This window comes from Micromonospora psammae (assembly GCF_036902725.1).
In the GTDB taxonomy this organism is placed as follows: Bacteria; Actinomycetota; Actinomycetes; order Mycobacteriales; family Micromonosporaceae; genus Micromonospora.
This window is the reverse complement of sequence record NZ_JBAKHM010000029.1, coordinates 1-56698: the sequence shown is the minus strand read 5'-3', so window position 1 is coordinate 56698 and position 56698 is coordinate 1. Positions and strand designations below refer to the sequence as shown.

The following is a 56698-nucleotide window of genomic DNA, read 5'->3' as shown; positions in this document are numbered from 1 at the left end:
CAGCAACCGGATCCGCGGGTGGGCGGCCCGGACCTGCTCGGCGACCCGGGCGGTGGCCGCCCGGTCGGCGAGGTCGACCAGGTGGGCCTCGACCCGCACGTCGGGGTGGGCCGCGCGGATCGCCGCGGCCACCGCGTCGAGCCGGTCGGCGTCCCGGTCGAGCAGGACGAGGTTGCTGCCGCGGCGGGCGAGGCCGTGCGCCAGGGCCTCACCTATCCCGCTGGCGGCGCCGGTGACCACGGCGGTCCCGGCGCGGAAGACGAAGGTACGCAACGCGCTCTCCTCTGCGGTACGGGTGGCGGAGCCCGGGTCAGGCGACCGGGGCCTCGGTGGTACGGGGGTCGGCGGCGACCTGCGCGGCGCGGGAGAAGCGGACCCCCTCGTCGGCGAGCCGGCCGTGCCGCATCAGCACCACGTCCCGGGCGTAGTTCTGGTAGAGCCGCCAGGGCGCCCGGGCGCCCTGCTTGGGCAGGGCGTCGACGCTGCGCAGCACGTACCCGGACTTGAGGTCGATGATCGGTTCCAGCTCGCCGTCGGTGGGCGCGACCGGGGTGACGATCTGCTGGCCGGTGCGGTCGAGGTGGCGCAGCAGCCGGCACACGTACGTGGCGACCAGGTCGGCCTTCAGGGTCCAGGAGGCGTTGGTGTAGCCGATCGTCATGGCGAAGTTCGGCACGCCGGAGAGCATCATGCCCTTGTAGGCGACGGTGTGGGCCAGGTCGACGTCGACCCCGTCCACGGCGATCGTCATCCCGCCGAAGGCGAGCAGGTTGAGGCCGGTGGCGGTGACGACGACGTCGGCCGGCAGCTCCGCGCCGGAGGCGAGCCGGATGCCGTGCTCGGTGAAGGTGTCGATGGTGTCGGTGACCACGGCGGCCCGCCCGCCGCGCACCGCCTCGAACAGGTCCCCGTCGGGGACCACGCAGAGCCGCTGGTCCCACGGGTCGTAGCGGGGCGAGAAGTGTCGGTCCACGTCGTAGCCGGCCGGCAGCCGGCCCTTGGCGGCCCGGCGCAGCAGCGACCGCACCACCTTCGGCGCGCGCCGGCTGAGCTGGAAGTTCGCCGTGCCGAGGAGCACGTTCTTCCACCGCACCATCGGGTAGACGGCCTTCTCCGGCAGCCAGCGCCGCAGCGCGTCGGCGATGACGTCCCGCGAGGGCAGCGAGATCACGTACGTGGGCGAGCGCTGGAGCATGGTGACGTGGCCGGCCCGTTCGGCCATCGCCGGCACCAGGGTCACGGCGGTGGCGCCGCTGCCGATGACGACCACCCGCTTGCCGGCGTAGTCCAGGTCGGCGGGCCAGTGCTGCGGATGCACCAACCGCCCGGCGAACCGGTCCACGCCGGGAAACTCGGGGGTGTAACCGGAGTCGTAGCGGTAGTAGCCGGAGCAGGTGAAGAGGAACGCGCAGGTGAGCCGGACCTCCTCGCCGGTGTCGTCGCGCTGGGCGTGGACCGTCCAGCGGGCGGTCGCGCTGTCCCATTCGGCCCGGACGACGCGGTGGTGGAAGCGGATGTGCTCCTCGACGCCGTACTCGCGGGCGGTCTCCCGGACGTAGCCGCGGATGGCGTCGCCGTCGGCGATCGCCTTCGGGTTCGTCCACGGCTTGAAGGAGTAGCCGAGGGTGAACATGTCCGAGTCGGAGCGGATGCCCGGGTAGCGGAACAGGTCCCAGGTGCCGCCGATCGCGCCGCGCGCCTCGAGCACCGCGTACGTCTTGTCGGGACAGTTGCGCCGCAGGTGGACGGCGGCGCCGATGCCGGACAGGCCGGCTCCGACGATGAGCACGTCGACGTGGTCGGAGGCCATGGCAGCTCCCTGGCTGAGACAGTGGACCGGACACTATCCACCACCGTCGACGTCCGTCAACACCCTGTCGAGATCGCTCGACAGCCTGTCGAGCGCGTGTAGCATCGACGCTCATGGCGACCGCCCGTACCTCCGCCGGTGCCGCGCCCGGACGTGGCCGCCGGGCGGGCCGGTCCGCGGGCGACGACCGCGAACTGGCCATCCTCACCACCGCCGAGCGGCTCCTGCGGCAGCGCACCTTCGCCGAGATCTCCATCGACGACCTGGCCCGGGGCGCGGGCATCTCCCGGCCGACGTTCTACTTCTACTTCCCGTCCAAGGACGCGGTGCTGCTGACCCTGCTCGACCGGGTCACCGAGGAGGCCGACGCCGCCGCCGGCGACGTGCTGGACCACCTGGCCGAGGACCCGCGGGCCCGGTGGCGGGAGCTGATCAGCCGCTTCCACGCCACCTTCGGCGGCCACCGCGCGGTGGTGCTGGCCTGCGCGGAGGTCCGCGGCACCAACGTCGAGGTACGCCGGCTCTGGGCCCGGGTGCTGGAACGCTGGGTGCAGGCGGTCGAGGCCGCCATCGTGGCCGAGCGCCGGCGCGGCGCGGCCCCGCCCGGGCTGCCCGCCCGCGACCTGGCGATCGCGTTGAACTCGATGAACGAGCGGGTCTGGTACGCCACCTTCGCCGGTGACGGGCCGGCCGTCGCCGAGCGGGACGTGGTGGACGTGCTCCTCGACGTCTGGCTGACCGGCATCTACCGCACCACCTCGCCGGGTTGAGGGCGTGGCGGCGCCGCCACGCCCTCTGGCCGTCAGCGTGCCCGGATGATCACCGGCCCACCGGCCCTTCCGCCCGGCTGTCGGCCAGGTAGCCGGCGAGGTCGGGCCGGTCCGGGGCCAGCACGTGCCGCACCCAGGCGACCCGCTCGTGCTCCAGCACCCCCAACTCCCAGACGCAGCCCACCTCGAGCCGGTCCAACGGCACGAAGTGCGTCGGGTCGTCGTCGGGGCAGTCCAGCGCCGGCTGGCCGGCGACCGCGATCCGGCAGCGCACGACGTTGTCCCAGAACCAGGTGTACGCCAGCAGGTAGGCACCGGTGTCGGCGCCCCGGTGCAGCACCACCCACCCGGCGGGCGGCGTGGTCGGGTCGGCCGGCGGCAGCAGGTCGGGCAGGACGGCGTACGCGGCCCGTTCCACCTCCGGCGTCAGCGGCACCTCCGGCTGGTCGATGTGGTAGCGCTTGAGCTGCCGGCCGGCGATTGTGGTCGGTCCGGGCACCCGCAGCGTCTTGTCTCGGAAAGCCATGCCGGGACGGTAGGAGCCCTCCCCTGACAACTACTGTCAGTGGAATGCGCGCCAGTCGGCTCCTCTCGGTCCTGCTGCTGCTCCAGACGCACGGCCGGATGACCGCCGCGCAGCTCGCCGAACGGCTGGAGGTCTCCACCCGCACCGTCTACCGGGACGTGGAGTCGCTGCACGCCGCCGGCATCCCGCTGTACGGCGAGGCCGGCCACGCCGGCGGCTACCGCCTGGTCGACGGCTGGCGAACCCGGCTGACCGGGCTGACCGGCGAGGAGGCCGAGCGGCTCTTCCTCGCCGGACTGCCCGGGCCGGCGGCCGAACTGGGGTACGGGGCGGTGGTGGCCGCGCTCCAGCTGAAGCTGGACGCCGCCCTCCCGCCGGTGCTGCGCGACCGCGCCGAGGCGGTGCGGCAACGGTTCCACCTGGACGCCCCGAACTGGTACTCCGACGGGGACGCCTCGCCGCACCTGGCGCCGGTGGCCGAGGCGGTGTGGCGGCAGCGGCGGCTGCGGGTGCGCTATCGCAGCTGGCAGGGCGAGCGGGTCCGGCAGTTGGCGCCGTACGGCCTGGTGCTCAAGGGGGGCCGGTGGTATCTGGTCGCCGACGGCGGGCGCGGGCCGGCCAGCTACCGGGTCAACCAGATTTTGGAACTCACCACCCTGCCGGAGACCTTCGCCCGACCGGCCGACTTCGACCTGGCCGCCTGGTGGCGCGCGTCCGTGCTCGACTTTCGCAACCGCCTGCACCAGGGCGAGGCGACCATCCGGCTCTCCCCGCGCGGCCGGGAACGGCTGCGCGAGGTCGGCAGCGAGCTGGTCGTCGCCGCGGCCGAGGCCAACGCCGGACCACCGGACGCCGACGGGTGGGTCACCACCGTGGTGCCGATCGAGTCGACCACCCACGCGCACGGCGACCTGCTTCGCCTGGGGGCACAGGTGGAGGTGCTGGCACCGGCGGAGCTACGGGAGATGCTGGCGGCGACGGGCGCCGACCTGGCGGCGCTGTACCGCCCGGCCACCGGCTGACCGGTGGTCACCCGGTCCGGTCAGGCCGTCTCGCCCGGGGCGAGATAACGGTAGGACTCGCCCAGGGTCTCGCCGAACCAGCCGTCGACGCTGGCCAGGCCCCGGTCGTTGAGCTGCGCGTCGTGGATCGGATGGACCCGGCGGGCGCCGACCGCCCGGGCGAAGCCGACCGCCTCGGTGAGCTTCAGCCAGAACGCCTGCGCCGGCAGCAGCAGCGTCCGCACCGGCCGGCCGGGCAGGTGCAACGAGTCGCCCGGGTGGTACAGCTCGTCGTTCACGACGTATCCCAGGTTGGCGCAGTCGGGCTGGCCGTCGTGGATGGCGGCGTGCCGGCCGCCGACGGCGGTCACCGCGAACCTGGCGGCGGTGAACCGCTCCCCCGCCCGGACCCGGGTCACCGGGAGCGCGGGCGACGCCGGCAGGTCGGCGCCGTCGGGGGCGAAGACCGGCACCCCGAGCCCGGCCAGCCGCAGCACGTCGAGGTGGTCGCTGTGCTCGTGGGTGATCAGGACGGCGTCGGCCCCGGCCAGGGCGTACGGCTCGCTCCAGGTGCCGGGATCATGACCAGCACCTGACCGTCGCGTTCGAGCCGTACGCAGGCGTGGGTCTACTTCGTGATCCGCACCGGCCGACCCTAGCGCCGCAGCCGCCGGCGGCGCTGCCCGCGCCGACCGGCCCTCAGCTGCTGCTCGGGCCGTCGTCCTCCGCCATGATCTGCTGGAACTCGGCGCGGGTGATCTCGCCCTGGCGCAGTCGGCGGGCGTTGGCCGCGAACTTGCCGATGGCCCTCCCGCGCGCCGACCTGCCCCCCGGGGTCAGCAGGCCGGACACCTCGCCGATTGCGGTGACCTCGTCGGCGACCTGACGGGCGTCGTCGAGGTCAGGCTCCTCGCTGTGCATCCGGCGCAGGGCGGTGGCCAGCCGCGCGTCGTCGTCGGGGTCGACACCCCAGTGGCGGGCCAGCTCAACGGTGCGGCCGAGCGTGTCCGCCCCCGGCTGCTCGGCGCGCAGGGCGGCGCGCATCATGCGGTGGAAGGTGACGGTCAGGGCGTCCGCGTCGTCGGCGATCATGACGGGCACCGTAGTGTCCCGGTGCGACAGTTCCGCCGACGGCGAGCCGCGCGGGCGGCATGATCGGGGCATGGGACGACGACCGGCGCGCGGGCACCGCCGGGTGCCGCACACCGCGGACGTGCGGATCGAGGCGTGGGCGCCGGACCGGGACGGCTGCCTGGCCGAGGCGGTCACCGCGTTGGTGGAGACGTTCGTCGACACCGCGGGCGCCAGCGCCGACGGGTCCATGACGTTCGACGTGCCACCCGGCCCCGACGAGGACCTGCTGGTCGCCGTCCTCGACGAATTGATCTTCCGGTTGGAGACCGAGGGCACGTTGCCGCTGAGCACCGCCGTCGAGCCCGGCGACGGCGCCGGCCCGCGGGTGCGCTGGCGCACCGTCGGCACCGACGCCGTCGACCTGGTCGGCGCGGTGCCCAAGGCCGTCTCCCTGCACGAGCTGCGCTTCAGCCGCACCGACGAGGGTTGGCGCGCGCTCGTCACGGTCGACGTCTGACGGGTCAGCCCTTCACCACGCCGATCGGGACCAGCCGGGCCACCGGCCGGCACAGCCCGGCCCCCACGGTCGCCTCGATCACCGCGGTGATGTCCTTGTACGCCGCCGGCATCTCCTCGGCCAGGCCACGTCGGGACGCCCCGCGCACCGCCACGTCGCGCGCCTCGATCTCGTGGCGCGGATCCTGGCCGTGCGCCGCCCGGACCGCCTGCCGGCGGCTCTGCACCCGGCCCGCCCCGTGACAGCTGGAGGCGAAGGCGGGCGCGCCGGGCACCCCGACCAGCACGTACGACGGGGTGCCCATCGAGCCGGGGATGAGCACCGGCTGACCGACCGGGCGCAGGTCGTCGGGGAGTTCGGCGTGCCCGGGCGGCAGCGCCCGGGTGGCGCCCTTGCGGTGCACGCAGAGCCGACGGTCGACCCCGTCCACCTCGTGCGTCTCGATCTTGGCCAGGTTGTGCGACACGTCGTAAACCAGGTCGAGGTCGCGGCCGGTGCGGTCGGCGAAGACCCGCCGGGCGGCGTGGGCGAGCACCTGCCGGTTGGCCCGGGCGTAGTTGGCCGCGGCCGCCATCGCCGCCAGGTAGGCCCGCCCCTCGGCCGACGACACCGGCGCGCAGGCCAGCTGCCGGTCGGGCACCTGGATGTGGTGCCGCGGCATGGACTTCTCCATGGCCCGGACGTGGTCGGTGCAGATCTGGTGCCCCAGCCCCCGGGAACCACAGTGGATCATGACGCAGACCTGCCCCGGCCGCAGCCCGAACGCGGCGGCCACCTCGTCGTCGTAGACCTCCTCGACGGCCTGCACCTCCAGGAAGTGGTTGCCGGAGCCGAGGCTGCCGACCTGCTGCTGCCCGCGTTGCACCGCCCGCTCGCTGACGTGCGCGGGGTCGGCGTCGTCGACCGCGCCGGTGTCCTCGCACCGGGTCAGGTCGCGCTCCACCCCGTGGCCGAGCTCCACCGCATAGCGGGAGCCGCCGCGCAGCACGGCGTCCAGCTCGGCCCGGCCGCTCAAATGCCACACCGCGCCCCGGCCCATCCCCCGGGGCGTGGACGCGCCGAGGCCGTCCATCACCGCGTCCAGCGTGCCGTCCAGCTCGTCGCGGTGCAGGTCGGCGGCGAGCAGCCGAACCCCGCAGGAGATGTCGAAGCCCACCCCACCGGGCGAGACCACCCCGCCGTGGTCCACGTCGGTGGCGGCCACCCCACCGATCGGGAAGCCGTAACCCCAGTGGATGTCGGGCATGGCGTACGAGGCGCCGACGATCCCCGGCAGCGTGGCAACGTTCGCCACCTGCTCCAACGACTTGTCCGCTCCGGCATCGGGCAGCAGCGACCGGGTTGCGAACACCACGCCGGGCACCCGCATCGGATCGTGCCGGTCGATCCGGAACCGGTACGGCGACTCCTCGACCAGTTCCACGCCCCGCGGCTACCCGTCGCGCCGCCCGTCACACCTGCCATGGTTGGTCCGGTCCGCGCCGGGTAGTGCCCCAGCATGCCGCAGCGCTACGAGAACTATCCGCAGATCGCCGTCGTCACCGGCGCGGACTCCGGGATCGGCCGGGCCTGCGCGGTGGCGCTGGCCGGGGCCGGCTTCGACATCGGCATCACCTGGTACGGCGACCCGGAGGGCGCGCAGGGCACCGCCGCGGAGGTGCGCGACCGGGCGCCGCTGCGAGGTCGCCGAGCTGGACCTGACCCGGCTGCCGGGGGCCGCCGCCGTGGTCGACGAGTTGGCCGACCGGCTCGGCGGGCTCGGGGTGCTGGTCAACAACGCCGGCGTGGGCGCATCGGCCCCGTTCGTGGACACCGCGTGGGAGCAGTGGCGCGAGGTGCTGGCGGTGGACCTGGACGGGCCGTTCCTCTGCTCCCAGCGGGCCGCCCGGCGGATGCGGGCCGCCGGAGCGGGTGGCCGGATCATCAACATCACCAGCGTGCACGAGCACGCGCCCCGGGTCGGCTCGGCCGCGTACTGCGCGGCGAAGGGTGGGCTGGGGCTGCTGACCCGGGTGATGGCCCAGGAGCTGGCCGCCGACGGCATCACCGTCAACGCGGTCGCCCCCGGCGAGATCACCACCCCGATGACCGGCCAGGAGGACGTCGACCCGTTCACCGAGGAGCGCCCGGGCGTACCGGTGGGGCGGCCCGGCGACGCGCGGGAGGTCGCCGCGGTGGTGGCGCTGCTCGCCTCCCCCGCCGCCGCGTACGTGACCGGGGCGTCCTGGCCGGTCGACGGCGGCATGCTGCTGATGGGGCCGCAGGCGGCGGCGCTCACGTCGAACGACTGGCGGTCGGTCTGACCCGGCCGGTCGGCGGCGCGGGTCGGCGGTAACACGGCGGCAACGTGTTGGTCGAGGCCGCGACCTTTGCGAAGGCGGGGTCGGTGGGCACGCGCCAACCGCGCAGGTTGTCACACCCGATGCCTTCGGGACGACGGGTGCTGCAACAAGTGGTGACGCTTCGCGTTCACACCGTCCACCTAGGGTTCTCGACGGCCCGGCCACACGACGACCGGGCCGTCCACCGGCCCCCATCCGGGGCCCCGCAACCGGGAGGACACCACGATGCCCTTCACCCGACGCGCCGCCGCCCTCACCGCGGCCGCCGCCCTCACCGCCGCCGGCCTCGCCACCGAGGCGACCCTGCTGCCCCGCACCGCCGAGGCCGCGCCCCGGTCGGGCGCGCAGACCCCCTCTGTGCTGGTCCTGCGCACCGACGGACCGGCCACCGCGGCCCACCGCACGGCGGTGCTGATCTGCGACCCCGTCGGCGGCACCCACCCCGACGCCGCCACCGCCTGCCGCACCGTGGCCCTCGTCGACGGCGACCTCACCGCCCTCGCCGTCGACGAGGGCCCCTGCACCCTCGAGTACGCCCCGGTCACGGTCCACGCCTGGGGGTTCTGGCAGGACCGGCCCGTGGCCTGGTCGGAGACGTACGACAACCGGTGCCGGCTGCTGCGCGACACCGGGACGTTGTTCGCCTTCTGACCCGGCTGCGCGCGGCGCCCGTACCTGGGGGTACGGGCGCCGCGCCCGGTCACGTCAGGCCCGCCGGCGGGCGGGGACAATGGTTTCACCAGCCCGCGCTCCGGCGGGCGCGGAGAACACCGGGAGAACGGTCAGCGTGTCGGAAACACCCCGAGTCGACGCGGAGCTGCGCGCCGACTGCGCCCGCTGCGTCGGGTTGTGCTGCGTCGCGCCGGCCTTCACCGCCTCGGCGGACTTCGCGCTGGACAAGCCGGCCGGTCAGCCCTGCCCGAACCTGCGCCCGGACTCCCGCTGCGGCGTCCACGACCAGCTCCGCGAACGCGGCTTCCCCGGCTGCACGGTCTTCGACTGCTTCGGCGCCGGCCAGCGGGTCACCCAGGTCACCTTCCCCGGCCGGAACTGGCGCGACGACCCGGCCACCGCGGCGGCCATGTTCGCCGCGTTCACCGTCGCCCGGCCGCTGCACGAGCTGCTCTGGTACCTCACCGAAGCGGTGGCCCTCACCCCGCCCGGGGCGCTGCGCGACGAGCTGCGCGCCGCCGTGGCCGAGACCCGCCGCCTGGTCGGGGCCGGCCCCGACGAGCTGCGCGCCGTCGACGTCGACGGCTACCGCAACCGGGTCAACCCACTGCTGTCACGGGCCGGCGACCGGGCCCGGGCCGGGACCGGCGGGGTCGACCGGCGCGGAGCGATGCTGCTCGGCGCCGACCTGCGCGCCGCCCGCCTGGTGGGCGCGAACCTGCGCGGCGCGTGCCTGGTCGGCGCGGACCTGCGCGGAGTGGACCTGCGGCTGGCCGACGTCACCGGGGCGGACCTGCGCGGCGCCGACCTGCGCGGCGCCGACCTGTCCGGCACCCTCTTCCTGCACCAGTCGCAGCTCGACGCGGCCCGCGGCGACCAGCGCACCGGGCTGCCGACGGCGCTGCGCCGGCCCGGGCACTGGTCGGGGCTCACCCTCACCCCCGTGCGACAGTCCCGCGCGCCACGCGGTGACCGGCGGGCCGCCGCCGGAGCCCGGCGGGGACGCGGTCCCCGCCGCTGACCACACCCCCGGCGGGTTTGCCGACCGGCGTGGCGGGCAGGTAGGTCGGCATGAGGGATAGGCGACGCACCGACCTGGCCAGCACCGACGAGCCGGACGGCGTGCCGGCGTACGGGGCGTCGTTGCGCCCGCCGGGTGAAACGCTGCACAGCACCGACGACACCGGCGACGACTTCGCCGACCTGCCCGCCGAGGAGCACCTGCCGGCGCGGGCGACCAGTCGCGCCGGCTACGACGTGGACGAGTTCTCCGGCGCGGTCGACCCGGCGCAGGAGGAGGCCGACCACCCGTCCCGGGAGGTGTAGCAGCCGCCGCTGGTCAGCGGGCCGCGCCGACCGCCGACCGCGCCTCGGTCATCCCCCGGTTGGCCAGGGCGTCGGCCCGCTCGTTCTCCGGGTGGCCGTTGTGCCCCTTCACCCAGTGCCAGCTCACCTCGTGCCGGGCGCAGGCCGCCTCCAGCCGCTGCCACAGGTCGGCGTTCTTCACCGGCTGCTTCGCCGCCGTACGCCAGCCGTTGCGCTTCCACGAGGCCAGCCAACTGGTGATGCCGTTGCGCACGTACGTGCTGTCGGTGTGCAGCCGGACGGTGACGGGCCGGGTCAGCGTCTCCAACGCCTCGATGGCGGCGGTCAGCTCCATCCGGTTGTTGGTGGTGGGGGTGGCCTCCCCGCCGCAGATCTCCCGCTCGTGGCCGCCGTAGCGCAGCACCGCGCCCCAGCCGCCCGGGCCCGGGTTGCCGCTGCACGCCCCGTCGGTCCAGATCTCCACGACCCTGCCGGTCGCCCCGTCCACCATGCCGCAGAACCTACCGCCCACCGCCGCGACCGCGACGGCGCGGCCCACCGGGGGGATCACCTCACCAGGCGCCGCCGTGGTCCCGTTCGCAGTCGACGTAGATCTCGAGCACGTCCACCGCGCCGGCGTACCAGTCCTGCGCCTGCTCGGCCGAGAGCTGCGTGACCCGGCCCAGGCTCCCCCCGTGGCGCAGCCGTTTCACCACCAGCCGGCAGGCGCCGGTGTCCGTGGCGCGGCCCTCCCCCTCGGCCAGGTGGTCCCAGAACCGGTCCGGCGCCCGGTAGATCGGTCCGAAGGTGAGCCCGGGCCCGGAGAAGACCGCTGCCGGGTCGGCACCGGCGGGACCGACGTACGACCGGAGCAGGTTGCAGCCGCAGGTGCCGTCACTCCAGTCGGAACCGGGGAGCCGCTGGTAGCCCTCGCCGACGGTCAACCGGTCCGCGTACGCGAGGGCGTGCGCGTTGTCGGGCCGCCACCACAGCACCACCCCACCGACCGCGAGTGCCCCGCAACAGAGCAGCGCGACGACGACCCCACCCACGACCGCGCCGATGACCCAGGTCCGCCGCATGCCCGCCCCCCGATCTGTCCGCCGCGTCCGAGGAGGAAGCTACCCCCGAAGATCCCCCGGCGCGGGCCGCAGGCGGGCGCGCAGCCGGCCGGCGGCGTCACCGAGGACCGCCGAGGTCATCGACAGCAGCGGGCTGGACCGCATCACCGCCAGATCCTCCGCCGGGGAGGTGGCGCCGTCGAGGAACCGCAGCACCCGCTCGGCGGGGTTGCGGTCGAAGAGCCGGTCGAAGAACTCCGGGCCGCCGACCGCGCCGCGGTCCAGCGCCCGCAGCGCCACCGCGTCCATCCACAGGTGACGACGGGGGTACGCCGGCCGGGGCACCGGCGCCCGGCCGGCGGCCAGCGCCCGTGCCACCTCGTCGGCCTGCCGGTGCATCGCGGCGAAGGTGAAGCCGGTGGAGGGCCGGGTGGCGCCGCCGGCGGTGCCGAGGCGTACCACCCGGGGCGACGGCCGCCCGTCGAACGGGGCGTCGGTCATCGGGATCACCCCGTTCTCCACCTCCCGCACGGTGAGCGCGGCGAGGTCCAGGCCGAGCAGGTCGGCGTAGCCGCGCAGCCCGGCGTCGTACCCGGCGTCGCCGAGCAGCTCCGGGGAGAATTCGGTGTACTCGACCAGGGCGTACCGGTCGCTGACCGGCAGCACGTAGCCGAAGGAGACGCCCCGGGCCGGCTGCGGGGTGCGGAAGTCCATCAGCACCGCCCGGCCCGGGTCGAACACCGGCGTGGCCGACTCCAGCCACCAGCCGCGGAAGTGCTGCAACCAGCTGGTCCGCCCCGGCCGGCGGGGCGGTCGCGGCCGGGAGTCGAGGACCCAGCCGGCCCGCAGCAGCGTACGCCCGTCGTCGTCCCGGACGGTCACCGTGGCCCCGTCGTCGTCGAGCGCGCCGACCGGCGCGTCGATCCGGGTCACGCCGAGCCGCCGCTCCGCCTCGGCGGCCCGCTCGTAGACCGGGGCCGAGCGCACCATCGCGTAGCGCAGCGGCGCCAGGTCCAGCAGCCGCCGCCCCGCCGAGGTGGTCACCTCCACCCGCTGCCAGCTGGCGCTGAGCATCGGGTCCAGGTCGGCGTCGGGGCGGCCCCAGAACGCCCAGGTGCGGTCCTGGCCGCGCTTGCGCACCGGGTCGACGACGGCGATCCGCAGGCCCCGCACGTCGTGCCGGTCGAGCGCGGCGAGCAGCAGCGAACCCGCGCCGCCGCCCCCGACCAGGACGAGGTCGACTTCGTTCACCGGCCCACGCTGTCACACCCGGCCCGCTACCCGGCGGGGGGCCCACGGCGCGGCCGACCGACCGGTACGGTGCCGATGATCACGAATACCCGACGGAGGGCCCATGAGCACCCGGCACGCCAACGCCCTCACCGCCCGTTGGGCCGCCCATCTGGAGGACCGGCAGACGGTCCTATCGGGCGCCGGGGCGTACCCCCTGCTGGCCCGGCTCGCCCGGTACGCGGCCGGGCCCGCCCGCGACGAACTGCTGGCCGTCGCCCCCGATCCCACCCCGTACGACCTGGCCGACTCCCCCGGCACCCGACTCGCGGTGGGCTTCTGGTCCCAACGCGGCCTGCCCCTGAGCCGACGGTGGCGGGACGAGATCCCGGCGTCGATGCGCGGGGAGCTGACCGGCGACCCGGTGGTGGATCAGCCCGTGCTGGACCGCTGGGCCCACGAAGAGACCGCCGGCATGATCGGGCGGATGCCGGTCACCGCCGGGCCCGGCACGGCGATGGTGCTGGCCAGCGCCCTGTCGGTGCTCGTCGACTGGGCGGGTCCGTTCACCCGCGGGTGGTGCGCGCCGACGGACGGGCCGTGGCGGGGGCGTGACCTGGTGGGCCTGCACCGGGTCACCGCCGACCTGGGGGCGTTGCGGGTGGCCGACACGCCGGCCGGCCCGCTGAGCCTGCTGACCGTCGCCGGGGACGCCGACGTCGACGTGGTGCTGGCCCTCGGCCAGCCGCGGCGCCCGGCGTCGGCGGTGCTGCCGGCCGCGATCGGCGCCCTCGCCGGCGGCCCGACGCTGCCGCAGGGCAGCGGGCCGGGTGTCACCGAGGAGCTGGTCCAGGCCTTCGACGACCGGCCCGAGCTGCTGGTCAACACCGTCGCGTTTACCGTCGACGCCGACCACGACCTGCTGCAGCGGGCCGAGCTGTTCGGCCTCGCCGCCGCCAGCGACGCCGACGGCGACCACTTCCCCGGCATCTGCCCCCTGCTCTCCGTCTCCCAGGCGCGGCAGAGCACGAAGGCGGAGTTCAGCGACACCGGATTCCGGGCCGCCGCGGTCACCGCGCTCGGCTTCCTGGTCGGCTCCGCGCCGCCACCGGCCACCGTGCGCAAGCGGCGGGTCCGCCTCGACGTCGACCGCCCGTTCGGGTTCCTCGCCGTGCACCGCCGCACCGGGCTGGTGCTCGTCGCCGGCTGGGTCACCGACCCGACCCGGAGCTGACCGGCGTCCCTCACGTCGGGCCGCCCGGCCCGCCGCGTAGGTTCTTGAGCAGAGCGACGGAACGGAAGGCGGGCATCATGGCGGACACGACGCGGGCACCACTGCGGGTCGGGCTGCTCGGATACGGCATCGCCGGGCGGGTGTTCCACGCCCCGCTGATCGCCGCGACCCCCGGACTGCGGCTGCACGCCATCGTCACGGCCAGCCCCGAACGGCGGGAGCAGGCCCGGCACGAGCACCCGGACGCCCGCCTCGTCGACGACGCCGACCTGCTGTGGCGCTCCGCCGACGCGCTGGACCTGGTCGTGGTGGCCACCCCGAACAGCCAGCACGTGCCGATGGCCCGGGCGGCGATCGCCGCCGGCCTGCCCGTGGTCGTGGACAAGCCGCTCGCGCCGACCGCCGCGCAGGGCCGGGAACTGGTCGACGAGGCGGAACGGCGGGGCGTGCCGTTGACGGTGTTCCAGAACCGCCGCTGGGACGGCGACTTCCTGACCGCCCGCCGCCTGGTCCAACAGGGCGCGCTGGGCCGGGTGACCCGCTTCGAGTCCCGCTTCGAGCGCTGGCGGCCGGCGATCAAGCCGGGCTGGCGGGAGCTCGGGGCCCCGCAGGAGGCCGGCGGCGTCCTCTGGGATCTCGGCGCCCACCTGGTCGACCAGGCGGTGCAGCTGTTCGGGCCGGTCCGATCGGTGTACGCCGAGGTGGACCGGCGACGGCCGGGCGCACAGGTCGACGACGACGCGTTCGTGGCGCTCACCCACACCGGCGGGGTCCGCTCCCACCTGTGGATGAGCGCCGTCGCCGCGCAGCTCGGACCGCGCCTGCGGATCCTCGGCGACCGCGCCGCGTACACCACCTACGGCCTCGACGTGCAGGAGGAGGCGCTGCGCGACGGCGGCCGACCGGACCGGCCGGGCTGGGGCGAGGTCACCCCCGACCGGTACGGCCAGCTCGGCGTCGACGGCGAGCTGCGCCCGGTGCCCACCGCACCCGGCCGCTACCAGGACTTCTACGCCGAGGTGGCGACGGCGCTGCGGGACGGCACGCCACTGCCGGTCGACCCGCGCGACTCCGTGGACACCGTGGCGCTGATCGAGCTGGCGCACCGGTCCGCCGCCCGGGGCGAGGTCCTACCGGTCACGTCCGCCTGAATTGCCGTTGAGCGGCGGCGGGGGCGTGTGCGACGGTCTGCCGGTGACCGACTACCGCACCCTCAACCGCGCCAACTGGGACGAGCGGGCACCCGCCCACGCCGCCTCCCCCGACTACGCGGTGGACCGGTTCGCCGCCGACCCCGCGTACCTCAGCGACGTGGTCCGCTTCGACCTGCCGCGCCTGGGCGACGTCGCCGGGCTGCGCGGGGTGCACCTGCAGTGCCACATCGGCACCGACACCGTCTCGCTGCACCGGCTCGGCGCGCGGATGACCGGGCTGGACTTCTCGCCGGCGTCCCTCGCGCAGGCCCGCGCCCTGGCCGACCGGGCCGGCGCCGCCGTCGACTTCGTCGAGTCCGACGTGTACGACGCGCCCGACGTGCTGCCGGCCGGCGGCTTCGACCTGGTCTACACCGGGGTCGGCGCGCTGTGCTGGCTGCCGGACATCCGCCGCTGGGCTCGGGTGGTCGCCGCCCTGCTGCGCCCCGGTGGCCGGCTGTTCCTGCGGGAGGGGCACCCGATGCTCTGGGCGCTCGACGAGACCCACCCGGACGGGCTGCTGACGGTGGAACACTCCTACTTCGAGCGGCCCGAACCGCTGGTCTGGCAGGAGGACGGCACGTACGTCAGCACCGACGCGACGTTCCAGCACAACACCACCCACGAGTGGAACCACGGCCTCGGCGAGGTGGTGACCGCGTTGATCGAGGCCGGCCTCGACCTGACGATGCTCCAGGAGCACGACTCCGCCCCGTGGGACGCGCTGCCGGGTCGGCAGGTTCGCGACGCCGACGGCGAGTGGCGGCTGACCGACCGGCCCTGGCGGCTCGCGCAGACGTACACCCTCCAGGCCCGCAAACGGTGACACCACCGGTGGGCGTCCCGTCCCGGCCACGCCCCGCCGGTTCCGCCTAAGCGTCGCTCAGTAGACGTACCGGTCGCGGTCGAGCGCGTCGCGCCGTGCGGGGCCGGCAAATGTTCCCGCACCTTCGTGGTCAGCCTGTCCCCTTGACCCACGTCACCACCCCTTGGGCATCCTAGGAGGCTAGCCATTCAGGGGTCGTCCGCCGACCGGTGCGCGTATCCGCAGCCCAAGGCGGTGAGATCGATCTCGCAGACGCGCCAGTCCATCAGGGCGTGATCGGCGGGGTGCGGGTATCGGGGCCGTGGGCAGGTCTGGGTCGACGGCTGTCACCTCGCCCACCTCGTCGATACCGCTAACCCCGTGGGTGAGCCCTGGATGACCGCAAGGTGTTCTGCGGGATCCTGTTCGTGGTCACACCGCCATCCCCATGGGAGTACCTGCCGCAGGCACTCGGCTTCGGCTCGGGAATGACGTGCTGGCAGAGGGCCGCCGCCTACCCATCCGCGACGAGATCCACGAAACTTTCCTCACCCTCACCGGGGCCGTCATGTGCTGGCGCCGGCTCCAACGCTCAAAGAGTTTGTCGCACTCGCCGCGACGACCGGAAGTTGAGAATTCTTTTTTAAGTTTTTGCCATCGATGCAGCGTCGAAAACAGTCGATAACGACGGACCGAAACCGTCATTATCGCTGGCCAGGCCTGGAGAGCTGACTCGATAATTCATCGGTGAGTGCAGAAATGAGAACTTGACGCCATGGTTCAGCCGACCGTAGACTCATGAAGGTCATCACAGCAACGAATCGGCACGGAACGTCCACCGGGATTGAGAAACCGAGCGCCTTTCGTTGAGACGCAACACTCCGCAGCGTGGTATGCGCCATCTGCGCTACTCCACCCCCGGCACCCCGTGCCGTGCGGAATCCTCTTTACCGTGTTTCAGGGAAGTAGGCGTCATCCGACGCATCCGTACCAGCATCCAGTCCCTGATCGGCATCACCGTCGTGGCCGGGGGCGTAGTCATTTTCGCTCCCGCGGCGTCGGCCATCAGCATTCCCGTGGCGTGCAGCCAGGGCGCTCTCGTCGCGGCGGTCACCCAGGCCAACTCCACCGCGACCGGCGACACCCTGGTTCTCGCCTCGGGCTGCACCTACCAAATGACCCTCCCGTACGGGGGGCTGAGCAACGCGCTGCCGATCATCACCACTCCTATCGAGATGATCGGCCCGGCAACGATCACGCGCTCTTCGCTGCTGCCCTTCCGGATCGCGGAGGTCAGCGTCACCGGCAATCTCACCCTCACCACCGAGGTCACGTTCTCCAATGGCAGTGTCGTCGGTAGCGGCGGCGGCATCCTGAACCGCGGTGCGGTCACTTTGACCAAAAGCAGCCTGCGCGGCAACACGGCCACACTCAACGGTGGTGGCCTGGCCAACGTCGACACCGGCACCGGCACAGCGCCGGCCGCAACGTTCACCCGAAGCCCGGTCGTCAACAATACCGCCGGGCTGAATGGTGGCGGCATCTACAACGGTCGCAGAGGCACCCTGACTACCAGCGGCGTCTCCGGCAGCCCGATGCTCATCACCGGAAACAGCTCAACGCTCGGCGGCGGTGGAATCGCCGCGCTCAATTCCACCGCGACCACGCTGACCCAGACTGCGGTCACGGTCAACCACGAGCTCCTGACCGCCGGTGGCGTGTATCGCCAAGGCGGCACCATGACCACAACGAACTCCCCGATCAGCGCCAACACGCCGAACAATTGCGTGGGCAGCGCGCCGGCGGTACCCAACTGCACGGGCTGATCACCTGGAATAAACACTCTGGGCACACCGAGTCGGTGAGGCCGCGTGATCGCGAATAGTGATGCGTCGCTTCCCGCTCAGATCAGCAAGGCTGTGCCCGCTGACTCATCGGAGCCAGCGGGCACAGCCTCTGTCTGGGAGGTGGGGCGTCCCGAGCTCACTGGGGTGACGACGCCGCCGGCGGTCAGAGCGCGCCGCCGCCGTGCCGCGCTGCGCCGTCGGCCCCCGCCCCGCGCGAGGTCAGAGCTCCCGGCGGCAGGCCGGTCCTGAGTAAGCCGCCCCGGAACAGGGGCCGGGAGCGGACGTTTCGCCGCCTCCGCACCGCACGGAAATCCGCGCGACATCCACGCAGTCGTCTGATGAAGCCTGATACCGCAGGGGCATCAATATGACCCAGCGGTATCCACGCTCGTTGGTTGTCCGGTACCGCCACCACCACGGCGGGTGGCGACCTACCGACAACCTTTCCGAGAGCGGGACGTTGCCCCCGGACGGCCCGGGCTCGGAGGAAGGGGACGCCCGGTACATGGCCGGACCCGCCATCGGGCAGTGTGGGCGGTCCTGTGCGGGCATATCCGCACCTCCCCGGCGGGAGGGAAAACACGTGACGGCAACGAAGATTTCTCATTTACACCGGACCGAGGTGCCATCCCTCCTAGTGTTGGCCACACCGGTGCTAGTCACGGAGTTGGCCACCCGAACGACGTCCCACGCAGACAGCGGACGAAAAGTGAGGGAAGACGGATGAAGGCACAGTCAGTTCTCGTATCGACGGCGATCGGCGTGGGACTCGGCACGCTTCTGCTCCCGGCCGCCGCACTGGCGCAGACCACCGTGTCGCCGGCCACCACGCCGGTCGGGGGGACGGTCGTGCTGACCACGACCACCTGCAACCCCAGGACCGGCGACGCGATCTTCCGCGTCACCGGGCCAAACCGGGACCAGAACGTCCGCTCCACCACGGCCCGGGCCGGTGGTGGGCTGAGCGCGGAACTCTTCACCGCCGGCTTCACACTCGGCACCTACACCGTCACCACCACCTGCGGTGACGGCACCCCCGGCGGCACCGCCACCTTCACCGTCACCCCGATCGGCGCGGCGCCCGCCGGTGGCGGTGGCGACGGCGACCCGACCGGCCTGCTGGCCGCGGGCGGAGTGCTCGCCGGCGCGGCCGCGCTCGGAGCGACCGTGCTGATCCGCCGCCGGCGTCGGGCGGCGGCCACCGTCGCCTGACCACTGACCCACACACCATCCCTTGGGACGGGTGCCCGCACCGGTGAGGACCGGGGCGGGCACCCGGACCGCATCGCCGTCGGGGAGGTCAGGCGATGGGCGTAGCGACGAGGTTCACGCGGGCCAGGGCCGCGGTGGCGGCGCTGGCGGTGGCCGGCACCGCCGGCCTGACCCTGATCACGGTGGGGCTGACCGCCACGCCGGCCGGGCCGCCGCAGCCTGGGGCCGACGCCACCGGCGACGGCCGCAGCCGCTCCCCCGTGCCGGTACTCACCCGGTCCGAGCCGGTACGCCTGGAGATCCCGACGATCGGCGTGCACGCCGACCTCGTCGCGGTGGCCGGCGACCCGAACGGCACCCTGGAGGTGCCGCCGCTGGACCGGCCCACCGTCGCCGGCTGGTACCGCCCCGGCGTCAGCCCCGGCGAGGCCGGCAACGCGGTCGTCGTCGGCCACGTCGACACCCGCGACGGGCCGGCCGTCTTCTTCGACCTCGGGCGGCTGCGGCCCGGCGACACCATCCGGATCACCCGCGCCGACGGGCGGGTGGCGACGTTCGCGGTGGACGGCGTCGCGGCGTACCCGAAGAAGAACTTCCCCACCGCGCTGGTCTACGGTCCCGGCGGGCCGGGCGCGGCGCTGCGCCTGGTGACCTGCGGGGGCCGCTTCGACGCCCGCGCCCGCGACTACTCCGACAACGTGGTGGTCCGCGCCACCGCCGTCGCCTGACACCGCCTCCACCCTCGCCGGCACCGCCGTACTACGGTGGGCCCTCGGGTCCGGGCGAGGCGGAGGAGGCAGGGTGGATCGGCGACCGGGTGTGGCACGACTCGTACCCCGACTGGAGTCCGTGGTCGGCCGGCTGCTCGGCCGCGACGCCGACGTCACCCCGCCCCGCCCCCGACGGTCCAACCCGGACGCCGTCGTGGACTGTGCCGTGTACGTCAACGGTCGCCGCGAGCCCGGCCGGCCGCACTACGCCGACGCGTACGCCCGCGCCCGGCACGGCCGCAACTCCTTCGCCTGGCTGGGGCTGCACGAGCCCGACGCGGCGGTGATGGCGGCGGTCGGCCGCACCTTCGGCCTGGACGAGCTCACCGTCGAGCAGGCGCTCGCCGACGGACACCGCCCGACCGTGCAGCGGCACGGCCAGGTGACCCTGCTGGTGCTGCGCACCGCCAGCTACGTCGAGCACGCCGAGCTGACCGCCACCTCCGAGGTGGTCGACACCGGCGACGTGATGGTCTTCCTCGGCGACCGGTTCGTCGTCACCGTGCGGCACGGCGCCTCGGGCGCCCTGGCCCCGGTCCGCGAGGACATCCAGAGCCGTCCGGCGCTGCTCGCCGAGGGACCGTGGGCGGTGGCGTACGCGGTCGCCGCCCGGATGGTCGACCTCTACCTGGAGGTCGCCGCCCACCTGGAGCACGACCTGGAACGCGTCGAGGAGAGTGTCTTCGCCCGCGAGCGGGACGCCGACATCCAGCACATCTACCAGCTCAAGCGGGAGCTGGTGGAGTTCAAACGGGCGGTGCTGCCGCTGCACGGGCCGCTGCGCGGACTGGTCGAGCAGCGCACGGACGGACCGCCACCGGGGCTGCGCCGCTGGTTCGCCGACGTCGAGGCGCGGCTGACCCGGGCGGTCGACCGGGTCGCCGCGTACGACGACCTGCTCAACTCGATCCTCCAGTCCCGGCTGACCCAGCTCGCCGTGGAGCAGAACAACGACATGCGCAAGATCGCCGCCTGGGCGGCGATCGCCGCCACGCAGACCGCCGTCGCCGGCGTCTACGGCATGAACTTCGCGCACATGCCCGAGCTGACCTGGAAGTACGGGTATCCGGCGGCGCTGCTGCTGATGGCGAGCGCCGCGGTCACCCTGTACCGGCTGTTCCGCCGCTCCGGCTGGCTCTGAGCGGCGCCGCTGCGTCGGCCATCCCCGCCCGGTGGGGCGTTGGCGTCAGGGCTGGCCGAGCCCACCAAGGTAGGGGCGGAGGCGCGGGCCGGGTCGTCGGCGGGCGGGCCTAAGCTGACGATCATGTTGTGGCAGCGCTACGTCGCGATCGGGGACAGCACCACCGAGGGGCTCGACGACCCGGACGGCGACGGGGGCTACCGGGGCTGGGCCGACCGGTTCGCCGAGGCCGTCGCCCGCACGCAGGGCGGGCTGGAGTACGCCAACCTGGCCATCCGGGGCCGGACCACCGCGAAGATCCTGGCCGAGCAGCTGACCGTCGCCCTCGACCTCGCCCCGGACCTGTGCACGGTGGTGGCCGGGATGAACGACGTGCTGCGCCCCTCCTTCGACGCCGGCCGGATCGCCGCGGACGTGGCGACGATGCAGCGGGCCCTGGTCGGCCAGGGCGCGACCGTGCTGACCTTCACTCTGCCCGACCCGGTGCCGGTGATGCCGCTGGCCCGCCCGCTGCGCGGGCGCATCGTCGCGCTCAACGCGGCGCTGCGCCGGGTCACCGCCGACACCGGCGCCACGCTGCTGGACTTCGCCGCGCACCCGGTCGCGTCGGACCCGCGGCTGTGGAGCGAGGACCGGTTGCACGCCAACAGCGCCGGACACGAGCGGATCGCCGCGGCGCTCGCCCACACCGCCGGCCTGCCCGGGTACGACGACTCGTGGACCCGCCCGTTGGACCTCGCGCCGCGTCGGCGCGGGCACGAGGTGCTGCGGGCCGAGTTGGCCTGGGGTCGCCGGCACCTGCTGCCCTGGGTGGCCCGGCACCTGCGGGGCCGCTCCTCGGGCGACGACCGGGCGGCGAAGCGACCGGTGCCGCTGCCGGTGGCGTTCGACTGAGGCACCCCGGGCCCGGACGGACCCGTCTCGACCGGGCCGGCATGATGGGCCGGTGAACCGGACCGAGCGGGCGGCGCTCGCCGCCGAGACCGACCGCCTCGTCGCGGCGGGCGACTACGGCGCGGTGCCGCCGTCGACCCTGCACCTGCCCGATGAGCCGCTGCCCGAACCGGGCCCGGCCGGACCCTCCACGGTGGAGGTGACCGGTGAGACCAGCCTCGCCGCCGGCCACCGGCTCGCGGTGGCCGGCCCGGACCAGGTCGCCTGCCTGAACTTCGCCTCCGCGAAGAACCCGGGCGGCGGGTACGCCACCGGCGCGCACGCCCAGGAGGAGAGCCTCGCCCGGTCGTCGGCGCTGGCCGCCGCCCTGCGGACGGTGCCGGAGTTCTACGCGTACCACCAGGAGCACCGGGACCCGCTCTACAGCGACCGGGTGATCCACTCCCCCGACGTGCCGGTGTTCCGGGACGACTCCGGGCGACTGGTGCCGCCATACCGGATGGCATTCCTGACCGCGGCGGCGCCGAACGCGGGCGCACTGCGGGAGCCCGCCGACCTGGGCGGGGTGCTGCGGCGCCGAGCCGGGCGGGTGCTCGGCGTGGCGCTGGCGCACGGACACCGGCGGCTGGTCCTCGGGGCCTGGGGGTGCGGGGTGTTCCGCAACGACCCGGTCCAGGTGGCCGGCGCGTTCGCCGCCCTGCTCGGCCCGGACGGCCCGTACGCGGGCCGGTTCGACCTGGTGGTCTTCGCGGTGCCGGACGAGGCGAACCGCCGCCCGTTCGCCGCGGCGTTCGGCTGACCGGCCCTCCTGGCCCGCCCCCGCCCGAGCGGGCCAGCCCCGGCCCTCGCTCGTCGGCTCCGGGACGCCGGCCCCGCCTGCCTGCCGGTCCGGGTGCGGGTCGGGTGGGGCAGGATGGCCGGGTGGCGAAACGAGGAGCCCGCCGGAGCGCGGCCGACGACCCGAACCGGCCCTGCCCGTGCGGCTCCGGGCTGCCGTACGCCGACTGCTGCGGCCCGGTGCACCGGGGCGTGGGCACGGCCGGGACGGCCGAGGCGCTGATGCGCTCCCGGTTCAGCGCCTTCGCCGTCGGCGACGCCGACTACCTCCTGCGCAGCTGGCACTCCTCGACCCGGCCCGCCCGGCTGCGCCTGGACCCCGACGAGCGGTGGACCCGGCTGGAGATCCTGGACACCGACGCCGGTGGCCTCTTCGACACCACCGGCACGGTGCGGTTCCGGGCGCACTACCGCGAGTCGGGACGGGCGGGGACGCTCGACGAACGCAGCCGCTTCGTCCGCGAGGACGGCCGCTGGGTCTACCTGGACGCCCTGCCCGACTGACGGGCCGACCTGCTCGCCGCCGCCGCCGGCCCCGGGTTAGCATGACCTCGGCGCCGTCCCGCGCCCAACCTCCTTACCGGTGCTCACGCCGCCGGCGTCGCGGAGGCAGAGGGGACCTCGGGTCCTCGGGACGCCGTGCCGCATGCCCAGGCAACGGCGGGGTCGACGGGAGCGTGAGTCCCACGGCCGCGCCGTCGACAGGGAGCATGTGATGACGCGCCAGAAGACCTTCAAGTCCCGGATCCGCGCCCGGATGGACAAGACCGGCGAAAGCTACACGACGGCCCGCCGGCACCTGCTCACCGGAGCCGCACCCGCCGAGTCGGCCCAGCCCCCGTCCGAGCCGGCCCCGACGCCGGGCGCTCCCGTCGAACCGGCCCCGGCCGCTCCCGCCGAGCCGGGCCCGGCGCCGGCCGGGATTCCCGCGGCGCCGGCCGCCGGGGCCGGGCAGACCGACCGGATCTCCGCGGCGATGATCCGGGAACGCACCGGCCGCAGCTGGGACGAATGGTTCACCCTGCTCGACGAGTGGGGCGGGACCCAGCGCACCCACACCGAGATCGCCCGCTGGCTGGTGACCGCGCACGAGGTGCCCGGCTGGTGGGCGCAGGCCCTCACCGTCGGGTACGAGCAGGCGCGCGGGCTCCGCGCGCCCGGGCAGCGTCGCGACGGCCGGTGGGAGGCCGGCGGCAGCCGGACGGTGGCCGTACCCGTGCAGCGTCTGTTCGAGGCGTTCGCCGACGAGACGCTGCGCCGGCGGTGGCTGCCCGACGTGGAGATTCGGGTACGGACGGCGACCGCGCCGAAGACCTTCCGCGCCGACTGGGCGGGTGGGCCGACCCGGATCGTGGCCGGGTTCACCCCGAAGGGCGAGGCGAAGGCACAGGTGGCGGTGGTGCACGAGAAGCTCGCCGACGCCGAGGAGGCGGCCCGGCTCAAGGGCTACTGGCGGGAGCGGCTGGCCGCGCTCAAGCAACTGCTGGAGTCCGGGAACTGATCTGCACCCGCCGGCTGCGTCCGCGCAGCCGGCCGACTGAGGCGTGTGGGGGAGCCGGAGAAGGGCTGAGTTCGTCGGACGGAACCGGCCACCCCCACCAGCGTGATACCTCACAGGCATGTTGATGCCTCTGAGGTATCACACCTCACCCCGCATCCACCTTCCCCGCCGTCGACGCAGCCCACACCACCGCCCTTGCCCAGCAGCCCACAGGCATCGACCAGGTCAGCCGGGGGCGACCGCCCCCCCCCGGCGCCGGGGCCGGCCGGGAGGCGAGCGACGCGGCCGGTCAGGCCGAACCCCCGCCGCGCCCGGTCACCGGCTCCGGCAGCGCCCGGCGCGACCGCCGCCCGTCCGCCGGACGCAGCAACCAGAGCACCACCACCAGGTACGGCACGGCCGCCACCGCGAAGGCGAAGGCGTTGCCGCCCGCGGCGGCGAGCAGGGCGTACCCGCCGTAGACGGCGATGACGGCCACGTCGGTGGCCATCCCGGCCACCGAGGTGACCGTGGCCCGGCCGGGCCCGGCGATCCGGGCCTGCAACCGGGCGTCGGCGAGCACCGTCGCCAGTTGGAAGGCGCAGAACGCGACGCCGATCAGCGCGAAACCGGCCGGGTGCCGGACCAGCGCTCCCGCGGCCAGCGCCCCGGCGGCGACGGCGACCAGCGCGGCGTACCCGCGGGTGGTCAGCCGCTCCCCCGCCGGGGCGAGCAGCCCGCCCGCGGTGACCCCGACCCAGAGGAGCAGGAGCAGCAGCGGCACCGTCGACCCGGCGACGCCGGTGTCCCGGGCCAGCAGCGGCGTGTACTCGTCGAGGGCGCCCCAGACGGCGCTCACCGCCGGGACCAGCAGCAACGCGGCGCGTACCCGTCGGTCGTCCCGCGCTTCGGCGAGGCCGGCCCGGAGGCTCGCCAGCCAGCCCAGTTCGTCGCCGTCGTCCGGGGCGACCGGCGACGCGGCCGCCGCCGGGCGGTGTTCGGGCAGGCGGGCGGCGACGGCGGCGGCCAGCAGGCTGGTCAGGACGCTGGCCGCGCCGACGGCCGGGTAGCCGCCGAGGGCGAGCACCGGACCGGCGAGGGCGATCGAGGCGAGGGCGCCGAGCACCCCGGCCGTCTTCGCCCGGCCCATGGTGCGGGCGTACCGGCCGGCGGCGCCGAGGCGGTCCAGTTCGGTGAAGACCAGCGCTTCGAGGGCGCCGGAGGTGAGTGCCCCGCCGGCTCCCCAGAGGACGAAGCCGACGGCGAACGCCCACCAGGACGGCGTCAGCACCCACAGGGCGAAGCCGGCGCCGGCGAGCACCGGCCCCAGGCAGACCAGCAGCCGGCGGGAGACCGCGTCGGCCCAGGCGCCGGAGGGCACCTCGAGCACGATGCCGGTCGCCGACCAGAGCACGAATAGCGCGGAGATCTGGCCGATCGACAGGCCGGTGTCGCTGAACAGCAGCGCGTAGACCGGGTAGAGCAGCACGCAGTCGGTGAGGAACGCGTAGGCGTAGAGCGTGGCCGCGAGGCGGCGGACGCGGGGGTCGGACACCCGCGTGGAGGTGATGGGCATGACGGCCTTTCCACGGGACGGTACGGACGCGGGAGACGTACGGCGTCCGCGGTGGCCCGCGGGTGCGGCCTTCGGTTACGGATCAACATCGCCAGGTCATGCCGCCGATGCTAGACGGCACCGCCGCCCGGCGACGATCCCGTTTCCCGGGACGGCGACCGGACACGAACCGGGGCGGGGCCCCTGCTGGGCCCCGCCCCGGTCGGCGCGGATCGGTCAGCGGCGGGACCTGTCGACGTCCCCCTGCGGGATGATCATGGTGGCCTCGTTGTCGGCCGGCGTCGGCTCGTCGTGCGTCGGGGTCGACTGCCGCGGCGCCACCGGAGTCGGCTGGGTGGCGTCCGGGCCGGCGTACGGGGCGACCGGCTGGGTCAGCTCCGCCTCGTCGGCGCGGGGCACCACCTGGGTACGGTCCGCGTCGTCGTCGCGGGGCACCGGCTGGGTGCGCTCGGCCTCGTCGTACGCGGTGACCGGCGGCGCCAGGTGGGCGCGCACGTCCCGCTTGCCGGCCTGGTACGCCCGGGCGTGCGTCGCGATCAGCTGCGACTCCTGCTCGGCGCGGGTCAGCCAGGACTCCCACCGGCTCTGCATCGGCCGGACCAGCCCGCCGCCGACACCGACGACCAGGATGCCGCCGATGGTGGCGAGCACGGCGATCAGCACCGGGGTAGTCACCGCGGTGGCGACGCCGATCTGGTTGAGCGCGGCGATGACGCCCAGGCCGAGGAGGAACACCGAGGCGATGTTGGCCAGCACCCGCCCGTAGGAGAGGCCGCCGAGGGCGCTGCTGATGATGTCCTTCACGGCGGTGGCGATCGCGGCGGCCACCACCACGATGACGATCGCGACGAACGCCCGGGGCAGCCAGGCGATGACCCCCGCGATCAGGTCGGAGATCGGGTTCGGCCCCCAGATACCGAAGGCGAGCTGGAGGGTGACCAGCAGGACCCCGTAGTAGGCGAGCTTGGCCACGATGTCGCTGGCGTCGTAGCGGGAGCGGGCCAGCGCGGTCTTGATGCCGCCCCGCTCGACCGCCTTGTCGAAGTGGACCCGCTCGAGCACCTTGTCCACGATCTTCAGCACGGCCTTGGCGATCAGCCAGCCCACCACCAGGATCGCCACGAAGGCGACGGCCTTGGGCAGGAAGAGCATCACGGCGCGGAGGGCGTCACCTACCGCGTCGCCGAAGTTGTCTTTCATGTAGGCCCTCCACACGGTCCGTCGGGTCGGTCGGTCCGGGACCTACCCCGGCCCGGGTCCGGGGAAACGTTCTCACGGCCGGCGGCAGGTGTAGCTGACCTCCGTCGCGGCCTGGGTCGGGGTGGGCGAGACGATGTTGACGGTGGCCGTCTCGGTGGTGCTGCCGGCACCGCTGAACGTCCACTTCAGAGTGAAGGTCGCGGTCCGCTGCCGCCAATCGGTCCGCTCGGTGAGGATGGCGCCGGGCGACGAGCCGGAGCGCAGCCACTGGTATTCGATGACGCCGCCCCGGCCGTTGGTGTCCACGGTGGCCACCACCTCCACGGTCACGTCGCACCGGTTGCCGGCGGGCTGCGGCACGGCCACCCGCACGCCGGTGACCTCCAGTGGGCTGAGCCGCTGCCACAGCCAGAACCCGACCGCGGCGACCAGCGCCACGGTGAGCAGCGTGGAGACCACGGCGGTGATCCGCCGGCGCAGCGGGCGGGGTCGGCGCGGCGCCGTTACCGGCCAGGCGGGCGCCGCCGGCACGCCCGGCCCGAACCGCACCTCGCCGACGTGGGTGACCGGCGCCGCAGCAGCCGGTACGCCCCGGCCGGTGGCCTCCGCCGCCGTCAGCCGCACGGTCGCGTCACCGGCGAGGTCACCCGCCGCGACGTGCACGGTCGGCTCGCCCGCTGCCAGCTGCACGGTGGGCTCTTCAGCGGACCGTGGCCCGGGCGTCGGCCGTGCGGTCGGCCGCTCCGGCACCTCCGACAGGTGGACGGTGGGTTCGTCCCGGGCGGGCAGCGCCCCGCCCCGCTCGTCCGGCGTGGTCATCCCGGTTCACCTTCCGTCACGGACCGTCGTGGTTGCACGGCCGTCCCCTAGCCGAGGACGCAGAGCGAGTCGAGCGACACGTACACCGGTCCCGCCGGCGGGGAGGCGTTGCCGGCGGCGTCGACGGCGGTCACCTCGATCGGGATGCGGGTGTCCGACCTCGGCGCGGGCAGGTCCCCCAGGGTGCCCTGGAACACGTCGCGCCCGACGGGCCCCATGGACACCTCACGGGTGACGCCCTCCAGCGTGTAGCGGAAGAGGACGCGCAGCTTGTCCGCAGTGGTGCGGTCGTCGGAGACGGTCGCGGTGACCGTGCTCGACCGGTCCCCGAACGGGCATCCCCGGGGTTCGAGCTGGGTGGGGCTGGCGTCGAGCTTGCCGACGATCGGCGCGGTGGCGTCCTGCGGCGCCGACGGACTGGCCGGCGGGGGCGAGCCGGGGGTCGCGGTGCGGCGGGGGGTGGGCGTGGCCCTGGCACCGGCGCTCCCGGTGGAATCGGCGGTGGCGCCGGCAGGCGACGGCGCGGCCGTGCTGGCCGGCGCGGCGGTGGGCGGGCTCGGGGTGAGCAGGGTGATGGCGGAGGAGCCCTTGCCCGCCGCGGTCAAGGCCGGCGAGTCGTGTCGGACAGCGTAGGTCAGGCCCGCTCCCCCGACGAGCAGGGCGGCGACCAGTCCCACCCCGAGCAGCGCGCCCCGGCCCCTGCCGCGCGCCGGCGCCGGCTGCTCCGCACCGAGGGTGGTGCTGGCCAGGCTCGTGGCGCCGTCGACCCGGTCGGGGAACGGGAAGAGCGCCGCGAGCAGGGCGGCCCGGCGAGCCAGCTCGCGCAGGCCCCGCTCCTCCCAGTCCTCGCCGTACGCGTCGCCGGCGGCCTGTTCCAACCGGGCGAGGAAGACGTCGGCCGGTTGCGGTCGGTCGGCGGGCTGCTTGGCCATGCCCTGCCGGAGCAGGTCGTGCACGGGCGGCGGGGCCGGATCGGTGGGGATCGGCGCCTGCGCGTGCTGCTCGCGCAGGGTGATCAGATCCCGCCCGTCGTACGGGGGGCGGCCGGTGAGGCACTCGTAGAAGGTGGCCGTGGCGGCGTAGATGTCGCAGGCGGGACCGGCCGGCGCGCCGGTCCACTGCTCGGGGGCCATGTAGCGGGGAGTGCCGCCGACCGACCCGCCGGAGTCCTCACCCACCGGCACGGCGATGCCGAAGTCGGCGAGCTTGCTCCGCCCGTCGACGCCGACCAGCACGTTCTCGGGTTTGTAGTCACGGTGCACCACGCCACGGGCGTGCGCGGCGGCGAGCCCGGCGAGGGAGCCCTTGAGGACGCAGAGCGCCGCCTCCGGCTCGGTCGGGCCGTGGGCGCGGAGCATCTGCCGCAGGCTGACGCCGTTGACGAGTTCCATCACGATGGCCGCGCCGTCCGGCGACTCGGCGTACTCGTAGAGCCGGGACACGTGCGGGTCGTCGACCTCGACGAGCAGGCGGGCCTCGGCGCGGAAGGCTTCCCGGAACGCCGGGTCGTCACCGATGGCGCGGGTCAGGTACTTGATCGCGACGGGAGTGCCGGTCGCGTCGTGGGTGGCCAGCAGCACCCGGCCGGAGGCACCGGCGCCGAGTTGCCGGACCGGGGTGTAGCCGGACAGCTGCCAGTCGCCGGTCACGCGACGGTCTCCCCACTCGGTCGGAAATGGACACGGATCAGGGGCACCCGAGCATTGTGGTCCATTCACGCAAACGTTACCTTCCCCGGGTCCGGACGACGGCGGGCCGGGACCGGGTGCCGCCCAGTCGGCGGGCCGCTCAGTCGGCCGGCCGCTCCCGGTCCGCGGCCCGGCCGAGGCGCAGCACCCGCAGGGTCTCCTCCCGGCGTCGGACGATCAGTACCCCGGCCAGGAAGGTCACCGGGGGCACCAGCACGAGCAGGGCCCACTGGGCCGGCACCAGCGGGATCGCGTGACCCATGTGCAGGGTGGACGTCATCCAGCCGCTGAGCGTCGTATCGATGATCACCATCAGCGCCGGCACCGGCATGAGCAGGACGACCACGCGTCGTCGTACCGGCGGGGTGAGCGTGCCGAGGGCGAGGAGCAGGGCGAGCGCGGCGCCGGCCAGGGCGGCGACGTGGAGCCAGAGGACCACCTCCGTGCGCGCCTCCAGCCCGTAGAGGACGTGGACGGTGACCGGACCGGTGTTGTTGTCGAACGCGGGGCTGGTGTGCCGGTTGAGCAGCAGCACCGCCGCCATGGTCAGCGGTGCGATGGCGAGGACGACGAGTCGGCGCGCCCCCAGCACCTCGAGGGCGCGGCGGCGGGGCGCCGGTACGGCGAGGGCGCCGGCCGTGACCACGGCGAGCAGGAGCTGCGGCAGGGTGTCGACCACGTGACCGGGATTGTCGGTGACCTGCGGTGCGACCAGCACCGCCCAGGCGAGCACACCGGTGGCGGCGAGCGTGGCGGCGACCCGTCGCCAGCCGAGCAGCGCGGCGGCGCAGACCCCGGCCCAGCCGAGCAGTCGTAGCCAGTCCACCGCGTCGGCGCCGGCCACGACGGCAGGTGGGGGCAGCCGGCGGTCGACGGTCAGCTGGGTGACCAACGCGTGCCCGGCCAGGGCGAGCAGCATCAGGCCGGTGACCAGGCCGGTCACGGCGGAGGCGTCGGACCAGGCCGGATCGGTCAGCCCGCGCGCGGTGATCCGCAGGCGGGCGCGCAGACCGGCGGCGACCAGGTCGACCGCCTCGGCGGGTGAGGGCCGGCGTTGCCCCGGTCGGGCGCCGGCCAGCAGCACGGCGAGCATCTCCTCCTCGTACACCCGGCGGTGTTCCCAGGGGTGGACGGCGAGCAACCGGCGGTAGCGGGTCTCCAGGTCGCGGTGGGTCACGCGGCACCGCCCTCGGGCAGCAGGCCCCGGCGGCGCAGCCGGGCCCCGGCGGCGTCGGCGTTGGCCCGCAGCCGGGCGGCCTCCTCGGCCAGCCGGCGGGCGCCCAGCGCGGTGAGCCGGTAGTAGCGGCGCAGCCGGGACTGCACGACCTCCTCCCGGTCCACCTCGATCAGTCCGTCGACGCGGAGCCGGTCGAGCACGGCGTAGAGGGTGCCGGCCCGGAGCCGGACCCGGCCGTCGGAGATGCGCAGGACGTCCTCCACCACGCCGTAGCCGTGCTGGGGGGTTTCCGCCAGGGCGGTGAGGATCAGGAACGTGGGTTCCCGCATCGGGGCGTCGCTCATGGCGGCAGCATATATCCGCTACCGGTATATGCGCTGTCCCGTCAGCGCCGCTCCTCGCGGCGGTGGCCGTCCCCGGCGACGCTGGGCAGCGGCGGCTCCGCCGACTCCGCCGGACCCACCGGGCCGGCGCCGCCCGGCGCCAACCGGTCGAAGAAGCGGAGCAGCTCCACCGGGAAGGGCATCACCAGGGTGCTGTTCTTCTCCGCCGCCACGTCCACCACGGTCTGCAGCAGCCGCAGCTGGTAGGCACCGGGCGTCTCGGCCATCGCCCGCGAGGCGTCGGCGAGCCGGCGCGACGCCTGGAACTCGCCGTCGGCCGCGATGACCCGGGCCCGGCGTTCCCGCTCCGCCTCCGCCTGCCGGGACATCGAGCGCTTCATCCCCTCCGGCAACGAGACGTCCTTGACCTCCACCCGCTCGATCAGCAGCCCCCACGGCTTCTCGGTGGGCGCGTCGATCACGGCCTTGAGTTCGGCGTTGACCCGGTCCCGGTCGCCGAGCACCGTGTCCAGGTCGGCCTTGCCGATGACCGACCGCAGCGCGGTCTGCGCCACCTGGAGCACCGCCGACGGGTAGTCGTGCACGTTGACCAGCGCCTTCACCGGGTCGACCACCCGGTAGTAGACGACCGCGTCGACGGTGAGCGTCACGTTGTCGCGGGTGATGGCGCCCTGGGCGGGCACCCCGATGACGGTGGTCTGCATGCTGACCCGGACCATCCGGTCGGCGATCGGCACGATGAACCGCAGCCCGGGTTCCCGGATCCCCTCCAGCACCCGTCCGAAGCGGAACACGATGCCCCGCTGGTACTGCTGCACCATCCGTACGCTCAACGCCAGCAGCAGCGCGACGACGGCGACGACGATGACCAGGCCGACGACACCCGTGGCGGCTCCCATGACCCCTCGATCCCGGAGGCGCCCGCCTCCCGGCGCCGCGCATACCCACCCCGGGCCCGACCATGCGGGCCCACGTGCCGTGTCCGGTGTTCCCGGTGCGGCGGGTCGGTCAGGTCGTGGACTCCGACAGCACGTCGGCGATCCGCTCGCGCATCGGGCGCCGGCCCAGGGCGGCGAGCGCCTCGTCGACGACTCGGCTGAGCGGGTACGACAGCTCCGCCTCGAGCCTGCCGGCCGCCTCGGTGGTGGCCGCCCACTCCGCGTCGAGCACCAGCAGCAGCGACTCGGCCCGGCCGGTCAGGTGGACGATGCGCTGCCGGCCGTCGTCCCCGGGGGCGAGGGTGACCAGGCCCTCCTTCGCCATCTGCGCCACCGTCTGGCTGGCGGCGGAGTGCGTCACGCCGGTGGCTCGGGCGAGGTCGCGGATCGCGGCGGGGCCGGTCCGGGCCAGCGCTCGGATCACCGGGGTGAAGCGGGGCCGGAACCCGGGCAGGCCCACATCGGCGTAGCTGGCGGCGACGGCCCCGTCGAGCAGCTCCAGCAGGTGGCGCAGCCGGGTGCCGAGCAGTTCCGGGCCGGGCGGGCGTTCGGACATGTGGCGTAATGTAACAGCGCTGTTGTATCTGGACGAGGGGAAGGCGCGATGGACGAGCGGTATCCGCCGATCGAGCCGTACGAGCACGGCATGCTCGACGTCGGTGACGGCAACGCCGTCTACTGGGAGGCCTGCGGCAACCCGCACGGCACACCCGCCCTCGTCGTGCACGGCGGGCCGGGGTCGGGCTGCGGCACCGAGGTCCGCCGCTTCTTCGACCCGGACCGCTACCGGGTGATCCTGTTCGACCAGCGCGGCTGCGGCCGCAGCACGCCGCACGCGAGCGACCCGGCCACTCCGATGCGGCACAACACCACGCACCACCTGGTCGCCGACATGGAACGGCTGCGCGAGCACCTGGGCGTCGACCGCTGGCTGCTGCACGGCGGCTCGTGGGGGTCCACCCTCATCCTCGCGTACGCCGAGCGGCACCCCGACCGGGTCTCCGCGATCGTCATCGCCGCCGTCACCATGAGCCGCCGCGTTGAGATCGACTGGCTCTACCGGGGAGTGGGCCGGTTCTTCCCGGAGCAGTGGGACCGCTTCCTCGCCGGCGCCCCGGGCACCCCACGCGACGGCGACGTGGTGGCCGCGTACGCCCGGCTGCTGGAGGACCCCGACCCGGCGGTGCGGGAGCGGGCCACCATCGACTGGTGCGCCTGGGAGGACGCGGTGGTCTCGGCGGAGACGAAGGGCGCCCACAACCCGTACGGCGACCGCCCGTCGGCCGCCCGCACCGCCATGGTGCGGATCTGCTCGTGGTACTTCTCCCACGGCGTCTGGCTGGAGGAGGGCGAGCTGCTGCGCGACGCGCACCGGCTGGCCGGCATCCCCGGCGTGCTGATCCACGGCCGGCTCGACCTGGGCGGTGGGCTCGTCACCGCGTGGGAGCTCCACCAGGCCTGGCCGGACTCGGAGCTGATCGTGGTCGAGGAGGCGGGACACCTGGGCACCGCCGAGACGCGGCACCACGTCGTGCGCGCCCTGGACCGGTTCGCCGCCGGCGGCTGACCGCGGCTACCCGCGCCCGCCCCGCCCCGGACCGCCGCGGCCCGCCCGAGCGGAAGCGGTGGGCGGGGCGGTGACGCCGCAGCTCTCCCGCGCCAGCACCGCGTGCGGGGCGGTGACCTGGACGACGGCGGCGTCCGGGTGGCTGATCCGGGCGACGATCCGGTCGACGGCCTCGCGGGCGATGAAGGCGGTGTCGGCCGAGATGGTGCTCAGGGCCGGGCGGGAGTAGCGCCCCTCCTCGAGGTCGCCGACGCCGATGACGGCGAGGTCGTCGGGAACGCTGAGTCCGGCGTCGAAGACGGCCCGCATGGCGCCGATCGCCAGCAGGTCCGAGAAGCAGAAGAGGGCGTCGGGGCGCCGCCGGTGGTCCAGCAGTTCCCGGGCAGCGCGATAGCCGTCGGCGCGCCGGTGGCGCCGGGCCGGTTGCAGGTAGCCCGGCGGCGGTGCCAGCCCGGCGCGGCGCATCGCCGCCCGGTAGCCGGCGGTGCGCGGCTGCGGGGTGGCGGCGGATCTGCGTGGGTGGGCGCCGATGGCGGCGATGTCGCGCCGACCCGAGGCCAGGAGATGCTCGGTCGCGTCCCGGGCGGCGCGGGTGTGGTCGATGGCGACGTGGTCGCAGCGCCCGTCGCCGCTCTCGCCCAGCAGCACGACCGGTGTCCCGGCCGCGGCGCGCGCCTCGATCAGCCCCGGCGCCGGGGCAGCGGCGCCCAGCAGCACCCCGTCGACCGGCGTCGGGCGGGCGCCGCCAGCGGGCGAGGGCTCCGGGTCGACCGCGACCTGTTCGACGCTGACCCGGTAGCCGCGCCGCGCGGCGGCGTCGGTGACCTCCCGCGTGAGTTCGTCGGCGTACGGCAGGTCGATGGCGGACACGACGAGGGCGAGCATCCCGCTGCGTCCGGTGCGCAGGTGGCGCGCGGCGGCGTTGGGCCGGTAGCCGAGTTCCTCGACCGCCGCCTGGACCCGGTGGCGGAGGGCCGCGCTGACGTGGGGATAGCCGTTCACGACGTTGGAGACCGTCTTCACCGACACGTCGGCGAGCCGTGCCACGTCCCTGAGCGTGGCACCCATGACTCTCCCTCCCGTCCGTGCCGCCGGGGCAGCGCCCCCGCATTCGTTCCCGTATCTCACACCGGTGAAACCGCTTTGCCGGTGTACACAAGAGACCATGGCAAGAGCCAGTCACACCTGTCAAGGCACTACGCTGGTGTGAACGAGGGAGGTCGCCCGTGACGGAGGAGGCAGCGGTCCCGCCCGCCGCCCGACTGGTACGCGACTTCGTCAACACCTTCGAGCCGCAGGTCGACGAGGAGTCGCTGACCACGCCCGACCGGCTGCGCGACTGGTTCGCGGCGCGGCGGCTGATCCGCGCCGACGCGCGCCTGCGCCCGGCGGACCTCGCCGTCGCCAGGACGATCCGGGAAGGTCTGCGCGCCGTGCTCCTGGGCCACGCCGGTCACCCCGCCGATCCCACGGCGATCGCGGCGCTCAACCAGGCCCTGGCCGGGGTGCCGGTCCGGCTGACCTTCACCGACGGCGGCCACCAGCTCGTCGCCGCCGGAGCCACCGCCTTCGACCAGGCCCTGGCGCAGCTCGTCGACGCGATCCGGCGGTGCGGCGAGGACCACACGTGGCCGCGGCTCAAGGTGTGCGACCGCGACACGTGCCGCTGGGCCTACTACGACGCCTCCCGCAACCAGGCCCGCCGCTGGTGCTCCATGGCCGGGTGCGGCAACTACGTCAAGATGCGTCGGGCCTCCGTGGCCCGCCGCGGGCGACCCCGGCCGGCGACGACCGGCGACTGACCCCAGCCTCCACCGCGACGCGATCCCACGCCGCGCCGACCCCTCGCACCCCCGGTCGGTCCATTCGCAACTGATCAACGTGGGCCTCTAGCGCTCCGGCCGCCGATGGCAATATCCTCCACGTCACGCACGACCGCTGGAGTTCCTTTTCATCGCCCCCCCAGCCCCGCCGGCCCCCGCCGAGGAGATGCCATGCACGTCGACCAGCCCGCATACGACCGTCGTACCCTGCTCCGCGCCGGCCTGGGCGCGGCCACCGTCGCGGTCGTCGGGTCCGAACTGGCCTTTCCGGCCACCGCGCAGGCCGACCCCGGCGCGGACCTCGACTGGATCTACAGCTGCGACGAGTGGGGCGCCCGCCCACCGGCCGGCTCGCTGGTGACCAGCGCCATCCCCACCAACAAGATCATCGTGCACCACATGGCCTTCCCGAACGTCACGGACTACTCCGAGGCGCAGGCGATCAAGCTCGCCCGGGACTGCCAGGACCTGCACATGGACGGCAACGGCTGGTCCGACACCGGCCAGCACTTCACCATCAGCCGGGGCGGCTACGTGATGGAGGGGCGCCGCGGCAGCCTGGAGCGGCTCCAGGCCGGCGACCGGCAGATGGTCTCGGCCCACTGCCCCGGGGAGAACGGCCGGTCGATCGGCATCGAGAACGAGGGCACCTACGTCACCGAGACGCCGCCGGAGGAGCTGCTCGACTCGCTGGTACGGCTCTGCACCACCATCTGCAAGCAGTACGGCCTGCACGCGCACGACATCTTCGGCCACTGGGACTTCCGCACCACCCTCTGCCCGGGCGCGGCGTTCTACCGGCTCTTCCCGGACGTGCGCCGCCAGGTGTTCCGCAAGCTCGGCACCGACCTGGCCGACGTGCCGGCCCGCCGCTGGCCGGACCTGTGGCGCTTCGTCAGCTCCCCCGCCGTCCGGGTCGCCCAGTACCTGCTCGCCCACCGCGGCTACGCGGTCACGCCGAACAGCGCCTTCGACGCCGCCACCGTCGCCGCCGTGCAGGACTGGCAGGCGCGCAACGCCATCCCGGTCGACGTCGACGCCACCATCACCGGCCCCACCTGGGAGACCCTCGCCCCGGAGCTGGAGAAGGACGCCACCGGCCTGCCGGTCGAGGCGGTGCAGTTCATCCTCAACTGGAAGGGCTACGCCGAGGTCACCGTCACCGGCGAGTACGACCACGCGACGAAGAAGGCCGTCGAGGACATCCAGCGGCTGCACGGCCTGCCGGCGACCGGCAGGGTCAGCACCAGCACGTGGTGCGCGCTGGTCGGCGGCGTCGTCCGCCAGTCGTTCCGGGACTGAGCGCGCGGCGGAACGGTACCGCCGCCCCACCCGGGCGGCGTCACCCCGCGGACGGTGGGTCCCGACGCCCTGATCCTGCTCGCCGGGATCAGGGCGTCGCCGTCAGTCCCCGGCAAGCCGCTCCTCGGCGGGGACGGCGGTGGCCAGCAGGCCGTTGAACGCCTCGGTCGAGCTGGGATGGCTGTAGATGCCGTCGCGCAGGTCGGTGGCGGTGATGCCGTGCCGGATGGCCAGCGCCACCGTGTTGATCAGCTCCTGGGCGTCGATGCTCAGCAGGGCGGCGCCGAGGATCTGGTCGGTATCGGCGTCGATCACGAACTTCATGAGTCCGCGGGTCTCCTCGACGGCCGGGGCGCGAGGCATCCCGGCGATCTCCGCGACCGGCCGGCTGGCGATCCGCAACCGGTGACCGGCAGCGCGGGCGTCCCGCTCGGTGAGCCCCACGGTCGCCAGCGGTGGGGTCATGAACAAGGTGTGGGGCACCGCGACCCGGTCGGGAACCGCACGTCGTCCCTCGCCGACGAGTTGGTCGAGGACGATCCGGCTGTCGTCGTAGGAGATGTAGGTGAACTGCTGGCCACCGTTGACGTCGCCGAGGGCGTAGATGTGCGGCTGGCTCGTGCGCAGGTACTGGTCGACCTCGGCCGCCCCGCGTTCGGTGGTCCGCACACCGGCGGCATCCAGCCCGAGGCCACGGGTGGCCGGCGCCCGACCGGGGGCGGCAAGGATGGTGTCGACCTCAAGGGTGTGCTGCCGGCCGTCCCGCTCGTAGGTGACGGTGGCACCGGTGTCGGTGTCGCGGACCTCGGTGACCCGCGCGCCCGCCACGATCTCGATGCCCTCGCCGGTGAGGATGGCCTCGGCGGCAGCGGCGACGTCGTCGTCCTCGCGCAGCAGGATCCTCGGGGCCATCTCGAAGACCGTGACCTGGGAGCCGAACTGCCGGTAGATGGAGGCGAACTCGATGCCGAGGTAGCCGCCGCCGATGATCGCCAGTCGGCCGGGCAGGGTCGGGTTCTCGATCAGACCGGTGCTGTCCGTGGTGTGTGCGCTCTCGCGGAGGCCGGGGAGGTCGGGGATGATCGGCTCGGAACCGGTGTTGATCAGGATCGTCTCGGCGCTGATCGTGAGCGGGTCGCCGCCGGAGTCCACCCGGACGGTGTGCGCATCGACGAAGGTCGCGGGGCCGGTGATGACGGAGATGTTGTCGGCACCGTCGAGCGCCGCGAAGCTGCCGCTGCGCATCGTCTCCCGGACGGCCTGGACCTTGTCGACGGACCGCTCGTACCACTCCTGCGGAGGGTCGGACGGGCGGCGTTTGCGGGAGTGGTGGACGAGCCCCTTGCTGGGGATGCAGCCGACGTTGGGACAGGTGCCCCCGTACATCCGGTCCGACCGCTCGACGATCACCACCCGCTTGCCGAGCCGGCCCATCGCCGCGGCCACCGCCTTGCCACCCGCGCCGAAGCCGATCACGAGGATGTCGACGTGCATGCCGCCAGTCGCGGTCTGAGTGTCCACCAGGCTCTCCGTCATCAGTCATGGGCCTGCACCGGTCGTGGACAGCCCGCCGGTGGCACCGTCGGCGAGCCGAGCCCACCGGGAGCGGCGGCGGGCAGCGGGGCGTCGAGGACGACGCGCCGCCCCGCCGGCCGGCCTGCGCCGGGCCGCCCGACCGTCGGCGAAGACGAGTCTGGCACGGCTGTCGGGTCCGCCGTCGCGGGTTGACGAGATGCCGCACGCCCGGGGAACGCCCGCCGCCGCAGGGCGCGGATGGCCAGGTGGATCACGGTGCGCGGGTCAGGGCACCCGCGTCCGAGGGTTCACCGCGCGGCGGCGAGGAGTTCGGCCAGGTGCACGGCGCGGACGGCGGATCGGCGCCGGCGCAGGCCGGTCCGCAGCTGGCGCAGGCAGCCGGGGTTGACCGCGACGACGTAGTCGATCCCGGCGGCCTCGATCTCGTCGATCTTGGCGTCGAGGATCCGCCGGGAGTCCGCCGGCCGCAGCAGGGCGTAGGTGCCGGCGGCGCCGCAGCAGGTGGCGGCCGAGGGCAACTCGACGTGGTCGGCCACCGCGCGCAGCAGCGCCCGCGGTTGGGCGTGCACGCCCAACCCGTTGCGCAGGTGGCAGGAGTCCTGGAGGGCGACCCGGGCCCGCCGGTCACCGACCCGCACCTCCCCCGTTGGCGGCTCCGACGCCAGCCAGGTGGACAGCTCACGGACCCGGTCCCGACCCAGCACGGCGGCGAGGTGGGCGGCGCAGCCGCCGGAGGTGGTCACGATGGTGCCGGGCAGGTCCGCGCCGAGGCGGCGGGCCAGCCGCTCGCCGCCGGCCAGGTCGCCGTTGTGCGCGTGCAGCGCGCCGCAGCAGCCCTGCCCGGTGGGCACGGCCAGCTCCGGGTCGAGCGTCCGGGCGGCCCGGCTGACGCCGGGGTAGAGACCCCGCTCGAAGCAGCCGAGCATGAGCTGCGCGCCGCCGTCCCGGGCCACCGGGCCGCCGCGGGCCGCGCGGCGCACCACGCCGAGCAGGCGCAGCAGCCAACGCCACCCGGCGACCAGGATCAGCGCCCGGGCGAGCAGCGGTCGCCGTCGGCCCCGCCACTGGTGCACCCGCCACTGCTCCAGCAGGCTGCCGTACTCCACCCCGGCCGGGCAGACCGGCTCGCAGGCCCGGCAGCCCAGGCAGAACGAGGCCTGCTCGTGCAGGGTCTCGTCGTCGGTCGGCAGGACGCCCTCCTCCAGGGCCCGCATCAGGGTGATCCGCCCGCGTGGCGAGGACGCCTCGTCGCCGGTCATCGCGTACGTGGGGCAGGCCGGCAGGCAGAAGCCGCAGGAGATGCAGCGGGACAGCTGCCCGGGGTCGAAGACGTTCCCGCTCACGAGCCCACCTTTCCGGGGTTGAGGATGCCGGCCGGGTCGAAGGCGGTCTTGATCCGCCGCAGCAGGGCCATCTGGTCGGCGCCGAGCCGGGCGGTGAGGAACGGCAGCTTCGCCGCGCCCACCCCGTGCTCGCCGGTGATCGTCCCGCCCAGGTCGAGGGCGGCGGCGAAGATGTCGGCGAAGGCCGCCTCGGCCCGCCGGACCGCGTCGGAGTCCCGGGCGGACTCCAGCACGCAGGTGGGGTGCAGGTTGCCGTCGCCGGCGTGGCCGAAGGTGGCGATGGCGACGCCATGCCGGGCGGCGATCGCGTCGATCCGGTCGACCATCTCGGCCAGCCGGGGACGCGGCACCGTCGCGTCCTCCAGGATGGTCACCCCGCCCCGGCGGGACAGCGCGGGCAGGGCGCACCGCCGGGCGGCGAGCAGCGCCTCCGCCTGGGCCACCTCCCGGGCGGTGGTGACCTCGATCGCGCCCGCGTCGGCGCAGGCCACGCCGATTCGCGCCAGGTGCCGCTCGACGGTCTCCGGCGGGCCGTCGTCACCGAAGAGCAGCAGGGCGCCCGCGTCGGCGCGCAGCCCGAGGCCGGCGAAGTCCTCCACCGCGTCCATGCAGGAGCGGTCGAGGAACTCCAGGGTCGCCGGGACCAGCCCGGCGCGGATCACGGCGGCGACGGCCGCGCCGGCCTCGGCGAGGGTACGGAAGTAGGCCACCCCGGTGTTCGACGCCGCGGGCGCGGGCAGCAGCGCCACGGTCGCCTCGGTGATCACCGCGAGGGTGCCCTCCGAGCCGGTCAGCAGCCGGGTCAGGTCGTAGCCGGCCACGTCCTTCCAGAGCCGGCCGCCGGTGCGGATCACCTCGCCGGTGGCGAGCACCGCCTCCAGCCCGAGGACGTAGTTGCGGGTCACCCCGTACTTCAGGCCGCGCAGCCCGCCGGCGCAGGTGGCGATGGTGCCGCCCACGGTGGCGACGGTGCGGCTGCCCGGGTCGGGCGCCCAGAGCAGCCCCCGCGCGGCGGCGGCGTCGGCCAGCCGGGCGCTGGTGACGCCGGGCTGCACCCGGGCCAGCAGTTCGTCGGCGCTGACCTCGAGGATCCGGTCGAGCCGGGTCAGCACCAGCACGATGCCGCCGTGCAGCGGCACGGTGGCCGCGCAGAGGTTCGAGCCGGCGCCGCGCGGCACCACCGGCACGCCGTGCCGGGTGGCGGTGGCGAGCACCGCCGCCACCTGGGCGGTGTCGGCGGGGAAGACGACCACGTCGGGCCGGTGGTGGAACAGCGGGGTGGCGTCGCGGGCGTAGGCGACGAGGTCGCCGTCGGCGTCGTGCACGTTCGCGGCGCCGACGATCGCCCGCAGCTCGGCCAGGACGGGCGGGGGCAGGGTCACGGGTCTCTCCCTCGATGGCGTGGCGGTCCCCGTGGAGGGTGGGCACGGGGACCGCCACGCTGGTTCAGCGGGGGCCGGCCGGACGGCCGGCGGCCGTCACAGGCCGATGACGGACCGGTCGGCGATCAGGATCGGCGAGTCGTAGAGCGGCACCCCGGTGAAGGTGTACGAGGTGCCCGACTGCGACCAGTTCGCCGCCGGGATGTCGTAGACCGCGCCGGTGCGCGGGTCGACGTAGACCGGGTCGGCGAAGCTGCCGGCGCTGAAGGTGACCGTGACCGGCGTACGGGTGTTGTCGTCGCCGGGCGTGGCCGAGTTGAACCACAGCGCCACCGACTGCCGTCCGGTGCCGGACTTGCGGAACGCCTGCACCGCCACCGGGGAGGTGGTGTCGTCGGTGTAGCCGTACCCGTTGATCGGGGTCATCGTGTCGTCGAAGAGCGCGGCCGCCGACTGGATGGCGTAGTAGGACGGCTTGGCGTAGCGGACCTTCTTGTCGGTGCCGGTGCGGACCAGGCCCTTGGAGTTGACCTTCGACGGGTAGTGCAGGTCGGAGATGCTGAACACACTGGTGCTGATCCCCCGACCGAGGTCGGCGATGGTCCGGCGCAGCATCCACTTGGCCTGCGCCAGCTCGGTCCAGTTCAGCTCGCCCAGCGCCCCGAAGCTGTTCGGTCGGCTCGGCGCCCCGTTCTCGCCCTGGCGGATCAGCAGGTCGGGCGAGAAGCTGTCCGCCGTCACCCGCAGCAGCCGCACCTGCTCGTAGGAGGCGTCCGGGTTGGCGTTGTACGGGTGGTAGGTGATGCCGTCGATCAGGTCGAGCTTGCCGAGGGAACGCACCCGGGTCAGCACCGCGTCGGCGTAGGAGCGTTCGACGCCGGCCAGGGCGCAGCACCAGATCACCGCACCGGGTTGCGCCGCCCGGACCCGGGTGGCGGTACGGACGAGGAAGTCGGCGTACACCGTGGTGTCGACCCCGCCGAGGTTCGGCTCGTTCCAGATCTCCCACTCGTCGACCCGGTCGGAGTACCGGTTCACCAGGGCGCGGACCCAGGCGTCCCAGGCCGCCAGGGCCTCCGCCGAGCTGGGCACCTGCCCGCCGAGGCCGGCGCCGCCGCCCCCGGTGTAGATCGGGTTGCCGTAGGAGGTCTGCAACCACGGCCGGACGCCCCGGGACACCGCGTCGTTCACGACCGTGTCCAGCCAGGCCCAGTCGTAGCTGCCCTTGACCTTCTCGGTCTTGGCCCAGCCGGCCTGGAACCGGGCCCGGGTCGCCCCCAGCGGGCCGAGGTAGCCCTTGTAGGACTGGTAGTCGGTGTAGTCCCGGTCCAGGGTCTCCGCGCCGACGATCAGCTTGGAGGAGCCGATCTGGGCGGCGCTGCGGGGCGCGACCGTGCCGACCTGCGGCCAGCTCACCGGGTTCGGCTCGGTCTTGGTCCGCACGTCGTCGACCCAGGCCGTGCCGGTGTCGCCGGCCGCCACGCCGACCTGCACGGCGGCGAGGCTGGTGGCGCCCACCCGGAACGACAGGTTGGTGGCCCGCCGCTGCCCGTCGATCCACACGCTGGCGGTCGACGTGCCGGGGCGGGCGACGATGCGGACGTCGTACCACCGGTTGGCGGTGTAGGCGCCCAGGTCGACCCGGGTGGCGCCGGAGTAGGTGTACAAGCGGCCGGCGCCGTCCATGGCGACGGTGACGGTGTGCCCGGCGACGCTGTCCAGGTGCAGGCCGACGACGGCGGTGGTCTGCGCGGCGCGCAGCCGGGCGTTGGCCACGACGGTGGCGGAGGTGACGCCGAAGGACCGGGTGGCGGTGACCGGAGCGGCGGTCGAGGTGTCGGTCAGGCGCAGACTCCGGTCGCCGGTGCCGGCGACGTCGGCGACGGTGGCGTCACCGCCACCCCCGCCGACGGTCCAGCCGGCGGGGGTGGTGCCGACGGTGGCGCCGTCGAAGGTGTCGGCGAGGTCGGCGGCGTGCGCCGGGCCGGCCGGCACGGCGACAGTGACACCGACGAGGGTGAGGGCCAGGGCGAGGTGCAGGGGTGTGTGTCGGGGCACAGGTACCTCCTGGGACGGGACGGATGGGGTGCTACGGGTGCTGCCGGACGGACTACCGGGCGACCCCCGCGGTGGTCCGCCGGTCCGCCGGGGGTGCGCCGGACGGGCAAAGGCGCCGGGTCACCGGGGCTCGACCACGGATCGGCTCTCGTCGTACGCGCGCAGGGTCTCCGCGTCCGGCGGGTAGGTGCCGCGCAGCGGCGCGCCGAGGGCGACCTGCTGCTGCAGGTACGTCTCCAGCTCCTCCTGCTCGCGGGCCGGCCGGGCGATCACCGGGACCAGGTGCCGGGGTACGCAGACCACCCCGTCGGCGTCGCCGACGAGGACGTCGCCCGGGTAGACGGCCACCCCGGCGCAGCCGATCGGCACCTGGAGGTCGACGGCGTGGTGCTGGGCCAGGTTGGTCATCGCCGCGGCGCCGGCGGCGAAGACGGGCAGCCGCAGCTCGGCGATGCCGCCGATGTCGCGCAGCGTGCCGTCGGTGACCATGCCGGCGGCGCCGCGCGCGGCCAGGCGGGTGAGCAGGATGTGACCGGCGGAGGCGGCGCGGCCCTGCTCCCGGCAGTCGACGACGAGGACCTGGCCGGGACCGACGGACTCCACGGCGAGGCGTTGCGGGTGGTCGTAGTCGGCGTACACGTCCAGGACGTCGATGTCCTCCCGGGCCGGGATGTAGCGCAGCGTGAACGCCTCGCCGAGCAGCCTCGGCGCGTGCGGGCTCTGGCAGCGCAGCCCGGCCAGGAACGTGTTGCGCAGGCCGTGCTTGAACAGCTGGGTGGTGATGGTGGCGGTGCTGGCGGCGCCGAGGGCGGCCAGGTCGTCGGGGTCGAGCGGGGCGAGGTCGGACCGGGCGGGGGGCGGGTTGGTCATGGCTGCTGGCCTTCTGCGGGAGCGGAGTCGAGGATCGGGTCGATCCCCGGTGGTCGGGCCTGGACGGAGAGGCCGCCGTCGACGGTGATCACCTGGCCGGTGATGTACGCGGCGTCGTCCGAGGCGAGGAAGGAGACGGCGGCGGCGATGTCGGCGCCGGTGCCGACCCGCCCGAGCGGGACGGGCAGCGCCCGGGCCCGCTTCGCGGCCGGGTCGAGGGCGTCGAACCGGTCGTTGGCGATGGCGCCGGGGGCGACGGCGTTGACCCGGATCCCGCGCGGAGCGAGGTCCAGGGCGATGGCCCGGGTGGCGGCCTCGACGGCGCCCTTGGTGGCGTCGTAGGCGACCGCGTTGCGGTGCGCCCGGGTGGCGCCGACCGAGGAGATGTTGACCACCGACCCGCCGGCCGGCATCACCCGGGCGGCGGCGACGGTGCAGAGAAAGACGCCGCGGGCGTTGACGGCGAAGCTGCGGTCCCAGTCGGCGAGGTCCAGCTCCAGCAGGGGCACCCGGCCGGCCATCGGTACGGCCGCGTTGTTGACCAGCACGTCGAGCCGGCCGTACCGGTCGACCACGGCGGCCACCATCGCCTCCACCGCGGCCGGGTCGGAGACGTCGGCCGGGAACGGCGCGGCGTCCCCGCCGAGGTCCTTGACGGCGACGGCGAGCTCGTCGGAGTCGGGGCCGTTGACCGCGACCGCGGCGCCGTCGGCGGCGAGCCGGCGGGCGATGGCCAGGCCGATGTTGCGGCCGCCCCCGGTGACCAGGGCGACCCGCCCGTCGAGCCGGCTCACCGGCCCGCCACGCCGGCCGGCGCGGCGCCGTCCGGTGCCGGACCGGCGGCCGGGGCGCGGTCGACCACGGCCGCCGCGTCGGTGGCCGCCCAGGTCAGCGGGCCGGCGCAGGCGGCCACCCGCTCCGGGTCGAGGACCATGCCCAGGCCGGGACCGTCCGGTACGCGCAGCCGCCCGCCGACGTAGCTGACCGGCTCACGGACCACGTCGCGGGTGTAGAGCAGCGGACCGACCGGGTCGCTGGGCAGCGTGACCGAGGGCGTCGCCATCGCCACGTGCGCCGCGGCGGCGGTGCCGATGGAGAGCTCCTGGGTGGTGCCGACCAGGCAGGACTTCCCGGCCGCCTCGGCGATGGCGAAGACCCGCCGGGCGGGGGTGATCCCACCGATGGCGATGACGCTGACGTTGAAGACGTCCACCGCGTCGGCGGCGGCCAGGTCCAGCGCCCACCGGAAGCTGTAGACGTGCTCGCTGACCGGCACCGGCAGCCGGTCCCGGGCGTACGCCAGGCCGCGCAGGTCGTGGTGCGGCGCCGGCGACTCGACCAGGTCGAAGCCGACGTCGGCGACCCGGTCGACGAACCGGCAGGCGGCGCGGGGGTCGAGCAGGTTGGAGAAGTCCAGCGACTTGAGGGTGATCGCGTCGCCGAACCGGTCCCGGGCGGCGCGCAGGAACGCCTCGTCGAGGTCGAGGCGGCGGCCCACGTACACCCGGAAGTGGTCGAATCCCTCGGCGACGCGGCGGGCGACCATCGCGAGGTTGCGCTCGACGTCGTCCTCGCGCTGCTGCCGGAAGACCGGGTAGGCGATCGGGACGGAGTCGCGGACCGGCCCGCCGAGCAGGTCGACCACCCGGACGCCGAGCCGCTTCGCCGCCAGGTCCCACATCGCCACGTCGACCCCGCACTTGATCGTGCGGCTCTTGTCGTAGATGTAGCCGGCCTGCGGGAAGTTGCGTTCCAGCCGCGCCTCGACCTCGGTGATGGCGAGCGCGTCGAGGCCGACGAGCAGCTCGTTGAGCGTGCCCTCGAGGTCGGCCACGTCGACGTGGTAGCGGGGCAGGTGCTGGAAGTCCGACATCTCCCCCACCCCGACCAGCTGCTCGTCGTCGGTGTGGAGTTCGACCAGTACGTGTCCGCAGGTGATGCTGCCGTGCCGGGGGGTGTTGACGGGGGTGAGCCGTACCTGGGTTATCTGGACCACTGCGCTGTCCTTCCGGTCCGGGCGTGGGTGGGGTGGCCGGGGGCCATCTCCAGCAGCCGCCGGGTGTACTCGTGGGTGGGCCGGTCGTAGATGCGTTCGGCGGGGCCCTGCTCGACGACGACACCGGCGCGCATCACCGCGATGTCGTGCGCCACCGACCGGACCACCGCCAGGTCGTGGGTGATGAACAGGTACGCCAGCCCGTGTTCGCGTTGCAGGTCGGCGAGGAGGTTGAGCACCTGGGCCTGGATGGAGACGTCCAGCGCGCTGACCGCCTCGTCGCAGACGATCAGCCGGGGGCGCAGGCCCAGCGCCCGGGCGATGGCGACGCGTTGGCGCTGCCCGCCGGAGAAGGCGGCCGGATACCGGTCCAGCGCGGCGTCGTCCAGGCCGACCTGGGCCAGCAGCCGGGCCAGCTCGGCCCGGCCGGCCTCCAGGCCGTGCACCCGCAGCGGTTCGGCGAGGATCTGCCCGACGGTCATCCGGGGGTCGAGGCTGGCGTACGGGTTCTGGAAGACCACCTGCACCTCGCGCTGCAACCGGCGCAGCTGTTCCCGGTCGGGGCGGGTGACGTCGATGCCGTCGTAGCGGACGGCGCCGCCGGTGGGTCGTTCCAGCCGCAGCAGGGTGCGGGTGAGGCTGGTCTTGCCGGAGCCGGACTCGCCGACCAGGGCCAGGGTGCGCCCGGGGTGCAACCGCAGGCTCACCCCGTCGACGGCCCGGACGTGGTCGACGACCCGGCGCAGCGGCCCCTTGCGGACCGGGTAGTGCAGCGCCACCCGGTCGAACTCGGCGATCGGCTCGCCGTCCGGCGCGGCGGCGTCGGTCGGCGCGTCGTGCTCCCCGCCGACCGGCCCGAGGGTCACGGCGCCGGCCGGCAGCGGGTTGAGGCAGGCCGCCCGCTGCTCCGGCGCGTGCAGTTCCAGCGCCGGCCGCTCGTGGTGGCAACGGTCCAGCACGACCGGGCAGCGGGGGGCGAAGGCGCAGCCGGGCGCCGGCACGCTCAGGTCGGGCGGCTGGCCCCCGATGGAGGCGAGCCGCTGCCGGGCCGGCGCGTCGAGCCGGGGGGTCGCGTCGAGCAGCGCCCGGGTGTACGGCATCCGGGGGTCGTCGAGGACCTGCCGGGTGGGGCCGGTCTCCACCACCCGGCCGGCGTACATCACCGCGACCCGGTCGGCGTGGCTGGCCACCGTGCCCAGGTCGTGGGTGATCAGGACCAGCCCCATGCCGAGGTCCCGGCGCAGCGTGTCGAGCATGTCCAGGATCTCGGCCTGCACGCCGACGTCGAGGGCGGTGGTGGGCTCGTCGGCGATGAGCAGCTTCGGCCGGGCGGCGATGGCCAGGGCGATCGCCGCCCGCTGCCGCATGCCGCCGGAGAGCTGGTGCGGGTACTGGCCGAGCCGGGACGCCGGGCCGGGCAGCCGGGCCAGCTCCAGGGCGGCCACGGCCCGGTCCCGGGCCGCGGTGCGGGAGACCGGCTCGTGGGCGCGGACCGCGTCGGCGATCTGGGTACCGAGGGTGAGCAGCGGGTTGAGCGCGGCGGACGGGTCCTGGAACACCATGGCCACCCGGCCGCCGCGGACGGAGCGCCAGCCGCGGGCGTCCAGGTCCGTGAGGTCGACGCCGTCGAGCCGGATCGCGCCGCCGGTCTCGCAGCCGGGCGGGCGCGGGGTGAGGCCGAGGACGCTGAGCGCGGTGACGGTCTTGCCGGACCCGGACTCCCCCACCACGGCGAGGGTCTCCCCCGCCTCGACGTGCAGGTCCACCCCGTCCACGGCGCGGACCGGGCCGCCGTCACCGGTGAAGGTGACGGTCAGGCCGGTGATCTCCAACAGGGACATGCGCCGGCCCTCAGGACGCGAGCTCGGCTTCGTCGAGGCGCCACTGGCCGTCGACGTTGAGCACGATCCCGGTGAGCTTGGCGCTGTGGATCAGCGGCGAGCGGGGCTGGTGCAGGAACACCCAGTAGTTCTGGCCGACGATGCGCCGCTGCACGTCGACGTACGCCTGCTTGCGCACCGCCCGGTCCTCGGTGCCGACCGCCTTCTCCAGCAGCCCGTCCAGCTCGGCGTCGGCCAGCCCGGACCAGTTGTTGGAGCCCTTGCTCGCGAAGTACGGGTCGAAGGAGAGCGACGGGTCGAGCCGGGGAATGTCGATGACCAGCAGCGCGGCGTCGAAGTCCTGCTTGCGCATCCGGTCGAGCTGGGTCTGCGCCTCCAGCACCTCGACCTTCGGGTCGAAGCCGGCGGCGGTGAGCTGGGACTGGAGCAGTTCGGCGATGGTCGGGTCGGGGGCCCGGCGCCGGGCCACGACGGTGATCGGCACCGGCCGGCCGCCGAGGGCGGCCTTCGCCTTCGCCGGGTTCAGCGGCGGCGGGGTGATGGAGCCGTCGAAGAACCAGTCGTTGCGGGTGGCGAAGGAGGGGGCGAGGTCGAACTCGCCGGCGGCCGCGGCCTTGCCGACCCCGGCCCGGTCGACGGCCATCGCGAAGGCCTCGCGCAGCTTCGGGTCGTTGAAGGGGGCGCGGGTGGTGTTGAGCGCGACGTAGTAGGAGCGGCGCACGCCGATGTCCTCCAGCACCACCTGCCGGTCGCTCTTGAGCTGGCCGAACTCCTCCGGCGGCAGCACCCGGACCAGTTGCACCCCACCGGTGGAGATCTCGGCGCGCAGCACCTTGGTGTCGGTGACGAAGCGGTAGACGACCTGGTCGAGCCGGGGCAGGGCGGTGCCGTCGGCGGCCTTGCGCCAGTACTTCGGGTTGCGCTTGCCGGTGAGCTGGACCTTGGAGCGCCAGGCGTCGAAGACGAACGGGCCGGTGCCGACCGGTTTGCGGCCGTACTCGCCGGCCTTGACGGCGGTGGGCGAGGCCATCATGCCGGGTTCGTGGGCGAGCTGGACCAGCAGCAGCGGATCGGTGGCCTTCAGGGTCAGGCGCAGCGTCCTCGGGTCGACCACGTCGACGGCGGCGAGTTTCTTCAACGCGCCGGCCTTGGTGGACTTGGTCGCCGGGTCGATGACCCGGCGCAGGTTGAACGCGGCGGCCTCGGCGTCGAACGGGGTGCCGTCGTGGAAGGTCACCCCCGCGCGCAGGGTGAAGGTGACGGTGGTGCCCTCGACGGTCCACTTCTCGGCCAGCGCCGGGACGAACGAGCCGTCGCGCTGCTGGCGCAGCAGGGTGTCGTAGAAGAGGTTGAGCACGCTGCGGTCGGAGGATATGGCGCTGCTCAGCGCCGGGTCCAGGGTGGTGGGTTCGTTGTCGAAGCCGACGGTGAGGGTGCCGCCGCGGCCCTTGGCGCCGGCGCTGTCGCCGCTGCCGCAGCCGGCGAGGGCGCCGGCCGCGATGAGGGCGACGCCACCGCCGAGCAGCGCCCGGCGGGTGAGCGCCGGCCGGTGGGACGGGTGGGGGAAGGAAGGTGCGGCCATGGTGGGGGATCCCTTCCGGGAGGAAGTGGTGGGGTTGCGGGGTGGGGGAGCTACCGGGCCGGGGTGAGGTCCGGGCGGTGGGCGTCCAGCGCGTCGCGCAGGGCGTCGGCGAGCAGGTTGAACGCGGCGATGGTGAGCAGGATCGCCAGGCCGGGGAAGACGCTCAGCGACCAGCTGGCGTCGAGGTGGTCGGTGCCGGCCGCGACCATCGCGCCCCAGCTGGGCTGCGGCGGCTGGACGCCGAGGCCGAGGAAGCTCAGCGACGCCTCGGCGATGATCGCGGTGGAGGCCTGCAGGGCGGCGAAGACGAACAGCGTGCCGGCCAGGTGCGGCAGCAGGTGCCGGCGCAGCAGGGCGGGGGTGGGCAGGCCGACGATGTGGGCGGCGGAGACCCATTCGCGGGTCCGCAGGGAGAGCACCTCCGCCCGGACGACCCGGGCGAAGCGGGGGGTGGTGACCACGGCGATGGCGATCAGCGCGTTGCGCAGCCCGGGGCCGAGCGCGGCGACCACGGTCAGCGCCAGCACCAGCAGCGGGAAGGCCAGCAGCCCGTCGACGGTGCGCATCAGCACCGCGTCGAGCCAGCCGCCGCGGTAGCCGGCGAAGAGGCCGAGCAGCGTGCCGAGGACGAGGGCGGCGCCGACGGCGACGGTGGCGACCGCGACGGTGACGGTGGCGCCGTCGACGATCCGGGCCAGCACGTCGCGGCCGAGTTCGTCGGTGCCGAGCGGGTGCCGGCCGCTCGGGCCGGCGAGCAGCCGTTCGGTGTCGGTGGCCCGGCTGCGGGCGGAGATCAGGGGGCTGGCCGCGGCGGCGAGGACGACGGCCGCCAGCACCGGCAGGGCGAAGCGGGCGCGACGGTCGCGCAGCAGCCGGGTGAGCACGGGCCGGCGCGCGGCCCGGGTGGGGGTGGTGTCGACGGGCATGGCGGCCTGCTCTCAGTAGGTGATGCGCGGGTCGAGCCAGGCGTAGATCAGGTCGGTGACGAGGTTGACCAGCAGGACGAAGGTGACGACGACCAGCACGGCGCCCTGGACCACGGGCAGGTCGCGGCTGAAGATCCCGTTGACGATGAGGGTGCCCATGCCGGGCAGGGTGAAGATGGTCTCGGTGACCACGGTGGCGCTCATCAGCGCGCCGATCTGCAACGCGGTGACCGTGACGACGGGGACCATGGCGTTGCGCAGCGCGTAGACGGTGACGATCCGGCGCCGGCCGATCCCGGTGGCCTGGGCGGTGCGGATGTAGTCCTCGCCGAGCGCGGCGAGCAGCGAGCCGCGGGTCTGGCGCAGCACCACCGCGACCACGGTGGAGCCGACGGTGACGGCGGGCAGCACCATCCGTACCAGGTTGCCGGCCGGGTCCTCGGTGAACGGCACGTACCCGGACGGCGGGACGACCCGCAGCCAGATCGCGAAGACGCCGATGAGCAGCGCGGCGAGGTAGAAGTGCGGGGTGGACAGGGCCAGCACGCCGATCCCGGTCAGCGCGTGGTCGGTGGCGGTGCGGCGGCGTACCGCGGCGAGGACGCCGGCGGGGATGCCGATCGCGACGGCGAGCAGCAGCGCGATGAGTCCGAGTTCGACGGTGGCGGGCAGCCGGTCGACGATCACCCCGGCGACGGGTTCGCCGGTCAGCCAGGAGCTGCCGAGGTCGCCGGTGAGGACCCCGCCGATCCAGTCGACGAACTGCCGCCAGAGCGGGGCGTCGAGCCCCAGGTCCGCGCGGAGGGCGGCCCGGTCGGCGGCGCTGGCCTCCTGGCCGAGGATCGAGGTGGTGGGGTCGCCGGGCAGCAGCCGCAGCAGGACGAAGAGCAGCACGGAGACGATGAACAGCACGGGGATCAGCTGCGCCACCCGGCGCAGCAGGTAACCGGTCATCGGGCCGCCACCTCCGCCCGCCGTCGCGCCGGCGGCGCCGGGGGCCGTGCCGGTGGGGCGTGGACGTCGCGCAGCAGGTCGAGACGGTCGGCGGGCATCAGGTCGTAGGCGTACAGGGCGATGGAGTCGGCGCCGGCGTGGCGGGCCGCGGCGATCGCCGCCCGCGCCTCGGCGGGCGTGCCGGCCCCGTTCCAGCCGGCGGTGAGGGTGCGGGCGTGGGGGCGGGCGGCGGCCAGGTCGGCGGTGAGGGCGGCGAGGTCCCCGCCGAGGTGGGTCACGGTGAGCCCGCCGGCCACGGCGGCCAGGGCGGCGAGGTCGCCGCCGGCCTTGCCGTCGGTGGCGTACGGGTCGGCGGTGGCGCGCAGCTGGACACCGGTGCCGTCGGCGGCGGCGACCGCCGCGCCGACGAGGCGCCGCAGGAGGCGGGCGCGGACGGCCTGCACCGCGTCACGCAGCTGCGCGCCCAGGGCCTCGGCGGCGTCGGTGGCGATCTCCGGGGCCGCCGGCCGGGGCCGGTCGAGCTGGGCCCGGACGGTGGCGCGGACCCGCCCGGCCAGCTCCGCCGGGTCGACACCGGCGGCGGTGTACGCGGCGGCGCAGGCGGGGCAGTGGCAGAGGGAGAGCAGCCAGCGGTCGACGGGGCGCAGCGGGACGCCGGTCTTGTCGTGGGCGCCCTGGTGCGCCCAGCCGAGCCAGCTGAACGCCTCCAGGTCGAGCCCGGTGACGCCGGGCGCGGCGGCGGCCCGCCCGGCCAGCGCGGCGGCGTAGTCGACCACCTCGCCCTGGGCCGGGCAGAGCGCGTGCCGGTACGGGTGGTCGAAGGCGTTGCGCAGGGCGAGGTCCGGGCGGGCGGTGGCCAGGGCGGACTGGTGCAGCCCGACCAGCCAGGCGGTGACCTCGACGCCGCGGGCGGTCAGCGCCGCGGTGGCGGTGTCGGCCAGAGCGGCGACGGTGGCCGGCCAGAGCGGCGCGGGGGTGGCCGGGCCGGCGCCGGTCGGCGCGGCGGGTGCGGTGGTGAACCAGAGTCCGGCGTCGAGGTCCGCCACGGCCGCCGGGTCGCTGCTGCTGAGCAGCCATCGTCCGCTGTGGTAGGCGTGGGCGAGCCGGACCCCCGAGACGCCGGCGTCGGCGAGCCGGGCGGCCTGCCCGGCGGCGTCGCGGCGGAACGAGACCGGGTGGGCGTAGACCTCGGGTCTCATCGGTCGGCCTGTTCGCCGAGGACCGCGACCAGGGTCGCCGCCGCCTTCTCGATGTGCGCCCGGGTGAGCCGCTCGGCCAGTTCGGCGTCGCCGGACTCGGCGGCCTCCAGCATCGCCTCGTGCTCGGCCGACTCCTGCTCGAAGGTCGCCCGCAGCCGCCAGCCGGCGGTGGCGACGAAGGCGGTCAGGTCCTGGAGCTGGTCGAGGAAGCCGCAGAGGAAGGTGTTGCCGCAGACGAGGTAGAGCTCCCGGTGGAAGCGCCGGTTGGCGATGCCGAGCCCGGCGGTCTCCCCGGTGCCGATCAGCGCGGCGGCATCGGCCAGGGCGGTGCGGGCCGCGTCGAAGCGGCCGGCGGCCTGGGCGCCCAGCCGGACGGCGGCCGGTTCGACGCTGGCGCGGGCGGTGTAGAGCTGGCGGACGGTTTCGGCGTCTATCCGGCGGACGCTGACCCCCTGGTAGGCGTTGATCTCGACCAGGCCGCTGGAGTGCAGCTGCTTGAGCGCCTCGCGGACCGGGGTCTTGGAGACGCCGAGCAGCTCGGCGAGCTCCCGTTCGACGAGGGGGCGTCCGGGTTGGAGGGTGCCGTCCAATATGGCCCGACGCAGCGCGTCCCGGACCCGGTCGGCCCGGGAGGCGGGCTGTTCCAGTGGCAGTGCGGTGACCGGTGCGGCGGTGGAGTCCGCTGTGGTCGGAAGGAGCGATCGCGGCATGGCAGTATCGTGGTATACCACGATGCCAGTGGCAACCCTTCGAGGCGGAATTTCTTCACGGACCGCTCACCGCCCCGTCATCACCTCGACACAGGAGTCCGACGTGGACCACCCATCCCCCACCCCCGCCGCCGTCCTGACCAGCACCGCGACCGCCGCGCTCGCCGACAGCTCCCTCACCGACCGGGCCGGCTGGCTGCGCGCCGCGGCCGACGTCCTGGACGGGCACGCCGACGAGATCGTCCGGCTCGCCGACGAGGAGACCCACCTCGGCGCCGCCCGGCTCACCGGCGAACTGGCCCGCACCACCGGACAGCTGCGGCTCTTCGCCGACGCCGTCGAGGAAGGCTCCTTCCTCGACGCCACCATCGACCACGCCGACCCGGACGTCCCCCGCCCCGACGTACGCCGGATGATGCGGCCGCTGGGCCCGGTCGCCGTCTTCGCCGCCAGCAACTTCCCGCTCGCCTTCTCCGTCGCCGGCGGCGACACCGCGTCCGCCCTGGCCGCCGGCTGCCCGGTCGTGGTCAAGGCGCACGAGGGCCACCCCCGGTTGTCCGACCTGGTCGGCGGGCTGCTGGCCACGGTGCTGCCGGCCGGCGCGGTCACGGTGCTGCACGGCCGGGAGGCCGGCCGCGCCCTGGTGCGCGACCCGGCCATCCGGGCGGTCGGCTTCACCGGCTCGCTCACTGGCGGGCGGGCGCTGTTCGACCTTGCCGCCGGCCGCCCGGACCCGATCCCGTTCTACGGCGAACTGGGCTCGCTCAACCCGGTCGTCGTCACCCCCGCCGCGGTGGCCGCCCGCGGCGAGGCCGTCGCCCGCGACTTCGTCGCCTCCTTCACGCTGGGCAGCGGCCAGTTCTGCACCAAGCCGGGCCTGCTGTTCCTGCCCGCCGGGCACGGACTGGAGGCGGCGCTGGTCGAGGCCGTGGCCGCGGTGCGACCCGGGCCGCTGCTCGGCGAGTGGATCCGTACCGGCTTCGACGAGCGGCTCGCCGCGCTCGCCGCGCTGCCCGGCGTCCGAGGGCTGGTCGCCCCCGCGCTGGGCGACGGGCACACCGCGTCGGCCGCGCTGCTCACCGTGCCGGCCGCCCGGTTCGCCGCCGAGCCGGCGGCGGCGCAGGAGTGCTTCGGCCCCGCGTCGCTGGTCATCGAGTACGCCGACCGCGCCGACCTGCTGGCGGCGCTCGCCGCCGTCCCCGGCTCACTGACGGCCACCGTGCACGGCGAGTCCGACGACGACGCCGACCTGGTACGCGCCGTGCTGGACCTGGCCACCGAACGGGCCGGCCGGGTCGTCTGGAACGGCTGGCCGACCGGTGTCACGGTCGGCTGGGCCATGCACCACGGCGGGCCGTGGCCGTCGACCACCGCGCCGCTGCACACCAGCGTGGGCGTGGCCGCGATCCGCCGCTTCCTGCGGCCGGTGGCCTACCAGAACCTGCCCGACGCGCTGCTGCCCGAGGCGCTGCGCGAGGCCAACCCGCTCGGGCTGCCCCGCCGGGTGGACGGGCGGCTGCGGGAGCCGGTCGCGGCGACGTCGCGCTGAGCGCCGCCGGCGTCCCGGCCCGCCCGGGACGTCGGCCACCGGCCCGCCGCGACGACTTTCCCGGTTTCGGTAACGCGGACCGGTCCGCCGCGGTCTCCATCCGACCCGCCCGGTTGCCCGGGCACCGGCCGGAGGAGGAGAAGTGACACACCGCAGGGTGCGAGCAGCGTGGGCCGCCGGGCCCGGGACCGCCGACCGGACGACCGGGAGGCGGCGGTGAACTGGGGTGACCTGGTCGCGTTCGGCGCGGTGGCCGAGGAGCTGAACTTCACCCGGGCCGCGGCCCGGCTGCACATCACCCAGCCGGCCCTGTCGGTGCGGATCCGCCGGCTGGAGACGTCCCTGGGGGCGCGGCTGCTCGACCGCAGCACCCGGCGCACGTCGCTGACGCCGGCCGGCCGGGTCCTCGCCGACTGGGTCGCACAGACCGCCGCCGGCTGGCAGCAGGTCCAGGCGGAGGTCGCCCGGCACGCCGCCGCCGGGGCGGATCCACAGCCGCCGGTCGCGCCCCCGCCGGCCGCCCGGCCGGCGACCACCGCGCCAGCCGCGAGCGGGCCGGTGGCCACCGCGCCAGCTGCCACCGTGCCGGCGGACACCGCGCCGGCCCGGCGATCGGCGGCGGGACCGGCGACCCGGCGGACGGTCCGGCTGGGCGTCTGCGGGGTCGAGCCGGACCGGCTGCCCGACCTGCTGGCCCGCCCGGCGACGGACTGGCAGGTCGGGCGGGGCGGGTCACCGGCCGACCTGGTCGCGCTGCTGCGCGGCGGCCGGGTGGAGCTCGCCCTGTGGTGCCGGTGGCCGGCGGGCGAAGCGGTCGACCTGGCCGGGCTGGCCAGCAGCGCCGTCGGCGGCACGCCGCTGCGGGTGGTCCTGCCCCGGCGCCACCGGCTCGCCGGCGCCACGCTGCTCGACCTGGCCGACCTGGCCGACGAGGAGTGGACCGCCGGCCCCGACGCCCGGCTGCGGGCCGCCCTGGTCGAGACGTGCCTGCGGGTGGGCGGCTTCGTACCCCGGCTGACCCACGGGCCCGGGCCCGGCGCGGCCGGCGGCGCGGTCGCCCTCGCCGGTCCCCTGACCGACGCCGAACCGGGAACGGTGCGCCGGCCGTTCCGCCACGCACCGCGCCCGATCCTGGAACTGGCCTGGAACCCCCGGACCGTTCCTGAGTCGCTGCCCCGGGGCGCCCAGGCCGCGCTGCGGGCCGCCGTCGCCCAGGTGCCGGCCGGGCGGCGGGGGCGTCCGTCGTCCTGCCCCACGGCGGGAACGCAACACCCGGCGGTGAACGGCGGGTGGGCACCGCGTCGCCCGCCGCACTCCATCGTCAGCGGACGGAACGGCTCACCGGTCGGCGCGGCGTGATCCCCGGGGTGGTCCGTCGCCGGTTCCCGTCCGGGCGGCCGGGCGGCGCGCAGTCATGTTCGATTCGACATGATCGGCGATTTGGAGGCGTCGTCACCCTTAGCGAGCGCATAAGTCGCCTTCTCGGCCGGCCTGCGGCACACATCGGACGGTTATGCTCGCCGCCCCGGCGGGTGCGGTGGCCCGCCACCGAGACCGGATGCGGGAACGAGTGTCCAGTGACGTCGAGCGGCCGGTCCGGCCGGGCGGTTCCGTCGAGGAGACCGGACGGCTGGTCGTCGCGGCGCAGGGCGGTGACCGCGGCGCGCTCGACCGGCTGCTCCGGGAGCACCTGCCGCTGGTCCACAACGTCGCCGCGCGTACCCTCGGCGCCGCCGACGCCGACGACGTCACCCAGGAGACGCTGATCCGCGCCCTCACCGGGCTCCGGCGACTGCGCCAACCGGCGAGCTTCCGTTCCTGGCTGGTGGCCATCGCGCTGCGGGAGACCCGCCGGCACGGGCGGCGGATCGGCGCGGACCGGCAGCACCTCACCGCCCTGGACGCCGACGACGCCGACGACCGCGGCGGCGCCGACGACACCGCCGTGCACCGGGTGGAGCTGAGCCGGCAACGCCGGCGGATGGCCGCCGCCACCCGCTGGCTCGACGCCGGCGACCGGGAACTGCTCAACGTATGGTGGTTGACCGAGGTCGGCGCCCTGGAACGGGCCGAGCTGCCCCGGATCCTCGGCGTCTCCCCCGCCCACGCCCGGGTCCGCCTGCACCGGCTGCACGCCCGGGTGGAGTCGGCGCGGCGGATCATCGAGGCGGTCGACCGGGCCGGCGGGCCGGACGGCTGCCCGCCGCTGCGCGAGCTGCTGCGGCGCTGGGACGGCCGACCGACGCCGGCCTGGCGCAAACGACTCGCCCGCCACCTCGACCAGTGCCCGCGCTGCCGGTCGGCGGGCGGCCCGCTGCTGCCACCGGAGCGCCTGCTGGCCGCCGTACCCCTGCTGGTGCCGCCGGCCGAGCTGGCCGACACCGTCTCCGGCCGGCTCACCGCCGCCGGCGCGGCGGGTGCCCCGGCGGCGTCCCGGCTGGTCCGCGCGGGCGCCGCCGTGGTCGCGGTGCTGGTGGTGGCGCTCGGCGTCGGGGTGACGCTGCGCGACCGGCCGCCGCAGCGAGGCGCGGCGGTCGCGCCCCCGGCGAGCCCGACCGCCGCGCCGACGCCGTCGCTGTCGCCGTCGGCGCGGCAAG

55 protein-coding genes and 1 pseudogene (1 of these 56 cut by a window edge) are annotated in these 56698 nt (G+C 74.9%); 25 read left to right on the top strand and 31 right to left on the bottom strand.

Features of this window, described 5'->3' with window-relative positions:
• Both V6U79_RS26235 and V6U79_RS26230 read right to left on the bottom strand, forming a co-directional pair.
• Positions 1–273, bottom strand: partial view of an SDR family NAD(P)-dependent oxidoreductase gene (locus V6U79_RS26235; RefSeq protein WP_334616196.1) — the 5' end (the start) only. 633 nt of this gene lie to the left of the window's left edge; only the first 273 of its 906 coding nucleotides appear in the window; its start codon is at positions 271–273; the stop codon falls past the left edge of the window.
• A 37-nt stretch (positions 274–310) separates the two neighbouring features.
• Complete coding sequence (locus V6U79_RS26230; RefSeq protein ID WP_334616195.1) at positions 311–1810, bottom strand: flavin-containing monooxygenase; 1500 nt, start codon at positions 1808–1810, stop codon at positions 311–313.
• Positions 1811–1923: 113 nt separating this feature from the next.
• Here V6U79_RS26230 and V6U79_RS26225 point away from each other — a divergent pair, with 113 nt between their 5' ends.
• The gene (locus V6U79_RS26225; protein ID WP_334520490.1) at positions 1924–2580 is read left to right on the top strand and encodes a TetR/AcrR family transcriptional regulator; all 657 of its coding nucleotides are present in this window, start codon (positions 1924–1926) and stop codon (positions 2578–2580) included.
• A gap of 49 nt (positions 2581–2629) precedes the next feature.
• Here the strand turns inward: V6U79_RS26225 and V6U79_RS26220 are convergent, their stop codons facing one another.
• Positions 2630–3106 carry a hypothetical protein gene (locus V6U79_RS26220; RefSeq protein ID WP_334616194.1) on the bottom strand — a complete coding sequence of 159 codons (477 nt, stop codon included), beginning with the start codon at positions 3104–3106 and terminating at the stop codon, positions 2630–2632.
• Positions 3107–3150: 44 nt separating this feature from the next.
• Here V6U79_RS26220 and V6U79_RS26215 point away from each other — a divergent pair, with 44 nt between their 5' ends.
• Entirely contained in the window at positions 3151–4128 is a 978-nt protein-coding gene (locus tag V6U79_RS26215; protein WP_334616193.1) for a helix-turn-helix transcriptional regulator, read from the top strand.
• A gap of 20 nt (positions 4129–4148) precedes the next feature.
• Here V6U79_RS26215 and V6U79_RS26210 read toward each other — a convergent pair whose 3' ends face one another.
• The gene (locus tag V6U79_RS26210) at positions 4149–4634 is read right to left on the bottom strand and encodes an MBL fold metallo-hydrolase (RefSeq protein WP_334616213.1); all 486 of its coding nucleotides are present in this window, start codon (positions 4632–4634) and stop codon (positions 4149–4151) included.
• 172 nt (positions 4635–4806) lie between these two features.
• Positions 4807–5199: a hypothetical protein gene (locus tag V6U79_RS26205; RefSeq protein WP_334616192.1), complete on the bottom strand. Its 393-nt coding sequence runs from the start codon at positions 5197–5199 to the stop codon at positions 4807–4809.
• A gap of 70 nt (positions 5200–5269) precedes the next feature.
• Between V6U79_RS26205 and V6U79_RS26200 the strand changes: the two genes are divergently transcribed.
• Positions 5270–5698, top strand: coding sequence for an archease (locus tag V6U79_RS26200; protein ID WP_334616191.1), 429 nt, complete (start codon positions 5270–5272; stop codon positions 5696–5698).
• A 4-nt stretch (positions 5699–5702) separates the two neighbouring features.
• Here the strand turns inward: V6U79_RS26200 and V6U79_RS26195 are convergent, their stop codons facing one another.
• Entirely contained in the window at positions 5703–7121 is a 1419-nt protein-coding gene (locus tag V6U79_RS26195; RefSeq protein ID WP_334616190.1) for an RtcB family protein, read from the bottom strand.
• Between V6U79_RS26195 and V6U79_RS26190 the strand changes: the two genes are divergently transcribed.
• The 4 genes from V6U79_RS26190 to V6U79_RS26175 all read left to right on the top strand — a co-directional run bounded on the left by V6U79_RS26190 (position 7006) and on the right by V6U79_RS26175 (position 10038).
• On the top strand, positions 7006–8001 hold the full coding sequence (locus V6U79_RS26190) for an SDR family oxidoreductase (protein ID WP_334616188.1): 996 nt from the start codon (positions 7006–7008) through the stop codon (positions 7999–8001). The genes V6U79_RS26195 and V6U79_RS26190 overlap by 116 nt on opposite strands.
• 264 nt (positions 8002–8265) lie before the next feature.
• On the top strand, positions 8266–8691 hold the full coding sequence (locus tag V6U79_RS26185; protein WP_334616187.1) for an SSI family serine proteinase inhibitor: 426 nt from the start codon (positions 8266–8268) through the stop codon (positions 8689–8691).
• Positions 8692–8770: 79 nt separating this feature from the next.
• Complete coding sequence (locus V6U79_RS26180; RefSeq protein WP_334616186.1) at positions 8771–9733, top strand: pentapeptide repeat-containing protein; 963 nt, start codon at positions 8771–8773, stop codon at positions 9731–9733.
• 50 nt (positions 9734–9783) lie between these two features.
• Positions 9784–10038: a hypothetical protein gene (locus V6U79_RS26175; protein WP_334520516.1), complete on the top strand. Its 255-nt coding sequence runs from the start codon at positions 9784–9786 to the stop codon at positions 10036–10038.
• Positions 10039–10051: 13 nt separating this feature from the next.
• Here V6U79_RS26175 and rnhA read toward each other — a convergent pair whose 3' ends face one another.
• The 3 genes from rnhA to V6U79_RS26160 form a co-directional block, all read right to left on the bottom strand.
• Entirely contained in the window at positions 10052–10528 is a 477-nt protein-coding gene (rnhA, locus tag V6U79_RS26170) for a ribonuclease HI (protein ID WP_334520604.1), read from the bottom strand.
• Between the two features lie 61 nt (positions 10529–10589).
• Positions 10590–11099 (bottom strand): hypothetical protein, encoded by a 510-nt coding sequence (locus V6U79_RS26165; RefSeq protein ID WP_334616185.1) that lies wholly within the window; start codon positions 11097–11099, stop codon positions 10590–10592.
• Positions 11100–11138: 39 nt separating this feature from the next.
• Positions 11139–12329 carry a lycopene cyclase family protein gene (locus V6U79_RS26160; RefSeq protein ID WP_334616184.1) on the bottom strand — a complete coding sequence of 397 codons (1191 nt, stop codon included), beginning with the start codon at positions 12327–12329 and terminating at the stop codon, positions 11139–11141.
• Positions 12330–12432: 103 nt separating this feature from the next.
• Between V6U79_RS26160 and V6U79_RS26155 the strand changes: the two genes are divergently transcribed.
• The 12 genes and pseudogenes from V6U79_RS26155 to V6U79_RS26100 all read left to right on the top strand — a co-directional run bounded on the left by V6U79_RS26155 (position 12433) and on the right by V6U79_RS26100 (position 23742).
• The gene (locus V6U79_RS26155; RefSeq protein WP_334616183.1) at positions 12433–13542 is read left to right on the top strand and encodes a serpin family protein; all 1110 of its coding nucleotides are present in this window, start codon (positions 12433–12435) and stop codon (positions 13540–13542) included.
• Between the two features lie 77 nt (positions 13543–13619).
• Positions 13620–14693: a Gfo/Idh/MocA family protein gene (locus tag V6U79_RS26150; protein ID WP_334520527.1), complete on the top strand. Its 1074-nt coding sequence runs from the start codon at positions 13620–13622 to the stop codon at positions 14691–14693.
• A gap of 43 nt (positions 14694–14736) precedes the next feature.
• The gene (locus V6U79_RS26145) at positions 14737–15561 is read left to right on the top strand and encodes a class I SAM-dependent methyltransferase (protein ID WP_334616182.1); all 825 of its coding nucleotides are present in this window, start codon (positions 14737–14739) and stop codon (positions 15559–15561) included.
• Between the two features lie 371 nt (positions 15562–15932).
• Positions 15933–16046 (top strand): annotated as a pseudogene (locus tag V6U79_RS26140) (IS5/IS1182 family transposase); the annotation flags it as partial.
• A 387-nt stretch (positions 16047–16433) separates the two neighbouring features.
• Positions 16434–17366 carry a hypothetical protein gene (locus V6U79_RS26135; RefSeq protein ID WP_334616181.1) on the top strand — a complete coding sequence of 311 codons (933 nt, stop codon included), beginning with the start codon at positions 16434–16436 and terminating at the stop codon, positions 17364–17366.
• Between the two features lie 744 nt (positions 17367–18110).
• Entirely contained in the window at positions 18111–18599 is a 489-nt protein-coding gene (locus V6U79_RS26130; protein ID WP_334520536.1) for a hypothetical protein, read from the top strand.
• A gap of 95 nt (positions 18600–18694) precedes the next feature.
• Complete coding sequence (locus tag V6U79_RS26125) at positions 18695–19327, top strand: class F sortase (RefSeq protein WP_334616180.1); 633 nt, start codon at positions 18695–18697, stop codon at positions 19325–19327.
• A gap of 73 nt (positions 19328–19400) precedes the next feature.
• On the top strand, positions 19401–20510 hold the full coding sequence (locus tag V6U79_RS26120; RefSeq protein WP_334616179.1) for a magnesium and cobalt transport protein CorA: 1110 nt from the start codon (positions 19401–19403) through the stop codon (positions 20508–20510).
• Between the two features lie 123 nt (positions 20511–20633).
• Positions 20634–21404, top strand: coding sequence for an SGNH/GDSL hydrolase family protein (locus tag V6U79_RS26115; RefSeq protein WP_334520545.1), 771 nt, complete (start codon positions 20634–20636; stop codon positions 21402–21404).
• A 52-nt stretch (positions 21405–21456) separates the two neighbouring features.
• Entirely contained in the window at positions 21457–22203 is a 747-nt protein-coding gene (locus tag V6U79_RS26110) for a TIGR02452 family protein (RefSeq protein ID WP_334616178.1), read from the top strand.
• Between the two features lie 122 nt (positions 22204–22325).
• The gene (locus tag V6U79_RS26105; protein ID WP_334520550.1) at positions 22326–22745 is read left to right on the top strand and encodes a YchJ family protein; all 420 of its coding nucleotides are present in this window, start codon (positions 22326–22328) and stop codon (positions 22743–22745) included.
• A 211-nt stretch (positions 22746–22956) separates the two neighbouring features.
• Positions 22957–23742: a DUF4287 domain-containing protein gene (locus tag V6U79_RS26100; protein ID WP_334616177.1), complete on the top strand. Its 786-nt coding sequence runs from the start codon at positions 22957–22959 to the stop codon at positions 23740–23742.
• 289 nt (positions 23743–24031) lie between these two features.
• Here V6U79_RS26100 and V6U79_RS26095 read toward each other — a convergent pair whose 3' ends face one another.
• The 8 genes from V6U79_RS26095 to V6U79_RS26060 all read right to left on the bottom strand — a co-directional run bounded on the left by V6U79_RS26095 (position 24032) and on the right by V6U79_RS26060 (position 32019).
• A complete protein-coding gene (locus V6U79_RS26095; RefSeq protein WP_442933823.1) occupies positions 24032–25297 on the bottom strand; it encodes an MFS transporter in 1266 nt (421 codons plus the stop codon).
• Positions 25298–25513: 216 nt separating this feature from the next.
• A complete protein-coding gene (locus V6U79_RS26090; RefSeq protein ID WP_334520559.1) occupies positions 25514–26497 on the bottom strand; it encodes a mechanosensitive ion channel family protein in 984 nt (327 codons plus the stop codon).
• A 72-nt stretch (positions 26498–26569) separates the two neighbouring features.
• Positions 26570–27316, bottom strand: a complete 747-nt coding sequence (locus V6U79_RS26085; RefSeq protein ID WP_334616175.1) for a hypothetical protein — start codon at positions 27314–27316, stop codon at positions 26570–26572.
• Between the two features lie 47 nt (positions 27317–27363).
• Positions 27364–28965 (bottom strand): serine/threonine-protein kinase, encoded by a 1602-nt coding sequence (locus V6U79_RS26080; protein ID WP_334616174.1) that lies wholly within the window; start codon positions 28963–28965, stop codon positions 27364–27366.
• Positions 28966–29104: 139 nt separating this feature from the next.
• Positions 29105–30181 (bottom strand): hypothetical protein, encoded by a 1077-nt coding sequence (locus V6U79_RS26075; protein ID WP_334616173.1) that lies wholly within the window; start codon positions 30179–30181, stop codon positions 29105–29107.
• The gene (locus V6U79_RS26070) at positions 30178–30525 is read right to left on the bottom strand and encodes a PadR family transcriptional regulator (protein ID WP_334520572.1); all 348 of its coding nucleotides are present in this window, start codon (positions 30523–30525) and stop codon (positions 30178–30180) included. The genes V6U79_RS26075 and V6U79_RS26070 overlap by 4 nt, the downstream gene beginning before the upstream one ends.
• 41 nt (positions 30526–30566) lie before the next feature.
• Positions 30567–31424, bottom strand: coding sequence for an SPFH domain-containing protein (locus V6U79_RS26065; RefSeq protein ID WP_334520575.1), 858 nt, complete (start codon positions 31422–31424; stop codon positions 30567–30569).
• Positions 31425–31533: 109 nt separating this feature from the next.
• A complete protein-coding gene (locus tag V6U79_RS26060) occupies positions 31534–32019 on the bottom strand; it encodes a MarR family winged helix-turn-helix transcriptional regulator (protein WP_334616172.1) in 486 nt (161 codons plus the stop codon).
• A gap of 48 nt (positions 32020–32067) precedes the next feature.
• Here V6U79_RS26060 and pip point away from each other — a divergent pair, with 48 nt between their 5' ends.
• Positions 32068–33030 carry a prolyl aminopeptidase gene (gene pip / locus V6U79_RS26055; RefSeq protein ID WP_334616171.1) on the top strand — a complete coding sequence of 321 codons (963 nt, stop codon included), beginning with the start codon at positions 32068–32070 and terminating at the stop codon, positions 33028–33030.
• Positions 33031–33036: 6 nt separating this feature from the next.
• On the opposite strand, the gene V6U79_RS26050 is transcribed toward pip, so the two are convergent.
• Positions 33037–34098, bottom strand: coding sequence for a LacI family DNA-binding transcriptional regulator (locus V6U79_RS26050; RefSeq protein ID WP_334616170.1), 1062 nt, complete (start codon positions 34096–34098; stop codon positions 33037–33039).
• A 158-nt stretch (positions 34099–34256) separates the two neighbouring features.
• Here V6U79_RS26050 and V6U79_RS26045 point away from each other — a divergent pair, with 158 nt between their 5' ends.
• Positions 34257–34832: a CGNR zinc finger domain-containing protein gene (locus V6U79_RS26045; RefSeq protein WP_334616169.1), complete on the top strand. Its 576-nt coding sequence runs from the start codon at positions 34257–34259 to the stop codon at positions 34830–34832.
• Positions 34833–35024: 192 nt separating this feature from the next.
• The gene (locus tag V6U79_RS26040; protein WP_334616168.1) at positions 35025–36155 is read left to right on the top strand and encodes a peptidoglycan recognition protein family protein; all 1131 of its coding nucleotides are present in this window, start codon (positions 35025–35027) and stop codon (positions 36153–36155) included.
• Between the two features lie 102 nt (positions 36156–36257).
• On the opposite strand, the gene V6U79_RS26035 is transcribed toward V6U79_RS26040, so the two are convergent.
• From V6U79_RS26035 to V6U79_RS25975, 13 genes are all read right to left on the bottom strand, one after another.
• Positions 36258–37676, bottom strand: coding sequence for an FAD-dependent oxidoreductase (locus V6U79_RS26035; RefSeq protein WP_334616167.1), 1419 nt, complete (start codon positions 37674–37676; stop codon positions 36258–36260).
• Positions 37677–37978: 302 nt separating this feature from the next.
• Positions 37979–39034 carry a (Fe-S)-binding protein gene (locus V6U79_RS26030; RefSeq protein ID WP_334616166.1) on the bottom strand — a complete coding sequence of 352 codons (1056 nt, stop codon included), beginning with the start codon at positions 39032–39034 and terminating at the stop codon, positions 37979–37981.
• Positions 39031–40416: an FAD-binding oxidoreductase gene (locus V6U79_RS26025; protein ID WP_334616165.1), complete on the bottom strand. Its 1386-nt coding sequence runs from the start codon at positions 40414–40416 to the stop codon at positions 39031–39033. The genes V6U79_RS26030 and V6U79_RS26025 overlap by 4 nt, the downstream gene beginning before the upstream one ends.
• Positions 40417–40512: 96 nt before the next feature.
• Positions 40513–42474, bottom strand: coding sequence for a hypothetical protein (locus V6U79_RS26020; protein ID WP_334616163.1), 1962 nt, complete (start codon positions 42472–42474; stop codon positions 40513–40515).
• A 120-nt stretch (positions 42475–42594) separates the two neighbouring features.
• Positions 42595–43344 (bottom strand): ribonuclease activity regulator RraA, encoded by a 750-nt coding sequence (locus tag V6U79_RS26015; protein WP_334616162.1) that lies wholly within the window; start codon positions 43342–43344, stop codon positions 42595–42597.
• Complete coding sequence (locus tag V6U79_RS26010) at positions 43341–44138, bottom strand: SDR family NAD(P)-dependent oxidoreductase (protein WP_334616161.1); 798 nt, start codon at positions 44136–44138, stop codon at positions 43341–43343. Before V6U79_RS26010 ends, V6U79_RS26015 begins: the two co-directional genes overlap by 4 nt.
• Entirely contained in the window at positions 44135–45340 is a 1206-nt protein-coding gene (locus V6U79_RS26005; RefSeq protein ID WP_334616160.1) for a mandelate racemase/muconate lactonizing enzyme family protein, read from the bottom strand. Before V6U79_RS26005 ends, V6U79_RS26010 begins: the two co-directional genes overlap by 4 nt.
• A complete protein-coding gene (locus V6U79_RS26000) occupies positions 45328–47181 on the bottom strand; it encodes an ABC transporter ATP-binding protein (RefSeq protein ID WP_334616159.1) in 1854 nt (617 codons plus the stop codon). Before V6U79_RS26000 ends, V6U79_RS26005 begins: the two co-directional genes overlap by 13 nt.
• A 10-nt stretch (positions 47182–47191) precedes the next feature.
• Entirely contained in the window at positions 47192–48763 is a 1572-nt protein-coding gene (locus tag V6U79_RS25995; protein ID WP_334616158.1) for an ABC transporter substrate-binding protein, read from the bottom strand.
• A gap of 50 nt (positions 48764–48813) precedes the next feature.
• Entirely contained in the window at positions 48814–49689 is an 876-nt protein-coding gene (locus V6U79_RS25990) for an ABC transporter permease (protein WP_334520613.1), read from the bottom strand.
• 12 nt (positions 49690–49701) lie between these two features.
• A complete protein-coding gene (locus tag V6U79_RS25985) occupies positions 49702–50643 on the bottom strand; it encodes an ABC transporter permease (protein ID WP_334616156.1) in 942 nt (313 codons plus the stop codon).
• Positions 50640–51842, bottom strand: a complete 1203-nt coding sequence (locus V6U79_RS25980; RefSeq protein WP_334616154.1) for a hypothetical protein — start codon at positions 51840–51842, stop codon at positions 50640–50642. The genes V6U79_RS25985 and V6U79_RS25980 overlap by 4 nt, the downstream gene beginning before the upstream one ends.
• Positions 51839–52552, bottom strand: a complete 714-nt coding sequence (locus V6U79_RS25975) for a GntR family transcriptional regulator (RefSeq protein ID WP_334616153.1) — start codon at positions 52550–52552, stop codon at positions 51839–51841. Before V6U79_RS25975 ends, V6U79_RS25980 begins: the two co-directional genes overlap by 4 nt.
• 103 nt (positions 52553–52655) lie before the next feature.
• Between V6U79_RS25975 and V6U79_RS25970 the strand changes: the two genes are divergently transcribed.
• The 3 genes from V6U79_RS25970 to V6U79_RS25960 all read left to right on the top strand — a co-directional run.
• Positions 52656–54101: an aldehyde dehydrogenase (NADP(+)) gene (locus tag V6U79_RS25970; RefSeq protein ID WP_334616152.1), complete on the top strand. Its 1446-nt coding sequence runs from the start codon at positions 52656–52658 to the stop codon at positions 54099–54101.
• Positions 54102–54269: 168 nt separating this feature from the next.
• Complete coding sequence (locus tag V6U79_RS25965) at positions 54270–55460, top strand: LysR family transcriptional regulator (RefSeq protein WP_334616151.1); 1191 nt, start codon at positions 54270–54272, stop codon at positions 55458–55460.
• A 199-nt stretch (positions 55461–55659) separates the two neighbouring features.
• Positions 55660–56698: RNA polymerase sigma factor (locus V6U79_RS25960; protein ID WP_334616150.1), on the top strand; the 1039-nt coding region annotated here is incomplete at its 3' end.

Coding starts and splice junctions, on each gene's coding strand:
- V6U79_RS26065 (WP_334520575.1), bottom strand. CDS start 31,424: ATGGGAGCCGCCACGGGTGTCGTCGGCCTGGTCATCGTCGTCGCCGTC.
- V6U79_RS26150 (WP_334520527.1), top strand. CDS start 13,620: ATGGCGGACACGACGCGGGCACCACTGCGGGTCGGGCTGCTCGGATAC.
- V6U79_RS25980 (WP_334616154.1), bottom strand. CDS start 51,842: ATGAGACCCGAGGTCTACGCCCACCCGGTCTCGTTCCGCCGCGACGCC.
- V6U79_RS26180 (WP_334616186.1), top strand. CDS start 8,771: ATGGTTTCACCAGCCCGCGCTCCGGCGGGCGCGGAGAACACCGGGAGA.
- V6U79_RS26125 (WP_334616180.1), top strand. CDS start 18,695: ATGGGCGTAGCGACGAGGTTCACGCGGGCCAGGGCCGCGGTGGCGGCG.
- V6U79_RS26040 (WP_334616168.1), top strand. CDS start 35,025: ATGCACGTCGACCAGCCCGCATACGACCGTCGTACCCTGCTCCGCGCC.
- rnhA (WP_334520604.1), bottom strand. CDS start 10,528: ATGGTGGACGGGGCGACCGGCAGGGTCGTGGAGATCTGGACCGACGGG.
- V6U79_RS26000 (WP_334616159.1), bottom strand. CDS start 47,181: ATGTCCCTGTTGGAGATCACCGGCCTGACCGTCACCTTCACCGGTGAC.
- pip (WP_334616171.1), top strand. CDS start 32,068: ATGGACGAGCGGTATCCGCCGATCGAGCCGTACGAGCACGGCATGCTC.
- V6U79_RS26200 (WP_334616191.1), top strand. CDS start 5,270: ATGGGACGACGACCGGCGCGCGGGCACCGCCGGGTGCCGCACACCGCG.
- V6U79_RS26085 (WP_334616175.1), bottom strand. CDS start 27,316: ATGACCACGCCGGACGAGCGGGGCGGGGCGCTGCCCGCCCGGGACGAA.
- V6U79_RS25990 (WP_334520613.1), bottom strand. CDS start 49,689: ATGCCCGTCGACACCACCCCCACCCGGGCCGCGCGCCGGCCCGTGCTC.
- V6U79_RS26090 (WP_334520559.1), bottom strand. CDS start 26,497: ATGAAAGACAACTTCGGCGACGCGGTAGGTGACGCCCTCCGCGCCGTG.
- V6U79_RS26165 (WP_334616185.1), bottom strand. CDS start 11,099: ATGCGGCGGACCTGGGTCATCGGCGCGGTCGTGGGTGGGGTCGTCGTC.
- V6U79_RS26060 (WP_334616172.1), bottom strand. CDS start 32,019: ATGTCCGAACGCCCGCCCGGCCCGGAACTGCTCGGCACCCGGCTGCGC.
- V6U79_RS26135 (WP_334616181.1), top strand. CDS start 16,434: ATGCGCCATCTGCGCTACTCCACCCCCGGCACCCCGTGCCGTGCGGAA.
- V6U79_RS25995 (WP_334616158.1), bottom strand. CDS start 48,763: ATGGCCGCACCTTCCTTCCCCCACCCGTCCCACCGGCCGGCGCTCACC.
- V6U79_RS26205 (WP_334616192.1), bottom strand. CDS start 5,199: ATGATCGCCGACGACGCGGACGCCCTGACCGTCACCTTCCACCGCATG.
- V6U79_RS25975 (WP_334616153.1), bottom strand. CDS start 52,552: ATGCCGCGATCGCTCCTTCCGACCACAGCGGACTCCACCGCCGCACCG.
- V6U79_RS26100 (WP_334616177.1), top strand. CDS start 22,957: ATGACGCGCCAGAAGACCTTCAAGTCCCGGATCCGCGCCCGGATGGAC.
- V6U79_RS26050 (WP_334616170.1), bottom strand. CDS start 34,098: ATGGGTGCCACGCTCAGGGACGTGGCACGGCTCGCCGACGTGTCGGTG.
- V6U79_RS26015 (WP_334616162.1), bottom strand. CDS start 43,344: ATGACCAACCCGCCCCCCGCCCGGTCCGACCTCGCCCCGCTCGACCCC.
- V6U79_RS26095 (WP_442933823.1), bottom strand. CDS start 25,297: ATGCCCATCACCTCCACGCGGGTGTCCGACCCCCGCGTCCGCCGCCTC.
- V6U79_RS26175 (WP_334520516.1), top strand. CDS start 9,784: ATGAGGGATAGGCGACGCACCGACCTGGCCAGCACCGACGAGCCGGAC.
- V6U79_RS26070 (WP_334520572.1), bottom strand. CDS start 30,525: ATGAGCGACGCCCCGATGCGGGAACCCACGTTCCTGATCCTCACCGCC.
- V6U79_RS26130 (WP_334520536.1), top strand. CDS start 18,111: ATGAAGGCACAGTCAGTTCTCGTATCGACGGCGATCGGCGTGGGACTC.
- V6U79_RS26155 (WP_334616183.1), top strand. CDS start 12,433: ATGAGCACCCGGCACGCCAACGCCCTCACCGCCCGTTGGGCCGCCCAT.
- V6U79_RS26115 (WP_334520545.1), top strand. CDS start 20,634: ATGTTGTGGCAGCGCTACGTCGCGATCGGGGACAGCACCACCGAGGGG.
- V6U79_RS26225 (WP_334520490.1), top strand. CDS start 1,924: ATGGCGACCGCCCGTACCTCCGCCGGTGCCGCGCCCGGACGTGGCCGC.
- V6U79_RS26220 (WP_334616194.1), bottom strand. CDS start 3,106: ATGGCTTTCCGAGACAAGACGCTGCGGGTGCCCGGACCGACCACAATC.
- V6U79_RS26185 (WP_334616187.1), top strand. CDS start 8,266: ATGCCCTTCACCCGACGCGCCGCCGCCCTCACCGCGGCCGCCGCCCTC.
- V6U79_RS26230 (WP_334616195.1), bottom strand. CDS start 1,810: ATGGCCTCCGACCACGTCGACGTGCTCATCGTCGGAGCCGGCCTGTCC.
- V6U79_RS25985 (WP_334616156.1), bottom strand. CDS start 50,643: ATGACCGGTTACCTGCTGCGCCGGGTGGCGCAGCTGATCCCCGTGCTG.
- V6U79_RS26215 (WP_334616193.1), top strand. CDS start 3,151: ATGCGCGCCAGTCGGCTCCTCTCGGTCCTGCTGCTGCTCCAGACGCAC.